We start from the raw sequence: 56,365 nt of genomic DNA, 5'->3' as shown, positions 1-56,365 counted from the left end.
CGCCTCGAGCGCGTCCAGCGGCCAGGTCACGATCCGTACGTCGTCGAACCCGCGGGTGAGCGCCACCTCCGCGAGGCACCGGGCCTCGCCGGAGTGCCCGCAGATCACCGGGTCGGCGCGGACGACGAGGACGAGTCGGCGGTTGGGTGTGGACGGGACGGGGGGCTGGTCGTCGATGGTCATGCCTCACCTCCAGTGGCAGGCAGCGGGTCGGATGTGGACGGCGGCCGGATCCGGGTGCCCCAGCCGGACGGCTGAGGGCCGAGCTCGATGTGCAGGGTGCGGAGGTGCCGCAGTTCCCGGCCGGAGATCCAGGGACGTTCGAGGGTCTTGCCGTCGACCGCGATGGACCGGACGTAGGAGACCGGCCCGCCGGCCTCGACCGGCTCGAAGCCCTTGGTGATGATGGACAGTTCACCTTCCGGCAGCTGGACTGTGGACTCCGCAACGGCCGGCGCGCTGACCAGGAAGAGGTTCTGCCCGGCGACCGGGAACAGCCCGAGCGTCGCCCACACGTACCAGGCGGACAGCCCGCCGGAGTCGTCGTTGCCGGGCAGCCCGCCCCGGCCGGTGCCGAACTGGTTGGCGATCGCGGCGTGCACCACCTCGGCGGTCCGGTCCGGCCGTCCGGCGTAGTGGTAGGACCACGGCGCCTCGTAGTCGGGTTCGTTGTTCAGCCCCTCGAACCGGCACAGGCCGTACCCGGCGTCCATCTCGGCCACGCTCGGCGCCACGCCCGGCTGGGTGACCGGTGCGGCGTCGTACCCGAAGAACCGGTCGAGCAGCCCGACGAACGCGTCGTCGCCGCCGGCCAGCGCGATCCGGGCGCGCATGTCGTGCAGCAGCCGGAAGGAGTAGTTCCACCGGCCGCCCTCGTAGAACGTCGAGTCGCGCAGCAGTCCGGTGGCCGGGTCGTACGCCGCGCGCCAGCCGTGTGCGAGCTCGCGCATCTGCCGGGCCAGCGGCCGGTCGCGGATCTTCTGGGCGATCGCCGCGGTGCAGTGGTAGGCGTACGCCAGGTCGAGGGTGTGGCTGATCGGGTGCGCGACGCCGTGCACCAGGTAGTCCTCGCCGTACGTGCGGCGCAGGTCCATCTCGAGATGCACCATGGCCCAGTCCCAGTCGATCCCCGGCAGGTCCAGCTGGCACAGGTCGGCCAGGAAGGTGTGTGCGAGCGCGCTGCCCTGCCGGGAGAACCGGTCGGCGCCCTTGGCCATCCGGTAGCCGATCGGCAGGTTGCCCTCCTGCTCGCAGATCGACAGCATCGCGCCGGCCAAAGCGACCGAGCGCTGCGGGAAGAGCGTGGTCATCAGCGGCAGCTGGGTGCGGTAGATGTCCCACATGGTGCAGATGTCGAACGCATACGGGCCGTCGGTCGTCCAGGACGGGCTCTCGTCCGGGGCGAAGCACGGCTTGACCAGCGAGTGGTAGAGCGCGGTGCCGAACACCGTCGCCTGGTCGCCGGACTCGGTGCTGATCGCCACCTTGCCGAGGTGGTCGCGCCAGGTGGCCGTCGTACGCTCGCGGCGCCCGGCGAAGACGGTCCGGCCGCGGCCGACGTCCGTGTGCAGGTTGTCGCGGGCCGTCGCGCACCCGCGCAGCGAGAACCCCAGCCGCACCTCGACCGTCTGCTCGGCGCGCGAGGGACCCATGAAGATCAGCCCGAACGGCCGCAGCGTGGTCGGCCGGATGTAGTCGAAGTCGAGGCGGGTGCCGCCGGGCATCAGGCGCCGGTCGTACCACAGCAGCTGCCGCCAGCCGGGAGCGTCGACCTCCAGGTGCACGGCCAGCGGCACGCCCTCGACGTGGATCTCTCCCTGGGCCACTCCCGGCTCCAGCATCGCCAGGTGCGCCTTCAGCGGCACGGTCCGGCTGTGCGGGATGGCCAGGCCGCCGGTCGAGGCGTCGATGACGATCCGGGCCGCGTCGTGCGACGGGAAGGTGTACCGGTGGACGGCCGACTTGGGGCCGACCGTCACCTCACAGCGCACCCCTGAGCTCAGCGTCGCCGCGTAGTAGCCGGGCTCGGCCACCTCGTCCAGCAGGTCCCAGGTGGTGCCGAGATCGTCGAGCGGGCCGAGCATCGGCGTGACCCGGAAGTAGTTGTAGTACTTGCGGATCGCGCCGGTGCCGGACTGCTGGAAGTGGGTGAAGCCGGAGGCGACCGGGCGGTCGTACAACAGGCCGGGCACGCCCTCGGTGTTGAAGTCGTACAACCCGTAGCCGGTCGGGTAGGCCCCGGAGTACGGGCAGGCCGACACCATCCCGAAGGGGTGCATGGCGCCCGGGTGCGTGTTGCCGACCTGCGGCTTGGGCCACCACCAGGTCGCGGCCAGGCCCTTGGGCGTGGGCAGGTCGGTGGCGCCGGTCCCGATGAACGGGTCGACGTGCTCGTACATCGGCCTCACCGCCTCGTGCGGGCTGACGTGGACTCTCAAAAAGTAAGAAGCGCGTGTTTCAGCCGCGTGACCGAACGAGACGGGCAGGTTACGTCGGCCCGCAGCAGAATGCGGTGCCCGGGTGGCGCACCGCGGTCTACGCTCCGACGCATGACTGAACTCGCGGCGACGTTCCAGCAGGAGGCAGTGGCGGAGGCCTATCAGCATCGGCCGCCGTACCCGGACGAGGTGTTCGAGCGGCTCCTGGCGCTGATCACCGACGAGCCGCGCCGGGTGCTCGACATCGGCGCCGGCGAGGGCGCGATCGCGCGGCCGCTCGCGCCGCGGGTCGAGCACGTCGACGCGATCGACTTCTCCGCGCCGATGGTCGCGGCGGGCCGGCAGCGCCCGGGCGGCGACCGTCCGAACCTCAGCTGGCAGGTCAGCCCGATCGAGACCGCCGACCTCGACGGCCCGTACGCACTGGTGACGGCCGGCGCCAGCATCCACTGGATGCCGTGGGAGGAGACGTTCGCGCGGATCGTCCCGCACCTGACACCGAACGCCCAGCTCGTCGTCGTCGAGCACGGCGCCGTCGACGAGCCGTGGTCGGCCGAGCTGGTCAAGGTGATCGAGCGGCATTCACGGAAGAAGAACTACGACCCGGGGTTCAGCGTGGTCGACGCGATCCGGGACCGCGGCCTGCTCGACCTCAGCGGTACGGCGCGCACCGAGCGGGTCGTCCACCGCCAGACGGTCGCCGACTACATCGAGAGGCTGCATTCGACGTCGAGCCTGGCCCGTGGCCTGATGCCGGCCGACGAGGCGGCCGCTTTCGACGCCGGCGTCGAGGCAGCACTCCGTCCGTACGCGAAGGACGGGGTCCTCGACCTGACGATCGAGGCCGAGCTCAGCTGGGGCCGCCCGAAGAGCCCGCCCGGGACAGCAGATAGCGCTGCTCGGGAAGACTCTGCGTGAGCCGCGCGGCGAGCTCGTAGGCCTCGCGGGCAGCAGCACTGTCACCGGACAGCTCGAGCAGATGCGCCCGGACGGCGGCCAGCCGGTGGTGGTCCTGGAGCGCCGGATCCACGTCGTCGAGCAACGCCAGCCCGGCGGCCGGACCGTGCACCATCGCCACCGCGACGATCCGGTTCAGCGTCACCATCGGACCCGGTGCGGTCGACTCGAGCAGTTCGTACAGCATCAGGATCTCGCGCCAGTCGGTCTCGTCCGCGGTGGCCGCCGCGTCGTGGACCGCGGCGATCGCCGCCTGCAACTGGTACGGCCCCACCGGCGCCGACCGCAACGTCGACTCGATCAAGTCGGTGCCTTCCGCGATCGCGGCCGTGTCCCACAACGACCGGTCCTGCTCGGGCAGCGGCACCAGCGCACCGTCGGCCGTCGCCCGCCCGGGACGGCGCGCGTCGGTCAGCAGCATCAACGCGAGCAGCCCCGCCACCTCACCTTCGGCCGGCAACGAGGCGTGCAGCTGGCGGGTCAGCCGGATCGCCTCCGCGCTCAGCTCGACCCGGTGCAACGACGTACCGGACGAGGCCGTATAGCCCTCGTTGAAGACGAGATACAGCACATGCAGTACGGCGGCCAGCCGCTCGGGCTGCTCGGACGCCGGCGGCATCGCGAACCGCGCACCCTGGAGCTTCGCCTTCGCCCGGCTGATCCGTTGGCCGATCGTTGCCTCCGGCACCAGAAACGCACGGGCGATCTCGCCGGTCGTCAGCCCGCCGACGGCACGCAGCGTCAGCGCGACCTGCGACTGCGGAGTCAGCGCCGGATGGCAGCACAGCATCAGCAACGTCAGCGAGTCGTCCTCCGCCGACGCCGGCTCCGGGGGAGACCAGGACGCCACGGTCTCCTCGCGGCGGGTCCGGGCCGCCTCGTTCCGCAGAACCTCGATCCGCCGCCGCGACGCGACCGTGACCAGCCAGCCGCGGGGATTGTCCGGCACACCCTCGCCCGGCCACTGCAGCGACGCCGCCAGCAGCGCCTCCTGGACAGCGTCCTCGCACGCGTCGAAGTCGCCGTACCGCCGGACCAGTGCGCCGAGCACCTGCGGCGCCAGCTCCCGGAGCAGTTCCTCGAGCATCACGTGAAGGCGCCGAGGTCACGCACCGGACGCACCTCGACGACGCTGAACGGCGCCTCCGGGATCTGCGCGACGATCTCCACCGCACGGTCCATCGAGTCGCACTCCAGCAGGTAGAAACCGGCCAGCTGTTCCTTCACCTCGGCGAACGGGCCGTCCGTCGTCATCGGCTTACCGTCACGGACCAACACCTGTTTGGTGAGTTCCGGGGCGTCGAGCGACTCCGACGCGACCAGCTCGTTGTGAACGGCGAGCGCCTCGTGCAGGGCGGCGTACCCCGCCATCCCTTCCTTCTTCTGCTCGTCCGTCATCGAGTCCCACACCGCCCGGGACTCCGGGTTGCCGTAGATCAGAACCAGGAACCTCATCTGCCCAGCGTAAGCATCACTGGGGGGTATCGATCGGGTCACTGCTTCGCAGCAGGCGTAGCGGCCCGCGGGCGGGCGCGTTCTGGTATCAGGGGAAAGTCGGGGCCTGCCCCGGGCCAGGCGGCCGTAAACCTGTCGGGGCGCCCCAGTAGAGTTACGACGGGTATCCAGGGTGGAGAGAGGGAGGGGTCGCGTGCCGGACTTGGAAGTGTCCGACCGGGTGTGGACGATCCCGAACGCACTCAGCTTCCTGCGGTTGCTGGGGGTGCCGCTGTTCCTGTGGCTGGTCCTCGGGCCGGAGGAGGACGGCTGGGCGCTGCTCGTGCTGGCCGTGTCCGGGTTCACCGACTGGGCCGACGGCCAGATCGCCCGCCGGATGAACCAGACGACCCGCCTGGGCCAGATGCTCGACCCGGTCGCCGACCGGCTGTACATCTTCGCCACCGTCATCGGCCTGGCGCTGCGCGACATCATCCCCTGGTGGCTGGCGATCGCGCTGCCGTTGCGGGACGTGCTGCTGACCCTCACGCTGCCGGCGCTGCACCGCCGCGGCTTCAACGCGCTGCCGGTGCACTTCCTCGGCAAGTCCGCCACCTTCTGCCTGCTGTATGCGTTCCCGCTGCTGCTGCTCGGTGACGGCGACAGCACCCTCAACCTGCTCGCCCGCGTGTTCGGCTGGGCGTTCGCGATCTGGGGCACCGGTCTGTACTACTGGGCCGGCGCGCTGTACTTCGCCCAACTGCGGCACCTGGTGCAGACGGTCAAACCGATCAAGGACTCGGCCGGGTGACCCAGCAAGCCCCTCAGCAGACGCCTCCTCGGCGCGTCGACGCGTCGATGTCACTGCTGAACAACCTGATGGCGCACCCGATCGACGAGGGGTACGCCGTCGCCGCCCGCACCCGGTCGAACGCCGACGGCAAGCAGACCCGGTCCCGGCACCGGATCATGCTCGTGCTGGCCGCCGCCGTCCTCGGCTTCCTGCTCGCCGTCGCCGCCGCGCAGAACTACCGCAGCGCGCCCGAGGCGGAGAAGCAGCGCAAGGAGCTGATCACCCGCATCAACCAGGCCGACGCCCGGCTGACCGAGCTGCGCAACCACCAGGCCCAGCTCGCCGACGAGGTCCGCCGGTTGCAGGCGAGCGGACTGAGCAACGACAGCACCGGCGCGGCGCTGCAGCAGAAGCTCGACGACCTCGAGCTGCAGACCGGGGCGATCGCGGTCACCGGCCCGGGGATCAAGGCGGTGGTCGACGACGCCAAGGACGCCGACGCCAAGGAAGGCCGGCTGCTCGACGTCGACCTGCAGCAGCTCGTCAACGGCCTGTGGACGTCCGGCGCCGAGGCGGTCTCGGTGAACGGGCACCGGATCACCTCGCTGACCGCGATCCGCGGCGCGGGCAGTGCCATCACCGTTGACTACAGTTCGCTGACCCCGCCGTACACGGTGCTCGCGATCGGGGACACCGCGACCATGCCCGCCCGGTTCGCGCAGAGTTCCGGCGGGCAGTGGGTGCAGTACCTGGTCAGCAACTTCGATGTCCGGATGACGATCACGACGGAGGATTCCTTGCTGGTGCCGGCCGATGCGACCATCGCGTTGCGCTACGCGAAGGTGAGAACGAGATGATCGCCGTACTCGGGCTGGTGATCGGTGTCGTCATCGGTCTGCTGGTCGCGCCCGACGTCCCGGACTGGGCGCAGCCGTACCTGCCGATCGCCGTGGTGGCCGCGCTGGACGCGGTCTTCGGCGCGCTGCGCGCGTTCCTGGACGGGATCTTCGACGACAAGGTGTTCGTCGTGTCGTTCGTGTCCAACGTGCTGATCGCGGCCCTGATCGTGTACCTGGGCGACCAGCTCGGGGTCGGGTCGCAGCTGTCCACCGGTGTGGTCGTCGTCCTCGGCATCCGCATCTTCACCAACATGGCCGCGATCCGGCGGCACATCTTCCGGGCCTGACATGAGCGACGAGACACCGGGCAAACCCGCGAAACCGGCCCCCGACACGCCCGCCGACGTGCCGCAGACCCCGACGCCGATGCCGAAGCCACGAACGCCGAACCTGGCGCTGCGCCGGCTGCGGGCCGGGTTCAAGCCGTCCCGCGGCCAGGCGATCGTCGCGGTCGTGCTGGCGCTGGTGGCCTGCGTCGCGGTCGTGCAGGTCCGGGTGAACCGGGCCGACGACGGCTACCAGAACGCCCGCCGCGAGGACCTGATCGCGATCCTCGACGGCCTCGGGCAGAACACCCGGCGGCTGGAGAGCGAGATCGCCGACCTCGAGGAGCGGAAGAACTCGCTGTCGTCCAGCGCGGACAAGGCGCAGACCGCGCGCGAGCAGGCCGAGGCGCAGGTGCGCACCCTCGGCATCCTCGCCGGTACGCTGCCGGCGCAGGGTCCCGGGGTGCGGATCACGCTGAACGACCCGCAGGGCAAGATGACCTCGAGCAACCTGCTGGACGCGATCGAGGAGCTGCGCGACGCCGGCGCCGAGGCGATCCAGGTCAACGGGTCGGTCCGGGTGGTGGCCAGCACGGACTTCGTGGACGACGCCCCGGGGATCTCGATCGACGGCCAGAAGGTGAACTCGCCGTACGTCATCGAGGCGATCGGGGAGTCCCACAACCTGGCCGAGGCGGCCAACTTCCCGGGCGGTCTGGTCAGTGAGGTGACCGGTCCGCAGGTGGGCGGAACGGCCGAGGTCACCGAGCTCGAGAACGTCCCGATCACCGCCTTGCACGCCCCGGAGGAGCATCGTTACGCTCGCCCGGCGCCCAGCCCGACCAAGTAGCTGTACCTGTCGCTGTCCCTGTAGCTGTACTTGAGTGAAAGAGGAACGAAGGTGTACCCCGAAGACCTGAAGTACACGGCCGAGCACGAGTGGTTGAAGGCCGGCGAGGAAGGACCCGTGCGGGTCGGTATCACCGACTTCGCGCAGGACCAGCTCGGTGACATCGTGTACGTGCAGCTGCCCGACGTCGGCAGCACGGTGCGGGCCGGCGACGCCTGTGGGGAGCTGGAGTCCACCAAGAGCGTGAGCGACCTGTTCGCCCCGGTGAACGGCACCGTGACCGCCGTCAACGAGGCCCTGGCCGACCAGCCGGACCTGGTGAACAGCGACCCGTACGGCGAGGGCTGGCTGCTCGACATCGAGGTCGAGGACGCCGACGAGGTGGCCGCACTGATGGACGCCGAGGCCTACAAGGGGCAGCTCGACCAGAGCTGACGACTGACTGGTAGCGTTACCGGCCTCAACCGCTGGTCGAGGGTTGAGGCCGCTGTCCACACTGTCAACACTGTCAATACGGGGTCTATCGAAAACGTCGCCGGACCGCCGGCGATCGGGAGGATCACAGCATGCCGTTCTGCAACCAGTGCGGGCACGAGAACTCCGAGGGCAGCCGGTTCTGCTCGCAGTGCGGAGCGATGCTCCCTGGCGCGGACCGCCCGGCGGCAGCCCCGGCGACCCCCCAGCCGACGCCTCAGCCGACCCCCGGTGTCACCGACACGGCGATGCTCACCCCGATCGGAGCCGAGCCGGAGCCGGAGCAGCAGACCAGCGAGCCGCTGTCGGTCGACGACGCGGCCGCCGTCGGCGCGCTGCCGGCCGGGTCCGCCCTGCTGATCGTCCAGCGCGGCCCGAACGCGGGCAGCCGGTTCCTGCTCGACGTCGACGTGGTGACCGCGGGCCGGCACCCGGACAGCGACATCTTCCTCGACGACGTGACGGTGTCGCGCCGGCACGCCGAGTTCCGCCGGGACCCGTACGGTGTGAAGGTCCGCGACGTCGGCAGCCTGAACGGCACCTACGTGAACCGGGACCGGATCGACGAGGTCCAGCTGAACAACGGCGACGAGGTCCAGATCGGCAAGTACCGGTTGGTGTACTACGCCAGTGGCCAAGCCTGATCCCAGCGCCGAAGGGCCGGTGGGCGGCCGCGGCATCGGCGAGGTGCTGCAGCTCCTGCAGGCCGAGTTCGCCGACGTCACGATCTCCAAGATCCGGTTCCTGGAGTCCGAGGGCCTGGTGACCCCGGCCCGGACGGCGTCCGGCTACCGCAAGTTCAGCGCCGCCGACCTCGAGCGGCTGCGGTACGTGCTGACCGCGCAACGCGACCAGTACCTGCCGCTGAAGGTGATCAAGGAGCATCTCGGCGCGATCGACCGCGGCCTGCGTCCGGCTGCCGCGGGTCCACCGGTCGCGCCGAGTTCGTTGCCGCAGACCCCCGGCCAGCCGGTCGCGGACGACTTCGGTGCCGCGGGCACCGAGCTGCGGCTGACCCGCGACGAGCTGCTGCGTGCCGCCGGGGTCACCGCCGGGCTGCTCGGCGAGCTGGAGGCGCACGGCCTGGTGGTGGCCAGCGGCAACCACTACGGCGGCGACGCGATCGTGATCGCGCAGGTCGCGGCCGAGCTGGCGGCGTACGGGATCGAGCCGCGGCACCTGCGGGCGTTCCGGACCGCGGCGGACCGCGAGGTCGGCCTGATCGAGCAGGTCACGGGGCCGCGGCGTACCGAACAGACGGGGGAGCTGGCCGCTCTCACGGTCCGGCTGCATACCGCGCTGGTCCGCTCTCGCCTGCCTCGTCCATAGGCAGGAGCAGGGCCTTCGTCCACAGGTGACCCCGTCGGCCCGCCGGGGCCTTCGGCTCGGAGTAGGCTGAAGGGGTGCGCGAAGTCGACGTGGTCGGAGTCCGGGTGGAGATGCCCTCGAGTCAGCCGATCGTGCTGCTCAAGGAAGTCGGAGGTGAGCGGTACCTGCCGATCTGGATCGGCGCTGCCGAGGCGAGTGCGATCGCCTTCGCCCAGCAGGGCATGGAGCCGCCCCGGCCACTGACCCACGACCTGTTCGCGGAGACCATCCGGGTGCTCGGGCACACGCTCAGCCAGGTCCGGATCGTGAACCTGACCGACGGCGTGTTCGAGGCGATCCTGGTGTTCGACGACAAGACCGAGATCTCGGCCCGGCCGTCGGACTCGATCGCGATCGCGCTGCGCACCGGGACGCCGGTGTTCTGCGCCGACGAGATCCTCGCCGAGGCCGGCATCCCGGTTCCGGAGAGCGAGACCGAGGGCGCGGACGAGGTGGAGGAGGAAGAGGAGGTCGAGCGGTTCCGGGAGTTCCTCGACCAGGTGACCCCGGAGGACTTCGACAAGAGCTGACACCGCGGCGCCCGCCGTGGTGCGGCCGGATGGTGCAAGTGCGGCTAGGTAACGATTCGTGCGACGGTCGCGACACGCTCGCGGCTCGACGCGGTTGTCGTTGACCCGGTTCGGGCGGCGGCTTACCGTGAAGGAGTCGTGGGGTGGTGTCACTCCACGGAGATGACTCGTTCCAGTCGGTATCCAGGGAGGCTCAGGCGTGACACGCACCGGGGACACGGATCTGACGGCGCAGTCGACGTCCGACGCGCACGCAGAGGCCATGGCTGCCGCTACAGCCACCGCCGGCGTCCAGGGTCTGCTGTTCGACGACGACCTGCGGCCGATGCCGGAGGACGTCGGGTTCCGGGGGCCGACGGCCTGCGCCGCGGCCGGGATCACCTACCGGCAGCTCGACTACTGGGCCCGCACCGGCCTGGTCTCCCCGTCCGTGCGCCCGGCGACCGGCTCGGGGACGCAGCGGCTGTACGGTTTCCGTGACGTCCTGTTGCTGAAAGTGATCAAGCGGCTGCTGGACGCCGGGATCTCGCTGCAGCAGATCCGGACCGCGATCGCGCACCTCAGCAAGCGCGGTTTCGACGACCTGACCCAGATCACGCTGATGAGCGACGGCGCGTCGGTCTACATGTGCACGTCGCCCGACGAGGTCATCGACCTGCTGGCCGGCGGCCAGGGCGTGTTCGGCATCGCCCTCGGCGGTGTCTGGCGCGAGGTCGAGGGTTCGCTGTCGGAGCTCCCGACCGAGCGGGCCGACGGCCACGACGAGACCGACTCCGAAGGCCACTCCGGCGACGAACTCGCCGCCCGCCGCCGCGCCCGGATGACGGGCTGACACTCAGTACTTCCCCTGTGCGCCCACTCACTGCCGACTCGCTCCGCGGTGTGTGGGCGTCCGTGCGGTGCCTGGTGCCCGAACCGGTCGGGGATTCCTGGTAGCCTCGACTCAGCCGTTCACAGCACTCGGGAGAGTCCCGTGTCATCGGGCGCCGAAGGGGCAATTCCTCCCCGGAACCTCTCAGGCCCATGGACCGAGTGTCACAGGCGACTCTGGAGCGCACACGTGTGACAGAGGGGGAGGCGACCGGAAGCACGTCAGCAACGGAGCCTCTTGATGACCGAATTCTCTGCAATCTTCGCCGACCGGCACATCGGTCCGCGTCCGGACGAGGTCGCCCGCATGGTGCAGCTTCTCGGGTACGCCGACGTCGACGCGCTGGTCGATGCCGCTGTACCGGCCTCGATCCGGTCGGCCGAGCCGCTCCGGCTGCCCGAGCCCGCGTCCGAGGTCGACGCGCTGACCGAGCTCCGGCAGCTCGCCGCCCGCAACACCGTCTCCACCTCGATGATCGGCCAGGGGTACTACGGCACCTTCACCCCGTCGGTGATCGTCCGCCGCCTGGTCGAGAACCCGGCCTGGTACACGGCGTACACGCCGTACCAGCCGGAGATCTCCCAGGGCCGCCTCGAGGCGCTGCTGAACTTCCAGACCGTGGTCTCCGACCTGACCGGCCTGCCGACCGCGAACGCGTCGCTGCTCGACGAGGGCACCGCGGCCGCCGAGGCGATGACGCTGGCGCACCGGTCGAACAAGAAGAGCAAGTCCGACCGCTTCCTGGTCGACGCCGACACCTTCGCGCAGACGATCGCGGTCGTGCAGACCCGCGCCGAGGCGCTGGGCATCGAGGTCGTCGTCGCCGACACCACCGACGGTCTGCCCGAGGGTGACTTCTTCGGCCTCCTGGTGCAGTACCCGGGCTCCAACGGCGCCGTCCGCGACCTGAAGCCGCTGATCGAGGCGGCGCACGAGCGCGACACGCTGGTCGCCGTCGCCTCCGACCTGCTCGCGCTGACGGTGCTCGAGGCGCCGGGTGAGGCCGGCGCCGACATCGTGATCGGCTCGTCGCAGCGCTTCGGCGTCCCGCTGTTCTACGGCGGCCCGCACGCCGGGTTCATGTCCGTGCGCTCCGGCCTCGAGCGGTCGTTGCCCGGTCGCCTGGTCGGCGTCTCGGTCGACGCCGACGGCGCCCCGGCGTACCGGCTGGCGCTGCAGACGCGTGAGCAGCACATCCGTCGCGAGAAGGCGACGTCCAACATCTGTACGGCGCAGGTCCTGCTCGCGGTGGTCGCGTCGATGTACGCCGTCTACCACGGCCCGGACGGGCTGCGGGCGATCGCCGAGCGCGTGCACTCGTACGCCGGTAAGCTCGCCGCCTCGCTGCGGGCCGGCGGCGTCGAGGTCGTGCACGACGACTTCTTCGACACCGTGCTCGCCCGGGTCCCCGGCCGCGCCGCCGACGTGGTGGACGCCGCCCGGCAGAACGGGATCTGGCTGCGGCTCGTCGACGCCGACCACGTCGGCATCTCGTGCGACGAGAAGACCGACGTCGCGACACTGACCCGGGTCTGCCAGTCCTTCGGTGTCGCCGGGGCGCAGTACGACGACACGCTCGGCGCGCCCGCGATCGCCGTACCGCGGACCACGGACTACCTGACCCACCCGGTGTTCAACACGCACCGGTCCGAGACGGCGATGCTGCGGTACCTGCGCAAGCTGTCCGACATGGACTACGCGCTGGACCGCGGCATGATCCCGCTCGGCTCGTGCACGATGAAGCTGAACGCGACCACCGAGATGGAGCCGGTCACCTGGCCGGAGTTCGCGGACCTGCACCCGCTCGCGCCGATCGAGGACGCGGCCGGCTACGTGAAGCTGATCGGTCAGCTGGAGCGCTGGCTGGCCGAGGTCACCGGGTACGCGAAGGTCTCGATCCAGCCGAACGCGGGCTCGCAGGGTGAGCTGGCCGGCCTGCTCGCGATCCGCGGCTACCACCGCGCGCAGGGCTCGGTGGACCGCAACGTCTGCCTGATCCCGGCGTCGGCGCACGGCACGAACGCCGCGTCCGCGGTGATGGCCGGTATGAAGGTTGTTGTTGTCAAGGGCAACGACGACGGCACGATCGACCTGGACGACCTGCGCGCGAAGGCGTCCGAGCACGCGGAGAAGCTGGCCGCGATCATGATCACCTACCCGTCGACGCACGGTGTGTACGAGGAGAGCGTCCGCGAGGTCTGCCGGATCGTCCACGACCACGGCGGCCAGGTGTACGTCGACGGCGCGAACCTGAACGCCCTGCTCGGGCTCGCGAAGCCGGGCGAGTTCGGCGGCGACGTCAGCCACCTGAACCTGCACAAGACGTTCTGCATCCCGCACGGCGGCGGTGGCCCGGGCGTCGGCCCGGTCGCGGTCGCGGCGCACCTCGCGCCGTACCTGCCGAACCACCCGCTGCTCGACCAGGCCGGCCCGGAGTCCGGTGTCGGTCCGATCAGCGCGGCGCCGTTCGGTTCCGCGGGCGTGCTGGCCATCTCCTGGGCGTACATCCGGATGATGGGCGCCGAGGGACTGACCGCCGCGACGAAGGCCGCGGTGCTGACCGCGAACTACGTGGCGAAGCGGCTCGAGGGCGCGTTCCCGGTGCTGTACACGGGTGAGAACGGCCTGGTCGCGCACGAGTGCATCCTGGACCTGCGGCCGATGACGAAGGAGACCGGCATCACCGTCGACGACGTCGCGAAGCGGCTGATCGACTACGGGTTCCACGCCCCGACGATGTCCTTCCCGGTGGCCGGCACGCTGATGGTCGAGCCGACCGAGTCCGAGGACCTCGGCGAACTGGACCGGTTCTGCGACGCGATGATCGCGATCCGGCACGAGATCGACCGGGTCGCCGCCGGGGAGTGGCCTGCCGCCGACAACCCGCTGGTGAACGCGCCGCACACCGCCGAGTCGGTGATCAACGACAAGTGGGAGCACGCCTACACCCGCGAGGAGGCGGCGTTCCCGCGCTCGGTCGACCGCACCTCGAAGTACTGGCCCCCGGTCCGCCGCATCGACGGCGCCTACGGCGACCGCAACCTGATCTGCTCCTGCCCCTCCCCGGAGGCCTTTGAGTGACGTCCGTACGTCCTGATACCGCCGCGGCGCTGTTCGCCGAGGTCGCGGCGGCGCAGGGGGAGTCGAGGTTGCCGTCGGTGACTGCCGGCGTGGTGCGTGACGGTGCGCTGGTGTGGACCGGGGCGCGCGGGCGGTTCGCGACGGCGGACGGGGCGTTGCCGGGCCCGGACATGCAGTACCGGATCGGCTCGATCACCAAGACGATGACGGCGCTGCTGGTCATGCAGTGCCGCGACGACGGGTTGCTGACGCTGAACGATGCCGTCGGCAAGCATCTGCCCGGGATCGCGTTCGGGGACCGGACGGTCCGGCACCTGCTCGCGCACAGCGGCGGGATGAACGCCGAGCCCGAGGGGCCCTGGTGGGAACGGAATCCGGGGGTCTCGTTCGACGAGCTGACCGCGGCGATGAACGACTCGCAGGCGGCCGGTCCCGCGGATCGCCGGCACCACTACTCGAACCTCGGGTACGGCCTGCTCGGCGAGATCGTGGCGCGCCTGCGCGGGGCGTCGTGGCTGGAGCTGGTGCAGGAACGCGTCCTCGATCCGCTCGAGATGCGGCGTACGACGTACTTCCCGGAAGGCCGGTCGGCGCAGGGCTTCTCGGTGCATCCGTTCAGTGGGCAGCTCGACCCGGAGCCGTCGTACGACTCCGGCGCTATGGCCCCGGCGGGGCAGTTGTGGAGCACGATCGAGGACCTGGCGCGGTACGCCGCGTTCTGGATCGACCCGGTGCACGAGGTGCTGAGCCGGGACTCGGTCGAGGAGATGGCGACGCCGGTGGCCTCGGACGCGCGGGAGGGGCTGAACGCGTCGTACGGGCTGGGCCTGCGACTGATCGCGGACGACCCGCAGCTGCTGATCGGCCACACCGGCTCGATGCCGGGCTTCCTCGCCGGGCTGTTCGTCGACCGGGTCCGCCGCGTCGGCGCGGTCACGCTGGGCAACGCGACGTACGGCCGGGTGGCCTCGCTGGCACCGGACCTGGTCCGGATCCTGGCGAAGTACGAGCCGCCAATCACCCAGGAATGGATCCCGGAACCACCACTGGCCCAGGGCGCCGAGCTGCTCGGCCACTGGTACTGGGGCAACACGCCGCTCACCATCTCCGCGACGGCCGGCATCCTCCAGCTGTCCGGCGGCCTCACGACGCGCTTGTCCCCGCTCGGCCCCGACCTCTACCAGGGCCGCGACGGCTACCTCGCCGGCGAGAAACTCCACGTCGTCCGGACCGGCGACGCGATCGACCACCTGAACGTCGCCACCTTCGTCCTGACCAGAACTCCTTACGGCCGCTGAGCAAGCGCCTCGATCGTCTCCGCCTCGCTGACGAACTCGGCGCGGCGGAGATAATCGGCGGTGTCCAGCAGGGCGGCCGAGTCAGGGTGCTGCCGGGCGACCGTGACCGCTTCGGCGGCGAACTCCGCCGCGGTCGCGCTGTCGTCGAGGTAGTGCCAGGCAGTCACGGTCGCGTGGCCGAGTTCGCCCAGAAGCTTGTCGGCCTGGCGTGGATCGCCGGCCGCGAGCGCGCGCCGTACCGCGAGTCCTTCATGCGTGATCGCCAGCGACTGGTCGGGCTCGGCCACGCAGCTGAAGCCGTGCCCGATGATGTTGGCCGCCGCGGCGTATTCGCTGCGGTGCTTCGCGCGGTCCTGGGCCAGTTGCCGCCACAGCTCCATCGACTCGAGCCACCAGCGCTTCCCGTCGTCGATCCGGTCGGCCGTCATCGCCAGGCTGCCGAGGAGCCGAACGGCCTCGGCGAGCACGGCCGTGTGGTCCGGATCGGCCGCCGCCAGCGTTCGCTCGTACCCGATCTGCTCCTCGGCGGTCCGGATCGCGTCCGGGACCAGCGTCAGCCGCGCCTGGGTCGTGACCAGCGCCTCCGCGGTTCTGGCGGCGCGGACGAGGAGGTCCGGGTTGTCCGGCAGCAGCCGCCGGTACGTCGCGAGCGCCTCCTCGGCGACCGGCAGGGATCGCTCCCAGTGGTCGCGGTCGTGCAGGGAGACGACCAGGTTCGCGAGGTTCTGCGCCAGGTGCTTCTCGTGGTTGGCCATCAAGGCCCGATTGAGCACGATGGCCTCTTCGGTGTACGGGATCGCCTCGTCCTCGCGGTCCAGCTCGCCGAGGGTGAAGCCGGCGTGGTTGAGCGCCCGCGCCAGGTTCGTGCGGTACGCAGGTTGGTCGATCACGACGCCCCGCCAGGTCTCAACGGCCTCCTCGACGACCGGGAGAGCTTGCTCGTGCTTGTCCTGCGCGTTCAGCAGGTCCCACTGCTCGTCGAGCGCGAGAGCCAGGCGCCAGGACTCCGCCGGTCGACGGCCCGCGAGTTTCCGGAAGGCGCGCACGGCGCTGGCCACGTGCTCCAGCGCCTCGTCGCCGGAGGCCTGCTCGGCCTGACGCATCGCCAGCACGCCCCAGGACCGGCTGAAGCTCATCTGCCGGGTGAAGAACGTGGCGACGTAGAGGAGCAGCCCCAGCGTGACCAGGCCGTGCCCGTAGCGCCAGCCGGCCAGCCAGGTAATCGCGCCCGCGAGCACGGCGAGCACCGCCACGGCCTGCATCGCACCGCGGATCAGGATGCCACGAACACTCGTCATGACCCACCCCCTTGGCGAGTGAGACGCGGTGGGCGGGCGTCGCGTTGCCTGGATCGTGAGGATTCCCACTCCGGCCGTGGTCGAGTTGACACGGTGAGTGCGGCGGGCAAAAGTTAGGGCTGCCTTAGTAAGGGTTGCCTTACTCGACAACTTCCCGGGAGATCTGGATGTCGCAGCCCGCGCGTCTGTCCGCCGTGACCGTGCCGACAGTGCCGCCCGCACCCGTTCGCGATCCGTTCGCCGCGCGTTGGCCGCTGGCCTCGACGGTGCCGGACCGTGAGCGTGGACCGTTGCCGCACGGCTCGCCGGGAGCGGTGCTGCGGCGCGCCGCCGAGGTGCTGGGCGAGCCGCGGGTGCCGTCGACCGGCATGGGGGAGTCTGCGGCGCTCGACCTGATCGCGGGACTGCTCGCCGAGCACGGCATCGACCTCAGCCACCCGCACGCCGCGGCGCACCTGCAGCCGCCGGTCCTGCAGGTGGCGGTCGACGCGGACGCGCTGGCGTCGGCCTCGAACGCCTCGATGGACACGTACGACTCCGGGCCCGCGACGCTCGCGATCGAGCAGTGGGTCGTGAAGTCGCTCGCCTCGCTGGCCGGATTCGGCCCGCGCGCGGACGGCGTACTGACGCCCGGCGGCTCGATCTCGAACCTGCTGGCGGTCCTGATCGCGCGCGACAGCGCGGCCGCCGCGGCCGGGGTCGACGTACGGCGCAACGGCCTGCACGGTCTCGATCGGCCGGTCGTGTTCTGTTCCGAGCTCGCGCACTTCTCCGTCCAGCGGGCCTGTGCCGCGCTCGGGCTCGGCGAGCAGGCCGCGATCACGATCGCCTCCGACGAGAACTTCCGGATGCGGACCGACGTCCTCGCCGCCGAGCTCGCCAAGCCCGGCCGGACGCCGGTGGCGGTGATCGCGACGGCGGGTACGACGGACTTCGGCTCGGTGGACCCGATCGCGCCGATCGCCGAGCTGGCCCGGCAGTACGGCGCCTGGCTGCACGTCGACGCGGCGTACGGCTTCGGGGCCCTGTTCTCCGACCGCCTCGCACCGCTGCTCGCCGACGTGGCGCTCGCGGATTCGGTGACGCTGGACCTGCACAAGATCGGCTGGCAGCCGGCCGCGACGAGTGTGCTGCTGGTCGCGGACCGGACCCGGTTCTCGGCCTTCGACCGCTCTGTCGACTACCTGAATCCGGCCGATGACATCGACTCGGGGCTGGACGGGCTGCTCGGCCGCAGCCTGCAGACCACCCGCCGCCCGGATGCGGTGAAGGTTGCCACCACGCTGGCGGCATACGGACGGGCCGGACTGGGAACGATGCTCGACACCTGCCACGAGCTCGCGCACGCCGCCGCGGCCCGGGTCGTTGCCGACAGCAACTTGGAGCTGCTGGCGCCGGTGACCCTGACCACGGTGCTGTTCCGGGTCGCCGGGCGGGGGCTGGAGGCGGGCTCGTTGGACGCTCTCCAGGGTGAGGTCCGGCGCCGGTTGCTGACGTCGGGTCGGGTGCTGATCGGCCGGACGAAGCTGCCGGCCCGCGGCGGCCGCCCGGCGGCGGTCGCGTTGAAGCTGACGCTGCTGAACCCGAACGCCACCGCGACGGACATCGAGGACCTGCTCGACCAGGTCGTGGCCACCGGCCTCGACGTCCTGACCGGCGAGGGAGCGGCGTGAGTATTGCGGTCGATGCGCACTTGAATGCGATCCTGCGGTGTTATACCAGGGAGTCGGCCGTACCGGTCGCCGTCGGGCCGTTGACGTTTCCGGCCGGCGAGTCGACCGTGACAGCGCGGGTCGAACACGCGTCGCGGACGGGGCTGCACCAGTTCAGCGACGTCCGCGTGGACGGCGTACCGCCGGCGCCGGAGGAGCTCGTGCGGTTGCTGTCCGCGGACGCGGATCCGGCCGAGATCGACGACCTGGCGGCGCGGACGGCCGAGTCGGTGCGGAACGTGTCGCTGTTCGTCGACCAGGCCGACGGCGCGCGGGGGCCGGGGCGCTTCCTCGAGTTCGAGCAGGCGTTGTTGTTCGGGCATCTGAACCACCCGGCGCCGAAGAGCCGGGACGGACTGAGCGGTGAAGAGCTGGCGGCGTACTCGCCGGAGCTCGGCGGCCGCTTCGCAGTGCACTGGTTCGAAGCCGACGCCGAGCTGGTGTCGTCGGACCAGGTGGCCGGCGCGCCCTCGCTGCAGGGACTGGACGCTGTGCAGCTGATGGGCGCGCTGGCCGGTATCACGCCGTCGTCGGGCCGGGTGCTGATCCCGGCCCATCCGTGGCAGGCGGCCGCCGTGGCCGCGCGCCCACGGGTCGCCTCGCTGATCTCTGCCGGCAGGGTGAAGGCTTTGGGTCCTGCCGGCGCCCAGTGGTACCCGACGTCGAGTCTGCGGACGGTGTTCCACCCGGACCTGCCGGTGATGCTGAAGCTGTCCCTCGGGCTGCGGATCACGAACTCGCGCCGGGAGTCGACGCCCACCGAGCTACGCCGCGGGCTGGAGATCAACCGGCTGCTCGACGCGGCGTACAACGCGGGAACGGCGACCGCGCACCCGCGTTTCAGGATCGTCCGCGACCCGGCGTGGGTGGCTCTCGACGAAGGTGGACCGACACTGACCGGTCTTGACGTCGCGGTCCGCGAAGTGCCCGCCGACGTCAACAGCTATGCCTGTCTGGCCGGTCTGGTCGCGCCGCGTCCCGGTGGTGTGAGCCGCCTGAGCGCTTATGCCGCCGACGATCCTGCGGGCTGGACGGCGGCGTACATCGACAACGTGTTGATCCCGATGCTGCATCTGTACGCCGAGACGGGCATCGGCCTCGAGGCGCATCAGCAGAACACGCTGGTACGTCTTGACGGCGCAGGGCGGATCAACGGTGGGGCGTACCGCGACAACCAGGGGTACTACCTCGCGTCGTCGTACCTGCGGGGCCTGCTCGGGGTCACTGGACTGCGTGACTCGACCCTGGCGGTGGTGGACGACCCGATCGTCGACGACCGGCTTACCTACTACCTGCTGCACAACCAGGCGCTGGCCGTGGTCGGGTGTCTGGCGGCGGACGGGGTCGCGGACGAGAGTGAGCTGCTCGGTGTGGTGCGGGAGCGGCTGACGGTCGCGCTGCCGTTGCTGAAGGCTGCCGGACCGGACGGAGACCGGTTGGCTCGCCGTTGGCTCGAAGCGGAGACCCTGCCGTGCAAGGCGAACATGCTGACCCGACTGCGTGGCATTGACGAGGTAGTGGCACCACTGGACGCACAGTCCGTCTATCTCGACATCCCCAACCCGCTGCGGTGACGTCGTTCGAACTGCGCGCGGCCGACCCGTCCGACGCGCCACGGATCGCGCTCTGGATGTCGCAGCCGCACATTGCTCGCTGGTGGCATCAGGGCTGGTCGGTTGAGCGCTGGGCCCAGGAGATCGAGCAGCAGAGCGCGGGGGAGCACTCCACGCCGTACCTGGTCGCAGTCGACGGGGAGGAGTTCGCTTACGTCGAGTTGTACCGGGTCCGGCACGACCGCCTGGCGGAGTACTACGCGTACGGCGAGGACGACTGGGGCGTGCACGTGGCGATCGGTGACGTCACGCGCGTCGGACAGGGACTCGGGCGAGAGCTGCTGCGTTCGCTAGCTGCTGTGGTGCTGCAGGCGGACCCAGGCTGCTCGCAGGTTGTGGCTGAACCGGACATCGAGAACATCCCGTCCGTCCGGGCGTTTGCCGCGGCCGGGTTCGTCCAGCGCGGGGAGCTACAGCTGCCCGAGAAGACAGCACTACTGATGGTCCGTACCCGGGCCGTGCAGGGAGGCATGACATGTACGACGTGATCGCGATCGGCTGCGGGCCGTTCAACCTGGGTCTGGCCGCGCTGGCGGACGGTGTGGACGACGTACGGCTGGCTGTGCTCGACAGCCGGCCCGAGTTCACCTGGCACCGCGGGTTGATGTTCGAGGACGCGATGCTGCAGGTGTCGTTCCTGGCGGACCTGGTGAGTCTGGTGGAGCCCGCGCATCACCTGTCGTTCCTGTCCTTCTTGAAGGACAGCGACCGGCTGTACCAGTTCTATGTGCGGGAGAAGTTCCATCCGACGCGGCGAGAGTACGAGACGTACCTGCGGTGGTGTGCCGCGCAGCTGGACTCGCTGCACTTCGGTCACCACGTGCGCGAGGCGGTCTGGAACGGGTCGTCGTTCGAGCTCACTGTGGAGCGCGGCTCGGTCGTCTCGCGGTTCGAGGCCCGGCATCTAGTTGTTGGCGTCGGCACCGAGCCGTCCGTACCTGCTGCGCTGGCTGGGCTGCCTGCTGAGCGGTTCACACACTCTGCCGACTATTTGTTCCGGCGGGATGACCTGCTGCGCACAGGCCACGTGACGGTGGTTGGCTCGGGACAGTCGGGTGCTGAGTGCTTCTTGGATCTGCTCCGCGCGGACGGTCCGGCAGTGTCGTGGCTGACCCGTACGGCGGCCTTCACGCCTCTCGACTACTCGAAGCTCGTGCTGGAGATGACGACGCCGTCGTACGTCGACTACTTCCATGCACTGGACGAGCGGGTGCGTGACCAGCTGGTGAAGGACCAGTGGCGCCACTACAAGGGCATCTCGTCGGAGACCCTCGAGGAGATCCACGACCTCCTGTACGCGCGGGACCTGAGCGCTGCACCCGCTGAACTGCAGGTCGGCGTGGGCGTCGTGGCCGCGGTGGCGCGTGCTGACGGTCTCGAGCTGACCATGCTGCACGCGGACAGTGGGAAGACCTTCCAGCACACGACAGGTGCTGTTGTCGCGGCCACTGGCTACCGGAACCGGCCGCTGCCTTTCATGGCTGGGCTGCTTTCGCAGATCGACCACGACGCCGCCGGTCGCTGGGTCATCAACCGGGACCACAGTGTGCGGGGTGGTTTGGAGGGGCGTCTGTTCGTGGCCAACGCCGACCTGCACAGTCACGGCGTCGCTGCGCCGGACCTGGGTATCGGGGCGGTCCGCAACGCGACGATCCTGAACAGCGTGGCCGGCCGAGAGGTGTTCCGGTTGCCCAAGTCCACCGCGTACACGACGTTTGCGATCCCGGGATGAGCGTCTGGACGCAGTGTTCGTCGGAGCTGCTGGCGAAGCTGATCTCCCAGTTCTGCACGGAGGGTCTGCTGGAGCCGGTCGACAACCGGCTCGACCTCGGTGCGGTGTCCTACACGTTCGAGGCGACGCGCGGCGGGTTCGGCAGCTGGCGGGTCGATCCGGCGTCGATCCGGCGGACCACGGCCGGGATCCTCGGCAACGACGAGAGCGAGGCCGCCACCGATCCGATCCAGTTCTTCGTCGACGCTGCAGACGTACTCGGGGTCGACGGGTCCACGGTGGCCGGGTATGTCGCGGAGCTGACGAGCACGCTCGCGGCCGACGTACGCATGGCCTCGACGGCCGTGCCCGCTGCCGAGTTGCTCGACCTGCATCACAGCCGGCTGGAAGGTCATCTGACCGGGCATCCGCTTCTCGTCGCCAACAAAGGCCGTCTGGGGTTCTCCGCGGCGGACAGTTCGCGGTACGCACCTGAGGCGCGTACGCCGCTGCGTCTGGTCTGGCTGGCCGTACGCCGGGGCCTGGCCGAATTCCGCGGCACCCCGGACCTCTCCGAACACGCCGTCATCACCCGCGAACTGGACCCGGCCACCGTATCGGCGTTCCGCGAGCAACTCGACGATCCCGACGCCTACGTCTGGCTCCCGTGCCACCCCTGGCAACTCGACCACGTCATCCGCACCCAGTGGTCCCGCGAACTGGCCACCGGCGAGATCGTCGTCCTGGGGGAGTCCCCCGACGAGTACCTCCCCACCCAGTCCATCCGCACGATGGTCAACATCTCGAACCCGTCCCGCTACCAGGTCAAGCTCCCCCTGAAGATCCTCAACACCTCGGTCTACCGCGGCATCCCGCCTCACTGCACCCTCGCCGCCCCCATGATCACCCAATGGCTCCGAGGCCTCTGGTCCCGCGACGAGCTCTTCCAGCAGCTGGGCACCGAACTCCTCGGCGAAGTCGCCTCGGTCACCGTCCCCCACCCCCAACTCTCCACGGCGCCCGGCATCCCGTACCAATGGACCGAAACCCTCGGCGTCATCTGGCGAGACCCCATCGACCCCCGCCTGGCCGACGGCGAAACAGTCTGGCCACTGGCCGCCGTACTCCACCCCGGCTTCGCCGACGCCGCCATCACCCGCTCCGGCACCGACCCCCAAACCTGGCTGAGCCACCTCCTCGCCACCCTCCTGCGCCCGCTGCTCCACCTCCTCCACCACTACGGCATCACCGTCAACCCCCATGGTGAGAACCTCGCCGTCATCTGCTCCCCGGCCGGCCTCCCCACCCGCCTGGTCATCAAGGACCTCGTCGACGACATCAACATCTCCACCACCCCCATAGTTGCCCGAGGCCCCGAACCCGACGCCCACACCCGAGTCCTACCCCGCAAACCCTGGCCCATCCTCCGCCAATACGTGGTCGACGCCCTCCTCCTAGGCGTCCTCAACCCCCTCTCCGCCCAACACCTGATCCCCGAGACCACCTTCTGGTCCCTAACCCGCGCCGAAGTAGACCTCTACACCGAGGCCCACCCCGAACACACAGACCGCCTCAAAGCCACCGCCCTAACCGCCAAAACCTTCCTCCGCTACCCCCTCAACGGCTACCGCCTAACCCTCGGCTACACCGACCTAGCGACGCGTCCACCCATCCCAACAACCGGAACGATTCCCAACCCGCTGGCGAATGCGGAGGTTATCTAGCCGGCACTCGCCTGAGAGCCTCATCGGCGAGTCCAGTCTCACCCGTCGGCCACCTTGAAGCGCCCGGTGCTACGATCCGCTGGTGATTCAAGGTGACGTGCTAGGCGCGCCTGTGATCGCGCTTCGTTACCTCACGCCGCAGGTTATGGACTATCGGTTTCAGCTAGCCAAGGTGTGGTCTGACGAGACGATCTATGAGAGCTACCTAGGGCTGAACGCCTGGCCACGGCGGCCCTCGGCAGGCCAGTGCGGTGTGAGTTCTGCGTGGCTGTCGAAGGTTCTCGCGCGAGAGGCGCTCGGTCGCGTCTCGTACTGCTATGGCGCCGTCTACTCGGCAAAGAGTCAAGACATCAGACTCGCCGACCACTGTTGGCTAGAACTAGGCGATCCACAGGACAGGCAACGCTTGGTGGTTGACGTTACGTGTGACCAGTCCGAGTATTTTCTCGGCTTGCCTGTCATCTGCGATACGTTCGAGCAGATCACGGCTTTTTGGTCGGTCGAGTACCGTGCGAGCCAACGAATGTCGGTAGAAGACTTGGCCGATGATCCGGTCCATGCGCGGCTACAGAAGCTGGACAGCGCCTTGTTGGCACTGGGGCCAGGTGCTGTCCACTGCGTATGATGGGTATCCGTTAGGTGCAGGCCTAATTGGAACAGGAGACAGCGCGACTTGTGGGCGCCACGGATGATCTGGTCGCACTTCTCCCGGTAGGTTTGGTGCTGGCCGAATGCCGACAAGCACAGTCTTCGTTTCTGGAGGTTGTGCGCAAAGTTGCGGAAGCCCGCAGTGTTGACGCGCGCACTCTCGCCGTGCGGACCCGGTTGCATCTACCGCGCGTTGCTCGGCCCGACGGGATTGTTGGCAGGCGACTCGCTTTAGCTGAGATCAACCGTAGCGCGCGCGGTCTGTCTGCTGATATCGCCGCGGTTCGAGCTCTGGTGCCTAGGCAAGTGAGCGACCTGGATGACCTGCGATTCGTTGTGTACGACGACGAGAAGGCGTTCGCGATCTTCACCCATCTGCACTACCTCAGGAGCGCACGGCCGGGTTCGGTGAACTTCGCGTTGGTGGACGAGGTGAGCGGTCTGCCTGTTGCGCTGTGCAGTGCGACGCCGTTGGACTGGCGGCGGCTGGGTAGCGCGCTCGAGCAACGGTACGGCGTTGCGCCGCAGGAGGTCTGGGACATCTCGCGGGTCTACTCGTTCCAGGTTGCTCCCTACAACGCGATCTCCAGGCTGTTGGCGCAGGTACGGCGTTGGTTCCGGCGCGAGCGGCGCGACGCGAAGCTTCTGGTGACGACGGTGGACCCCAACATGGGATTCACCGGAACGAGCTACCGTGCTGCCAATTGGCAGGAATGGCTACGCGTCAGGCCTCGCCCGTACCTGTACCTCAACCGGCAGTACGTCAGCCCGCGACAACTACGCCAGCAGTTCGGGACAACCAACCGGGACGACCTCCGTGAGCGACTGGGAGTCAGACTCGAGATGAGCAGGGCTGAGCTGCTCGACTCGTCGATCTACGGCTGGCGCATCAGAGGTGTTACCGAGCCGGTTCCGACAGCCGGTTTGCACCGTCTGCGCCGATAGCGACTGAGCTAGACCGGCGACCTGAAGCGAGCCAGCATTGTTTCGATGCGTTCCGGTGACGGCAACGAGATCCTGAGTGGGTAGTCGGCGATGGCGCATGACATCGCAGCCGACGCCCAGTTGGTCGCGCGAGAAGAGAACCGCCGGCCGCTCTGGATCAGCTCGTCGGCCAACGCGGCGCAGAACGCGTCGCGGGCCGTTGCGGACTCTTTGTAGATCGAGGCAAGGACGGGAGCCTGCGCAACGTCCTCGGCCGACTGTGAGTACATCGTGCACCCACCTCTGAGCAACAGGCACACCGATCCGACCCCTCGCTCCAGGAGCTCCCGCGCGGCCGGGTCGGGGTCGAACTGCTGCGGGTTGGTGCCCCTCAGGTGCTGGAGCTCCGACGGATCTGCGACGACGTAGTCGATCCGGCCGAGCGCGTCGGGGCCGACGGTCGCGCCGGCATACGGTTGGGCGGCAGTGACGATCGTCAACGGTCCGGCGTCGCCGGCGTCCCGCAACAATGCGAGGTTGTACTCGACGGTCTCACGAGGGACCTCGAACGTCATCAGTACGGCGTCGCAGCCGACGAGTTCCGCGACGAGTTCGTCGCAGTCCCACGGATCGAGCCGAACCTCCTGTTCGTTGCGCCAGTAGGTCGCGAGGCTGTCGCCGAGGCTCATCTCGAGTACGCCGGTGAACGGCGTGGCCGCACCAGGCACGATCTTCAGTAGCGAGGTGTCGACGTCGTTGGCACGAAGGTGGTTGACGATCTCCGTGCCGTACCGGTCGTCGGCGATGGCCGCGACCAGCGAGACACGGTGGCCGAGCCGTGCCGCCGCGACGGCCTGGGTCAGGCCCTTACCGCCGGGCGAGAAGGTGAAGTCGTGCGCCTCGGTCGATGTCTCCCAGCGCGGAAGCTCCCTGATCCGGAACACCGCATCCATCACGGCCGCGCCGACGACGACGATCCTGCCGCGGATTCGTCCGGCGTGCTCTTGATCGGTGCGCGGCGAGGAGGACAGCGAACTGTTGGCGGACCCGACGGAGTAGTGCTCTCGGCGGACCAGTTGCCGGGCGAGCGATCGAAGGGCCGCGGGCTCGATCGTGCCGCGGAGGCTGCTCTCACTCGGACCCGCGCCGATTGGCAACACATCGGGAACGTCCGCGAGCGCCTCGTGCAGATCGTGCCAGTTCTCCAGGAGCGCGTGGCGGCGCCGACCGAGTTCGCTGTCCGCGAGTTGCCGAATGGTCAGCCGGCTGATGCCGGATCGTGCGTACTGGTCGGACAGGAGCCCCAGGCCGAGTGCCGCGTCGACGACGATCTGGTCCGTCGGCCGCAGTTCGCGTGCAGTCTGCCCGACAACTGCCAATGCGCCGGCGTCGAGAGCGACATCGTGAACCACGGAATAGCGTCGGACCGCCGCCAGATCGAGCAGAGGTGCAGCCAACTCCGCCCCGCAGAATTGCAGGCGGGAAAAGTTCAGGCCGCCGGTCGACCGAAATTGCTCGAGAATGTGCAGTAAGACGATCTGGAGCCGGTCGGGTGAAATGGTGGCGTGCACGGTGCTCCCCTGTCGGTGGTTGGCCGCGGCGAACCGCGGCCAACGCTCAGCGTGGGTGAGTGGTGGTCTCGGTCTTCACGACCTGGTCGCCATCGGTCGGCGGGTCGTCGCCCTTGACGATCTGGGCCAGCGTGAAGATCCCGAACCCGAAGACGGACAGCAGGACGACAGCCAGGAAGGCAATCAGCTTTCTCCAGTAGCTGACGAGGTAGTACGCGATGACGACGATGAACACCAGCGCAACTGCTTGACTTTCGGCCATGGTGAGTCTCGATTCTGAATTTCACACAACCATTCGTATTACTGGTCAGCTGCCAAGGATCCCCCCGGATCCCCGCTTGAAATTCGTCTCACCATTGATTGCAGCGCACGACATTTGGGTGTCAACGACGTATTTTTGGCCGCCGCGGACACTTTGGCGGCGGCCCGCGTGCTGCACGCCGCCAAAGGGCGGGTGATCGTTACCGACCCGGGACGCCCGTCGAGGTCACAACAGGTGCGCCGGGGGTACCGGCCGTGCCAATTGGTGCGATCGAAGGCGTCAACCTGCGTCAGCGCGGAGCTTGGCTGCCAATCGGCAAGTGGGCTCAGGCGAAGTACTTCTGGTACATGGCGTCGACGCGGGCGCGGAGTGGGGGTGATGGGGACTTGAGGTAGTCCGCGGAGACGGCGGCCATCGCGGCTGCGGCCCAGCGGACGGCGTCGGGGAGGGGGCGCTGTTCGATCAGGCCGGTGGCCAGGGCGGCGCAGAACGCGTCACGCGTGATCGACGACTCCTTGATGACCGAGGACGTCGAGGGGATGTCGATCGAGTCGCCGGCCGACAGGTAGACGGTGCCGCCTCGCGTACCGAGCACGCACAGAGCCTTCAGGCCATGCTTCAGGAGTTCGTTGCTGATCAGTTGTGGGTCGTACCGTGCGTCCGCCGATCGGGCATAGCGTTCCAGCTCCCAAGGACGCGCGACAAGGTAGTCGATCTGGCCCAACGCGTCCCGCGTCAGCTCGGCGTCCGGGTACGGCTGACCCGGCGTGACGATGATCAGGGGACGGTCTCCGGACCTGCTCACGGCCAGGTCCAGCGTTCGTTGCAGGACGGGCAGCGGCACCTCGAAGGTCAGCAGAAGAGCGCCGCAGCTCGACAAGGCCTTGGCATGCCGGTCCAGGTGGCGGCCGTCCAGCTCCAAGGAACCGCGCCAGACAGCTGCCGCGCTCTCGCCGAACGGTCGCTCGAAGATGCCCGTGGCCGGCGTTGTCGAGTTGGGCACAGCCCTGATCATGGACCGGTCGACGCCCTCGAGCTCCAGATGATCGAGGATCTCCTGGCCTTCGCGATCCTTCCCGACCGCGGTGACCAGAGCAACGTCGAAACCGAGACGAGCCACAGCAACCGCTTGGCTGAGGCCCTTGCCGCCCGGAGATCTGCTGTAGCCGGTGGCGATCCGCGAGGTCTCCAGGTCGGGCGGACGGTCGACCCGCCAGACATGGTCGATCGTGACCCCGCCGACCACGACCACCCGCCCTGTTGGCCTGGGAGGTGCTCCGGACACGCGTGGAGCGGTCGCCGTGAGATCAGATGCCGGGGCTGCGATGTGGGAAGGCGGTGCATTGAGTAGTTGGACGGCGAGCCGCTCGAACACCTCGTCTTCGGCGCGCCCGCGGAGACTGCGATCGCTCGGCGCTTCGGGTACGCCGGCAAGGTCCGGTCCCGCAACTGCGCGATGAAGATCGACCCACTGCGACAGCACAACCGCACGTCTGACGCCCAGATCGCCGGATTCGAGCTTGTGGAGGACTCCGGCCGCGACACCGGCAGTCCGGTACACGTCGGCAAAGCTGCCCAGTCCGAGGGCCGCGTCGGCGATGATCCGGTCGGTCGGGCTGTCCAAGCTGCGCACCTGATCCCGCACCAGTTCGACGGCCACGACAGTCGAGTCTGCACCGGTGCGTGCAGCTCGATCGCGCACCGCCGGTAGGTGAAGGAGGGGCTGCGCCCGGCCGCTCGCGAGCCGCTGCACGGTCATGCCCTCGTTCTTGCGCAGGGCGACGAACACCGAGACGAGGGGAGCTACCTCGGGTGATCGCGCGGTGAATTGATCGGACATCTGACCCGCCAAGGGAGAGTTGGAGTCATCGCCAGGCTTCGCCGGGGAAAGCTCTGAGCATTTGTTCTATGCGGTTGCGGTCGGGGAAGGTGCGGGCGTTCGCGTAGTCCTCGGTGAAGCTGGCCATGGCGGCTGTTGCCCAGCGGACGGCGTCGTCGGTGAGGGAGCGGTCCTCGACGAGTCGGGCGACGAGGGCGGCGCAGAAGAGGTCTCTGGTGATCGAGGACTCTTTCAGCATCGACGGTGGCGGAGTAATGGATCGCTGGGGCGCGTTCTGGGAGTAGATCGTTCCGCCGCGGTTGCCCAGGACGCACACCGACTTCACGCCCAGCCGGAGGAAGCTCTCGCCGAGGTGGTTCGAGGCTTGTCTGCCGGGGGTGTAGTAGCTGAGCCGTCGTAGTTCCCAGCTGTGGGCGACCAGGTAGTCGATCTGCGCGAATGCCTGGCCGGACGGCGGGCCGGTGTCGTACGGCTGCCCGGGAGTGACGACGGTAACCGGCCGCTCCGGGCCTAGTCCGGTGACGAGGTGCAGTGTGCTGGACAGCACGTCTTGCGGGATCTCGAACGTCAGCAGTACGGCGTCGGAGGCCGCGAGCGCGGCGCGATGTTGATGGACGTCCTGCGTGGTCAGGCTGACCGCGTTCTCGTTGTGCCACACGACCGCGGCGCTCTCCGCGTCCGGGAACTCGATGACCGCGGTCTGTGGCGTCGTCTCGTTGCGGACGATCTTCATCATCGAGGTGTCGACGCGCTCGTCCTCCAGGTACCGCTTGATCGTCGTACCGTCCTCGTCATCGGCGCAGGCGGCGACGAGCGCGACCTCCAGACCGAGGCGAGCGGCCGCGACCGCCTGGCTCAGCCCCTTGCCGCCAGGTGATCGGACGTGGTCGGTCGCCCGGACGGACGTCTCGGGCAGCGGTACGGCGTCACTGTGGAAGACGTGATCCATCGCGACGCCGCCGACGACCACGACCCTGCCCGGCGACGACGTACGAGCGCCTTCGGACAGTGTCCTGGGTGCGGTGGTGATCGGGCCGGCCTGGGAGTGTTCGTCGGCGGATCCGGTGATCAGCATGGCCAGGTCGCGGAAGATTCGCGGCTCGATCGTGTCGCGGAGAAAGCGGTCGCCAGGTGTTTCGGGCGCGGAGGCGCCGACGGCCTCGTGCAGGTGGTGCCAGTGGTTGCGCAACGAGTCCCGCCGGTCGCCCAGGTCGGCCGTCTCGAGGGTCCGGATCACCGGCAGTTGGACGTGTTGGTCGGTGTACTCGGTCAGGAAGAGGCCGAGGCCGAGGACGGCGTCGGCGACGATCTGGTCGGAGGGGACCGAGAGTTGGCGCACGGCGTCGATGACCACCTGGATCGCGGCGGCCGCAGGGTCGCCGACGCCGTGTTTCGCCATGTAGTCGCGGACCGCCCGGGATGCGAGCAGGTTGCCGGCGCGGTCCTCGGTCAGGCGGGACTGTTTCAGTCCTTGGTTCTTCCGGAGCACGGTGAAGTCGTAGACGAGCGCTTTGGCCTCTGATGGCAGGAAGTGATCGCCAGACATGGTGCCCCCGGTGCAGCAGTTGCCTGAGATCTCAGTATCCGCCAATTGGCAGAACGGCGACCGGCTGCCGAGTGTCGTGCCCTGGGACGAGCGCTTGTTAGCGAAGGGAGCTGATCCAGTGGGTGGCTTGTTTGGCTTGGGTTAGGCGGCGTTCGTAGGTGGCTCCGGTGGTGAGGAGGATCAGGCCGGCGGTGGCGAGGGTTATCCAGCGGGGGATCAAGGGGCTACTTCGAGGAACTGGGCGATGCCGATTTTGGCTACGGCGGCGGCTCCGATGATGAAGGGGGCTTGGAGGGAGTGGCGGACGGCGATGAGGATCAGGAGGACGGCGGCGGCTACGACCAGGGTGGCGCGGAGCCAGTTGTCGGTGGTGTCGGCGATCAGGGCGGAGGGGGCCAGGCCGAGCAGGAGGCCGGGACCTAGGAAGACCCAACTCGGTTGGTTGCGCCAGGCAACGATGCCGACGGCGAGCAGGACCAGGGTGGGCGGGATCGTGTACCACTCGAGGGTGCGGGCGTCGGCGCCGAGCATGAACGCGGTGTTGGCGACAACGAGGAGCAGCGCGGCCTGGAGGAGCGCGGGGCGGCGCGCAGGGTTCATGCCGTAGGCAATCAACGGGGCGGCGACGACGGTCAGGACCACGCCGGTCGCGGTGTACGGGGAGGCTGCCACGGCGGCGATCTCGGCCAGTACCGCGGCGCAGGCGGCCGTGGTGAGGAGGGCCGGCTCCAGCGGCGTCCCGACGTACCCGCAGGTGACGGCGATGCCGATCGCGGCGACGACGGCGAGTGCGACGGCGGCCGGCCACGTCCCGACGTACCCGTCGAACGCGAACAGGACGATCGCGAACTGGGCGCTCAGGCTGGCGACGGCAGCGGTGGGAACCGGGTCGGTGAGCTTGCGGACGGCGGCGAGGACGGCCAGTACGGAGAGGATCGCGGCGAGGTAGCCGAGTTGGCGGATGTCTTCGGTTGCGAGGCAGTACGCGAGGTCGACGGCGGCGATGGTGATGGTCGCGGCGTGAAGGACGACGGCGAGTCTGCCGGTACGGCGGCCTGCGACGAGCTCGGTGATTGCCAGGGCGGTGGCGAGGGCTGTGGTGAACCAGCGGCTTGGTCCGGGGAGTTGGGGGAGTGTGGTGGCGACCGCGAAGGCTGCGGAGGCGGCGCAGATGCATTCGCCCAGTCCAGCGGGGATCACGGCGGGGAGCGGGCGTTTGCGGAGGATGGCGATGCCGGTTGCGGCGGCGAGGCAGACGACGGTTGCGGTGGCGGTCGTGGTGGTCAGGTTGGTGGTGGTTGTGAGGAGGCCGAGGAGGGTGCGGGTCATGCCGGCGACCAGGACGCCGCTGAAGACGACGGCCGCGGCGATGGATCCGGTACGGCGGACGATCGGGGTGCCCTTCGCGGACAGGACGAGGGTGGCGACGACCTGGGGGAGGAGCGCGCCGAGGAGGACCGGGAGGCTCGTGCGGTCGACGAGGACGAGGGGGATCGGGAGTTGGGCGGCGATGACTGTGCTGACGCCGTACGTGACGACCTTGGGGGCCAGGCGGGTCATTGCGAGGGCGAGTACGGCGATGGTGGTGAAGACGACCGCGCTGTAGGTAAAGGTGTCGATGGTTGTCGGTGGGATCAGGCCTAGGGCGCGGGCGCCGTACAGGTCGACGGTGAGTAGGCCGGTGCCGAGGATGGCCAGGGCTTCGGCGGTGCCGGTGAGGGTACGGCGGCTTGCGGGGACTGAGCCGGTGAAGGCGAGGGCGGCGAGGGTGCCGACGATCGCGGCCTGGGCGGGGACGGGGAGGTTGCGCCAGTTGACGGCGAGGAAGGTGACGCCTGCGGCCAGTAGGAGGAGTACGCCGAGGGTGAGGAGGGTGGCTTGCGGGCTGAGGCGGCGGAGCCTGGAAGGGCTCGGGGTGGGTGGCTGGGGGAGTGGGACCGGGGCGCTGAAGGTGGATTGGTAGCGGGGGCGGGTGCCGGAGGGCGGCCGGGTCACCCGCGCCGCAACAGGCGGCAGATGGGACGGCGCGCCAAACCCGAAAGGCGCAGAGTCAGGCACGGCCGGGGGCAGCGGAGCAGGTCCGGTGGGCGGTGAGGGAGTTGGCGTGGCCGGAGGTACCGAAGCCGGTCCGGTGGGTGGCATGGGAGCGGGCGTGGGCGGGAAGGCAGGAGCAGGGCCGGTGGGGGGCGTGGGAGCAGGGCCGGTCGGGGGTACGGGAGGTACCGAGGCAGGCCCGGTAGGAGGCACGGGACCGGGCCTGGTGGCGGCCGCCGAAGCGGGCGTGGTGGTGGGAGGCGCGGGTGGGGGGAGGTGGTGATGCCGAGGTGGGGTGGGGCGGGGAGGTGGGGTTGTGGGTAAGGCTGTGGATAAGGGGTTGGCTCGAGGGTTAGGTGTAGCTGGCTGCGGCAGGTGGGGCAGGTGATGGCGGCGGTCGGCATCGGGTCCTCCTCGGGTCTGTTCCACTCTCGCGGGACGGAACGGCCTGCCGCCTGAGTACGTCTACTCAAAGTTCTGACGTAGGCTGCTGCGGTCTGCCGATCGTCCAGACCGGCGTGACGACCACGGGGAGCACTATGAGTACTGGGCATGTGGAGCTCGCGAGAGCTCAGCAGGAACGATGGGACTCGGCGTACGCACGCCGCCCGCAACTGCACGGGCCGGAGCCATCGGCCGCGGCGCACCGGGCCGCAGAGCGATTCGGTGCCGCGGGCATCGACGACGTGCTGGAGCTCGGCGCCGGCCACGGCCGCGACGCGCTTTTCCTGGCCAGGCAGGGATTCAGCGTGCACGCGACCGACTTCAGCGAGACCGCGCTCGACCAGTTGCGGCACGAGGCGCAGCGCGAGGGCCTGGACGACCGGGTGACCGCCGCGCTGCACGACGTCCGCGACCCGCTGCCGCCGGCCGACGCGACGGTGAACGCGGTGTTCGCGAATCTCCTGCTGAACATGGCGTTCTCGGCGTCGGAGCTGCGATCGCTCGTTTCCGAGATCCACCGGGTGCTCTGCCCGGGCGGCGTCTTCGTGTACGCCGTGTGGTCGACGCAGGACGCGTGCTCGCAGCACTGGAAGCAGCTCGACGACGGGCTGTCCGTGCACGACGGTTTCGTCGGGCGGTTCTTCGACGAGGATCTCGTCCGTGAGCTCGCCGAGCCGTGGCAGCTCGACGAGCTCACGCCGTACGACGAGGGCCGGCGCGTCCTGTGGCGCGTGGCCCTCAGCAAGCAGTGACTAGCTCGCCTGACTGACGCTGGACATGTTGAAGTCCGGGATCAGCAGCGGCGGTGTCGCGGTGCGGGAGAAGTAGTCGCCCCATTCCCTGGAGAACGACGGGACGGTGGCGCCGGCCGTGGTGAACCGGGCAAGCAGGTCCACCGGGCTCTCGTTGAAGCGGAAGTTGTTGACCGCTCCGGTGACTTCGCCGTTCTCGACCAGGTAGACGCCGTCCCGGGTGAGACCGGTGAGCAGCAGCGTCTGCGGGTCGACCATCCGGATGTACCACAGGCAGGTCAGGAGCAGCCCGTTGCCGAGCCCGGCGACCAGGTCGTCGGTCGAGCCGGTCGCGCCGTCGACCGAGATCACGTAGTTCTCGATGTCCGGTGTGGCCGCCGGGGCGCCGATCAGGTCGGCGGTGTGCCGACTCGTCATCAGATTCTCCAGCTTGCCGCCGCGGATCCAGTCGGTCGCGGCGAGCGTGAGGCCGTTGTCGAAGACGCTCGACGAGCCGCCGGACGAGCGGGCCACGGCGAACGCGAACGCTTCGAGCCCGGCGAGCGCCGGGTCGGAGTACAGGCTGACCGGCTGTGACGACAGCGTGTCACCGATCCGGGTGCCGCCGCCGGGCTTGGAGAAGACGGTCTGGCCCTCGAAGGCGTCCCGGCCGTCGAGCTGCCAGAACAGGTATGTCATCAGGTCCGCGACCGCGGCCGGCGGCAGGATCGTCGGGTGCCGGCCGGCGTCGACCGACACGGTCCGGGTCGCCCAGCCGAGCCGGCGGGTGAGCTCTGCGTCGAGCGCGAGCGCGTCGACGTCGGTGAAGTCGCGCGTCGCCGTACCGACCCAGGCCGAGTGGCTGAGGTCGGCGTTCTTGCCGGTCGACGACACGTAGCCGCGGGGGAGCGCCTGCCGCAGCCGCAGACCGGTCGAGGAACCGACGTACAGCGTCGCGACCTCGTGGTTGGCGAAGCCGTACAGCCGGCGCCGCTCCAGGCCGGCGCGCTTCAGCGATTCGCCGAGCGACGGCGCGAACTTCTCGTACACGCCGACGGACGTCTCTTCCGGCTCGAGGCCCCAGTCCACGGAGGCCGCGCCGTCGACGAGCGGGCGGGCGTCCTCGGCAGGTGCCGCCGCGCGGGCTGTGGCGATCGCAGCCGCCACGATCTCCCGTAGCGAGTCGTCGGTGACCGACGAGCGGCCGACGACACCGGCCGCCGTACCCTCGCCGGCGCCGACCGTGGCGATCACGGTCACGCTCGAGCCGCGCATCGCGCCGTTGGTGGTCAGGGTGTTGTTGGCCCACCGCAGGTTGGTGCTGGAGGTCTCCGCGACGAGTACGACGCAGCCGTCGGCGCCCCCGTCCGCGGCCAGGGACAGGCCCCGCTCGATCGTGTCCTGCGGGGTGAGTTGGATGCCCGTCACCGGCCGGCCTCCTGAGTGGTGTTGAGAATGCGGACGCCGCGGAAGAGTGCGGACGGGCAACCGTGGCTGACGGCGCCGGACTGCGAGGGCTCGGCCTTGCCGCAGTTCAGCGCGCCGCCGAGGACATAGGTCTGCGGGCCACCGACGGCCTCCATCGAGCCCCAGAAGTCGGTCGTGGTGGCCTGGTAGGCGACGTCGCGGAGCTGGCCGTCGAGCTTGCCGTCGGTGATCTTGTAGAACCGCTGGCCGGTGAACTGGAAGTTGTACCGCTGCATGTCGATCGACCAGGACTTGTCGCCGACGATGTAGATCCCGTTCCGGACCCGGCCGATCAGCTCCTCGGTCGACGGGCCGTCGGCGGCGGGCTGCAGCGAGACGTTGGCCATCCGCTGGATCGGGATGTGGCCGGACGAGTCGGCGTACGCGCACCCGTTGGAGCGCGGTGTGCCGAGCACGTCCTCGTTCTTCTTCGCCATCCGGCGGTCGACCTGGTAGCCGACCAGGGTGCCGTCCTTGACCAGGTCCCACTGCTGGCCGGCGACGCCCTCGTCGTCGTACCCGACGGTGGACAGGCCGTGCTCCGCGGTGCGGTCGCCGGTCACGTGCATGACCGGCGAGCCGTACTTGAGCGTGCCGAGCTGGTCGAGCGTCGCGAAGCTGGTGCCGGCGTAGTTCGCCTCGTAGCCGAGGGCGCGGTCCAGCTCGGTCGCGTGGCCGATCGACTCGTGGATGGTGAGCCAGAGGTTCGACGGGTCGATGACGACGTCGTACGTGCCGGCCTCGACGGTCGGCGCGGCCATCTTCTCGGCCAGCCAGCCGGGGATCCGGGCGAGCTCGTCGTCCCAGTTCCAGCCGGTGCCGGTCATGTACTCCCAGCCGCGGCCGGCCGGCGGGGCGGTCGACGACATCGAGTCGAAGCGGTCCTCGGCGACGGCGTGCGCGGTGATGTCGGGGCCGATCCGGACCCGCTGCTGCGTGTACGACGTACCGGCGGTGTTCGCGTAGTACTTGCACTCGTGGATGGCGGCGACGTGCACGCTCACGTGCGCGACACCCTCGGCCTTGAGCAGGCGGTCGCTGTAGTCGGTGAGCAGCGCGACCTTCTCGGCCCGCGGCACGCTGAACGGGTCGATCTCGTACGACGAGATCCAGGTGACGTCGTCGTACACCGGCTCGTCGGCGAGCTCGATCGTCTCGGCGTTGATCGGCCGCGACACCTGGGCCATGTTCACGGCCTGCTCGGCCAGGCTGACCGCCTCGTCGGTGGTGAGCGCGACACCGGCGGCGAACCCCCAGGTGCCGTCGTGGATGACGCGCACGGCGAGACCGAGGTCCTCGTCGTCCTTCGCGCTCTCCAGCACGCTGTCGCGCAGGGAGATGGACTCGGACCGGATCCGCTCCAGCCGGAACTCGGCGAACGTGGCCCCGAGGTCACGGGCGCGCTGCAGGGCGGCCGCCGCCAACTCCTGCCGGGGAAGAGCGAGAAAGCTTGCGTCGATATCAGGCACGGTCCCGACCTTATACACGGAACCCGGAGATGATCGGCGGTGTAGTGCCAGTGTCCGGAAGTAGACAGGAGGCACGGATCAGCCTGGATGTGGAAGCCGACATCGTGGCTCGGGTGCGGGGCGGGGAGACCGCCGCGTACGGCGAGCTGGTGGCGCTGCATGCCCCCGTGGCCCAGCGGACGGCGGTCTTCCTCGGTGCCGGGGCGGATGCGGACGACGTGGTGCAGGAGGCGTTCGTCAAGGCGTACCGGAGTCTCGGCAGCTTCCGGGAGGGCGCGGCGTTCCGGCCCTGGTTGTTGCGGATCGTGGCCAACGAGACCCGGAACGCGGTGCGTGCCCGTGGCCGCCGGGCGCGACGGGAAGAGCTGGCGGCGCCGCTGGACGTCGTACTGGACCCGGCTGACGCAGCTGTGTCGCTGGAGCGCCGTACTGCGCTGCTGGCCGCCGTTCGCGCGTTGCCTGAGCACATGCGGCTGGTTGTGACCTGTAGATACCTGCTGGAGCTGGACGAGCAAGAGACCGCAGTCGTACTCGGCTGGCCGCGAGGGACCGTCAAGTCGCGTCTGCACCGGGCTCTGGGACGCCTGCGTGACGCACTACCCGACAAGGAGGTGCAGCGATGAGCCTGGAAGACGAACTGCGGTCCGTCGGACGCTCAGCCGTCGTACCTCCCGTGGACGACGGCCTCACCGCAGTAGTGCTGTCGCGAGTCGCCGGGGTCCCGGTGCGGAAGCGTCTGCGGGACAGGTGGCGGATGTTCCTGGCCGGCTTCCTCGTCCTGCTGGCAGGCGCTGCCCTGGCACCCCCGGTACGCGCGACCGTCGCGGAGTGGCTGGACATCGGGGGAGTCCAGGCGGAGCCGGTAGGCACCAGGCCGAGTACTGCGCCGCCACCTCCGACCGCGGCCGGAAACCTGTCCCTGGAGGCCGCTGCACGCGCCGCTGGCTTCACGCCGAAGCTCCCCGGTGCACTGGGTGCTCCGACGGGTGTCGAGGCCTCAAAAGGCTTCCTGGCGACCAGCTGGGGCAGTGTGCGCCTGGAACAGTTCCAGTCCGGAATCGAGCCGCGATACATCAAGCAGTACTACGACGGGCTCGACTACGTCCCGGAGATCCCGGGCTTCTGGTTCCGTACGCCGCACCAGCTGGTGCTGGTCGACAACCGGGTCGTACGGATCGCAGGCCCGACACTGGTCTGGGAGCGCGACGGCATCACGTTCCGGCTCGAAGGAGTCGACAAGGCACGCGCCGTGGAGCTGGCGACCGGAACCTCCTGAGCGCGGGCGGTGTACCAGCAGTGAATCCTCGAAGGGAGAGCTGCCATGGTCCGCCGCATCCTCGTGCTCGTCGTCCTCCTCTTCGCTCTCGGTGCGACGCCCGCGCACGCCGGTGGCCCCACCAGTGTCCTGCTCAGCGCACCGCCGTCCGTCGTCGCCGTCGGCTACGAGGACCAGCAGTACTCCGACCTGCAGCAACTGATCCAGACCACGACGCAGCACGACGTGGGCAGTGAGGCACACAGCGTCGGGAGGTTCGTCCGCGCCACCTGGCTGATCCACGACATGAGCGTCTGGCGGATCGACGTCATCTACCCCGACGCGCCGGGCGGTCCCTGGATCGCCACCGAGGAGTTCATGGGCGGGACCAAGCCGGCCAAGCCCACCTGGCACCGCCCCGCAGACCCGGTGCGGCTGCTCCAGGTGCTCGGCTCGCTCGAACTCCTCGAAGGCGAGTCCATCGGTGGCCCCACCCTCGACGACGGCTACACCGCGGAGCAGGCCACTCCAGAACCGGCCCAGACCCAACCGGCCCAAGCAGAGGCTGCTGGCTCGTCCCCGACCTTCTTCACCGGGTGGCGCTGGATCATCCCAGGCGTACTCCTCGGCGCAGCGGTAGCGGTCGTCGCCGCACGCCTCTTCCCCAAGCGCCGGTGGGAGCTGATCGACTAGATCTGAGCAGCCAGCTCGAAGCCGTTGAACAGCCGTCCGCCGTGCGCGGCCAGGATGCGGTCCACTGCGACCACCAGTCGGTCGTCCGACGCCCGGACTCCGTCCAGCAGCACCGTTGCGTAGTCGGTGCCGTGAGCAACGTCGTACGCCGTGAGCTCGCGCAGCAGGCCCTTGCCGGTGCCGGACCAGTGGCCCGCTCCGGTGAGTAGCAGGCGAGCGGCGTCCTGCCACAGCACCGAGGTGATGGCCAGCCGCACATCGCCTTCAGCGTCGGACAGGTCGTCCAGCAAGTTCGTGAGTATGTAGCGCAGCAGGTCCAGCTCGTCCCTGGACAGCGGCTTCGGTCCAGCAGCGACCTCGGCCAAGTACTCCTGCTGCAGCCGCGCGCCGGACCCGTCAGTGTCCACCAGTACGACGGACTCGCCGACGAGCCGCATCATCGTCGGCTGACGCCGCAGCTGGTCCTTGTCGGCGAAGTAGCGCAGTGACTTCTCGGTGTGGACGAACAGCTCGACCGGCCACCCGGCGTACTCCAGCGACTTCCGCCGTGGTGCCGGCGGACCGTCCAGCAACACCGTGATGTCCAGGTCGGACGTGGGACCGGCGTCACCGCGCACAACGCTCCCGCCGAGCCAGGCGGCCCGGGCGTCCGGATACAGCTCGAGGACGAGTTGGCGTGCCAGGTCCATCGCTAGGTCCATCAGGACAGTGTCAGCCACCGCAGCAGTTCGCGGTACGCATTTGCCGGCGGGATATGGCCGCCCACGTAGTACCTGCGGTCGGCGTGCGGGATCGCGGCGGCGAGCACGTCGGCGTACTTGCCCGCGCGCACGTCGGCCGATCCGTGCCAGAGGCTGACCGGGACCGCGATGTCACCGAGCTCGAAGCCCCACGGGTTCGCGAACGCGATGTGGTCGTCGATCCAGCCGTCGTGGCTGGTCACGAAGGTGGCGGTCAGCCGGGCCACGGCCTCCGGGTCCTCTCGGGCAGGAGGCCCCGGCGGCGAACCCGGGTCGGGCGGGAACTCCGGGCCGCCGTCCTCGACCGCGGCCATGATCGACCGCGCCGTCTCCTCGAGTCCCGGCCGCAGGTCGCCGTGCACCGCCAGCCAGGAGGTGCGGTTGCGGCGCGGATCCGCCTGCTCCTCGGCCTCGGTCGGCTCCGGGCCGTCCACGATCGAGGGTGCGTTGCTCGCTGTCACCGCGCAGCGCGTCACCCGATCCGGCAGCAGCGCCGCGCAGGCCAGCGCGTGCGGCCCGCCCCCGGAGCCGCCGGTGACCGCGAAGCGATCCCACCCGAGCGAGTCGGCGAGGGCAGCGGCGTCCGACGCCACGGACGCCACCGACCGGCCCGGCTGCGGGGTCGATCCGCCGTACCCGGGCCGGTCCGGCATCACCATCCACAGCCCGGACGCCTCGATGGCCGCGACCACCTCCGGCCGCTTCCACCGGGTGCTCGGCGTACCGCCGAACGACAGCACGGGGACGCCGCCGTCCGTGCCGTAGACCGCGTACATCAGCATCCGGTCGCCGATCCGTAGCATCTGATCCACCTGCGGAGCGTAACCGCCCGGGAGCACCTAACCGAATCCACAGTTAACCGCCGGACTTTCTCGGGATTCGAGACGCGGGCGGCGTGGTGGGAGGATGCCGCCTAGGTTTTGTCGGCCATCACAGATGACTGTGATTCGAACCTGTCAGGAGTGCTTGTGAGTTCCTCGGTCGCCGGGACCGTATCGCCCACCCGGCAAGCGATGCGCCGGTTCCGGCGGGACCGCAGCGCACGGGTCGGCCTGGTCCTGGTCGTCGCGCTGATCCTGATCGCCGCGGCCGCGCCCCTACTGGTGCGACTCGCCGGCCAGGACGCCACGACGTACCACATCGACCTGCTCGACCCGGCGCGCGGCAACGCACCCCGCGGGCCGGTCGGCGGCGCGAGCGGCACGCACTGGTTCGGCGTCGAGCCGCTGACCGGCCGCGACCTGTTCTCGATCGTGGTCCTCGGCCTGCGGACGTCGTTGACCATCGCGGTCGTCGTCACGCTGATCACCACCGTCGTCGGCACCCTCGCCGGGATCAGCGCGGCGTACTTCGGCGGCTGGTACGACGCGGTCCTGTCGCGGCTGCTCGACTTCCTCTTCGGCTTCCCCCAGCTCGTCTTCATGATTGCCCTCGGCATCGTTGTGCCGGCCCGGTTCCCGCGCTGGCTGCTGCTGATCCTGGTGCTCAGTTTCTTCGGCTGGGCCGGGCTCGCGCGGCTGATCCGCAACCAGGCCCGGTCACTGGTCGCCCGCGAGTTCGTCGAGGCGGCCCGCAGCGTCGGCTCCAGCGGCTGGATGGTGATCACCCGCGAACTCCTGCCGAACCTGATCGGCCCGGTCCTCGTGGTCGCCACCCTCGCGATCCCCGGCTACATCGGCGCCGAGGCCGCGCTGTCCTTCCTCGGCGTCGGGGTCCCGCCGCCGACACCGAGCCTCGGCCGGTCCATCTCGGACTCGATCGCCTGGGTGTACACCGGCGCGGATCCGTGGTTCCTGCTGTTCCCGGGCGCGGTGCTGTTCCTGGCCGTGCTCGGCTTCACGCTGCTCGGTGACGGCGTCCGGGACGCGTTCGACGTCCGGCTGCGGAGGACGAGCTGATGCCCGATCTCGTCTGGTTCGTGATGCGGCGCCTGGCCGCCGCCCTGATCGTGATGCTCGCGCTGAGCCTCGCCGTCTACCTGGTCTTCTACGCGATCCCCGCCGACCCGGCCCACCTGGCCTGCGGCAAGCCCTGTACGCCGGACCGCCTCGAGCAGGCCCGGCACTTCATGCAGCTCGACCAGAGCACCCTGCAGCAGTACCTGAACTTCCTGAAGGGCATCGTCGCCGGCCGGACGTTCGGCGACGGTGCGGCCGCCGTGCACTGCAACGCGCCCTGCTTCGGGTACTCGTTCCCGCTGGCCCGGCCGGTCACCACGCTGATCCTGGACCGGCTGCCGATCACCGCGTCGATCGCGCTCGGCGCCGCCGTGCTGTGGCTGCTGCTCGGTGTCTCGCTCGGAGTGATCGCGGCGCTGAACCGCGGCCGCCTCGCCGACCGGCTGGCCATCGGCGTCGCGCTGGTCGGCGTCTCGACCCCGTCGTTCCTGCTCGGCCTGCTCGCGATCCTGGTGTTCGGGTTCTGGCTCAACATGGTCCCGGTCAGCGGGTACGTGCCGTTCACCGAGAGCCCGGTCGACTGGGCCTGGCACCTGATCACGCCGTGGCTCGTGCTCGCGATCCTGCAGGCGGCGGCGTACATCCGGCTGACCCGGTCGCAGATGCTCGAGGAGCTCAACCTCGACTACATCACCACGGCCCGGGCGAAGGGCGCCGGCGAGGCGCGGGTGGTGCTGACGCACGGGCTGCGCGGTGTGCTGGTCCCGGTCGTCACGCTGTTCGGCCTCGATCTCGGCGGCCTGCTCGGCGGCGCGATCCTGACCGAGAAGGTGTTCAGCATGCAGGGTCTCGGCGACCTGCTGATCACCGCGGTCGGTCAGCTCGACGTGGCCGTGGTCGTCGGTGTCACGCTGTTCTCGGCCTTCCTGATCATCTTCGCGAACTTGGTGGTGGACGTCGTGCACGGTTCGCTCGACCCGAGGGTGAGCCATGGCTGATCCAGTGCTCGAGGTCCACGACCTGCACGTCACGTTCAGCACCGAGGGCGGCCTGGTGCCGGCCGTCGACGGCATCGACTTCGCGGTCGCGCCGGGCCGGACGCTGGCGATCGTCGGCGAGTCCGGATCCGGGAAGAGCGTCAGCTCGGCCGCGGTGATGGGGCTGCTGCCGTCGAACGCCGACGTCACCGGTGAGGTGCTGCTCGACGGCCGCGAGCTGAACGGCCTGCCGGCCGACGAGCTGCGCAAGATCCGCGGCAACGACATCGCGATGGTGTTCCAGGACGCCCTGTCCGCGCTCAACCCGTACTACTCCGTCGGCTGGCAGGTCGCCGAGGCGTACCGGCTGCACCACGACGTCTCGAAGAAGGTCGCGCTCCGCCGGGCCGTGGAGATGCTCGACAAGGTCGGCATCCCGGACGCGGCCCGCCGCGCGGACAGCTTCCCGCACGAGTTCTCCGGGGGAATGCGGCAGCGGGTCGTGATTGCTATGGCTCTGGTGAACGACCCCAGAGTGCTGATCGCGGACGAGCCGACGACCGCACTCGACGTGACCGTGCAGGCACAGATCATGCGTCTGCTCGACGACGTCCAGGAGGAGTTCGGCACGGCGCTGATCCTGATCTCCCACGACCTCGGAGTGGTCGCGGAGGTCGCCGACGACGTCTTGGTGATGTACGCCGGGCGCGCGGCCGAGCGCGGCACGGTCCGCGACCTGTTCTTCCGCGCGGCACACCCGTACAGCCTCGGCCTGCTGGGCGCGATGCCGCGCGTCGACGTACCCCCGAAGCCGCGGCTGACCACGATCCCCGGTACGCCGCCGACGCCGGGGTCGATCACGACCGGGTGCCCGTTCCAGCCGCGGTGCGCGTACGCGCACCTGGTGGGGGAGCGCTGCGTCACCGAGCGTCCCGAGCTCACGCCGCGCCCGGGCGAGGGCGACCACGAGGCGGCCTGCCACCTGGGACGGAGGCCGTCGGATGCCTGACGAGCTGCTGAACCTCAAGGACGTGACCAAGCACTTCGGCCTGCGCGGCGTGCCGTGGCAGAAGGCGCAGGCCGTGCGCGCTGTCGACGGCGTGAGTCTCGTCGTCCACAAGGGCGAAACCGTCGGTCTGGTCGGCGAATCCGGGTCCGGCAAGTCCACGCTGGCCCGGGTCGCGACCCGGCTGCTCGACCCGACCCGCGGCCGGGTCGAGATCGGCGGCCAGGACGTCACCAAGGTCAAGGGCCGGCGGCTGCGGCCGATCCGCCGACGGATCCAGATGGTCTTCCAGGACCCCCAGGCCTCCCTGAACCCGCGGCAGTCGGTGGGCACGATCCTGAGCACGCCGTTCCGCGCGCAAGGCATCCGGCCGACCCGGGCCCAGCTCGTCGAACTGCTCGAACAGGTCGGCCTGGCCGAGGAGCACCTGCAGCGGTACCCGCACGAGTTCTCCGGCGGGCAACGGCAGCGGATCGGGATCGCCCGTGCACTGTCGGTGAAGCCCGACCTGCTGGTCTGCGACGAGCCGGTGTCCGCGCTCGACGTGTCGGTGCAGGCCCAGGTGCTGAACCTGCTCGCCGACCTGCGCGACGAGCTCGGCCTGTCGTACGTCCTGGTCGCCCACGACCTCGCCGTCGTCCGCCAGGTCGCCGACCGGATCGCCGTGATGTACCTCGGCACGATCGTCGAAGAAGGCCCGGCCGCGCAGGTGTACGGCGCGCCGGCGCACCCGTACACGAAGGCGTTGCTGTCCGCCGTGCCGGTGCCGGAGCCAGGCGCAGTCCGCGAGCGGATCGTGCTGACCGGCGACGTCCCGACGCCCGTCGACCCGCCGTCCGGCTGCCCCTTCCGGACCCGCTGTTACAAGGCTGAGGACGTCTGCGCGACGAAACGACCAGTGCTCGAACCCGTCGACGGGAATACCGAGCCCGGAGCCGGACATAGGGCCGCCTGCTACTTCCCTGAGCCCCCCACCCCCTGAGAGGACCCGATGAAACGCATAACCCGAGCGGTCGCGGTAGCGGCCGTGCTGGCGCTGGCGGCAGCAGCCTGCAACGCCAACGACAAGTCCGCCTCCGGTGGTGGCAGCAGCACCGCAGCCGCCGAGCAGGGCGGCACCTGGCACATCCTGACCACCAGCAAGGAGATCAGCCTCGACCCGGCCAAGAGCCAGAACCTGGGGATCAGCTCGATCCACCTGGTGCTGCGCGGCCTGACGTCGTGGAAGACGGAGCAGGGCAAAGCGGCCGAGCTGGTGCCCGACCTCGCCACTGACACCGGCCAGGTCAGCGACGGCGGCAAGACCTGGACCTACAAGCTCAAGTCCGGGCTCAAGTACGCCGACGGCTCGCCGATCGTCGCGGCCGACATCAAGTACGGCATCGAGCGCTCGTTCGCGCCGGAGCTGTCGGGCGGTCTGCAGTACCACAAGTCGCTGCTGGTCGGCGGCGACAAGTACACAGGCCCGTACAAGGGTGCCGAGCTGGCCTCCGTCGAGACGCCCGACGACACCACGATCGTGTTCAAGCTGAACAAGCCGTACGGCGACTGGCCGTGGATCGTCAGCATGCCCGCGTTCTCGCCGGTGCCCAAGAAGGCCGACACCGACCCGGCGCACTACGGCGAGAAGCCGGCCGCGAGCGGGCCGTACCAGGTGAAGTCCTACGCCCCCGGCTCCAAGCTCGAGCTGGAGCGCAACCCGAACTGGGACAAGTCGACCGACCAGGCCCGGACCGGCCTGCCGGACGCGATCGTGCTCGACATGGGCCTGCAGCCCGACGTCGTGAACCAGCGGCTGATCGCCGACGCCGGCGACGACAAGTTCGCCGCCACCACCGGTACCTCGGTGCCGGCCGCGCTGATCCCGACGATCACCGGCAACCCGGCGGTCAAGGCCCGGGTGGCGACCTCGCCGTCCGGCGCGCTGGAGTACTTGGCGATGAACACGAAGCGCCCGGCGCTGGCCAACCCGGAGGTGCGCAAGGCGATCGAGTACGCCGTCGACAAGCAGGCCGTCCAGGTCGCCGAGGGCGGACCGGAGTACGGCGGCGAGATCGCGTCCACGCTGATCACGCCGGGCATCGACGGCTACAACAAGTACGACCTGTACGAGGCCCCGCCGGCCGGTGACCCGGAGAAGGCCAAGCAGATGCTGGCCGCGGCCGGTGTCAGCAACCTGAACCTGGTGCTGGCCGCCGACAACACGACAGGTCTCGGTGTGGCGCAGGCGATCCAGCAGGGCCTGAAGCGGGCCGGCATCACGGTCACCATCAAGCCGCTGGACAGCGAGCCGCTGAGCGACCTGATCACCGGCAACAAGCCGGACTTCGACCTCACGGTGTCGAGCTGGCTGCCCGACTTCCCGAGCGCCATCGGCAACATCCAGCCGCTGTTCGCGTCCTCGGAGATCGGCAACGGCGGGTACAACATCTCGCGCTACTCCAACCCGGCAGTGGACTCCGCGATCGCCGCGGCCACAGCCGAGTCGGACCGCACCAAGGCAGCCGGTCTGTGGGGCGCGGTGGACAAGCAGATCATGCAGGACGCGCCCATCGTCCCGCTGATCTACGCCCGCAACGCGTTCCTGCACGGGTCGAAGGTCCAGAACTTCTACCTGTCCGCCTACCCGCCGTACCCGAACCAGCTGATCGTCGGCCTGAGCAAGTAAGCCCCCGGCCCGGGACGAGCGCACGCTTGTCCCGGGCCTTGCTGCGCTTAACAGGCAACTCATGCGTACGGCAGCCGTGCCACGCGTACGAGCAGCCAGCCCACGCGCGCTACGCAGGCACTCCGTCGCTGCGCTCCTCCCGCGCCTGCTACGCGCGCTCCCACCCACCCTCCGGCTACCGCCGGCGCATCAGCTTCCGGCTGCCGCCGGACGGTTCCGGCTGCCGCCGGACGGTTCCGGCTGGCGCCGGATGTTTCGGCTGGCGCCGGGTGTTGCGGGCTGGCGCCCGCGGGTGACTGCCAGGTGGTGTCTCTCGCTGCGGCGGATGAGTCTGCGGCTTGTGTCGGGTGGGCTGGCGGGCTGCTCGGGCGGTCCGAGGAACCAGCCCACGCGTGCTACGCAGGCACTCCGTCGCTGCGCTCCTCCCGCGCCTGCTGCGCGCGCTCCCACCCACCCTCCGGCTACCGCCGGAGCATCAGCTTCCGGCTGCCGCCGGACGGCTCCGGCTGGCGCCGGGTGTTGCGGGCTGGCGCCCGCGGGTGACTGCCAGGTGGTGTCGCCGGCTGCCGCGGATGGGCCTGCGGCTTGTGTCGGGGTGGGCTTGCGGGCTGCTTGGGCGGGTCTGAGGCAGCCGCCCACGCGTGCTACGCGGACACTCCGCTCCTGGATAACGCGCCAATCGTGCGACGGGCGCCGGCGTCGACAGGGTCAGCTGCGGCCTTCGGATTCTTGGGCTTCGAAGAGGGTCGGCTGGGACTCGGGGTCGAGGCCCCAGTCGGCTCTCATCACCGTGTAGCCGGCCTTCTCGGCGGCTTTGATGACTGAGGCGTCGTCGTCGACGAGGACTGCGATCGGGCGGTGTTCGGCCAGGCGTTTGAGGCGGCCCAGTTTCATCAGCATCGATGGGCGGCGGTCGGTGTTGCCGCGCATGTAGACCTTGCCGGCAGGGAAGCCGTTGTCCTTCAGCCACTTCTCGGTGTCCCGCCGCAGCCGCTCGGGCCGGCCGGTCAGGTAGATGATCTCGTGGTCGACGGCCAGCGTGGTCGCGACCGCCAGACCCTCGTCGAGGACGGCGTCGTCCTTGGCGTGGGCGAAGAACGAGTCCCAGTCCTTCGGCTTCCGCTCGATGAAGCGCAGCCGCTTGCTGGTGTCGGACAGCGTCGCGTCGATGTCCAGTACGGCGTACGGTCGCTCGTCACTCATGTGCCCCAGCTTCCCAGGTCGCGCGGTCGACGGCGTACAGCACCTCGCCGAACTCGGTTCCGGGCAGCGGATCGTCGAAGTGCTCGTGGTAGACCTTCTCGAAGCGCAGCCCCGACCGCCGCATCACGTCCCGCGACCGGTGGTTGACCGCCATCGTGTCCGCGACCACCCGCTCCATCCCGAGCCCGGTGAACGCGTGCGCGATCAACGCCCGCGTCCCTTCGGTCGCGTAGCCCTTGCCCCACGCGCTCCGCAGCAGTCGGTACCCGACGTCCACCGTCCCCGGCACGCCGGTCGGCTGCAGCCCGAACCACCCGACGAACCCGTCCCGCGTCTCGGCCTTGAACGTGCCCAGCCCCGGGTGTTCGTCGTACACCTTCAGGATCTCCGGCAGTACGACGTCCGCGATCTCGGGGCGCGGCGTCGGCTGACCGGTCAGGAACCGCATGACTTCGGGGTCCGAATCCAACGACACCAGCAGTTCGAGGTCGTCCGCCGTGAACCGCCGCAGCACCAGCCGCGAGGTCTCCAGGTAGATGTTCATCCCGCGCATCGTCCGACGGATCCGCGAGTGGCGCAACGACCTTTCCCGTGACTACCATCTCCGCTGACCGGGTTGCATCGGCCCAACACGTTCTCTCCCGGGAGAGCAGCGAGCCCGATGGATTTTGCCCAGCCAGGTCCTACACCGAGCACAGCCACCAGTACTCAGCCGAACCCGGGATCGGCCTCGAGACTGGAGGAGTTGTGCCTGAGCCGATCATCTACCTGCTGCTGTCAGGTCTTGTTGTCGCCCTGCCTCGGCTGGCGATCGTGATTCTCGCCTTCCGGGTGTTCGAGCGGACCGGCGACCCGAAGAGTCTGCGGGAGATCGTTCCGCTGCTCCGGCTGGGTCCCCGGCTGTGCCTTCACCGGGGATCCCATCCACCGGAACTGCCTGCCAAGAGCTCGGACATCGCTGAGTGACCGTCCGGAGTGTGGGCGGTGTAGCGGTTTGTGTGTGTTGGGTTGCGCGGTTGTCGGTGCCGCGGGTTAGCGTTCTCAACGCTATGGGCGAGTCGATCACGTTTCTGCACAGCTCGGACTGGCAGCTGGGGATGATGCGCCGGTTCCTGGGGCCGGACGGCCAGGCCCGGTGGGGTCAGGCGCGGCTGGATGCTGTCGCGCGGATCGGTGAGGTCGCGAAGGAGACGGGCGCGGCGTTCGTGGTCGTCACCGGGGACGTGTTCGAGCACAACCAGGTCGAGCGGCAGACGATCCTGCGCGCGTGCGAGGCGCTGAAGCGGATCCCGGTCCCGGTGGTGCTGCTGCCGGGCAACCACGACGCGCTCGAGCCGGGGTCGCTGTGGACGTCCGGCCAGTGGCTCGCGCACGCGCCGGAGCACGTCACGGTGCTGACCGAAACGACGCCTTTCCAGATCCTGCCGGGCGTCGAGATCGTCGGCGCCCCGTGGCGTTCGCGCCGTCCGCTGTCGGACCCGGCCGCCCCGGCGTACGCCGATCTCGCGCCGGCTCCGGGAACCACGCGGATCCTGCTCGCACACGGCCAGCTGACGAGCCTGTCCGGCGGCATGTCCGACGTACCGCCGATCGACCAGGTGGCACTCGAGGCCGCGGTCGCGGACGGCCGGCTGCAGTACGTCGGCCTCGGCGACCGGCACTCGACGACCCGGGTCACCGACCGGATCTGGTTCTCCGGGACGCAGGAGGTGACGTCGCCGGAGGAGGACGCCCCGGGCAACGTGCTGAAGGTGACGATCGACGACGGCGCGATCGACGTCGAGCCCGTCCGGGTCGGCGCCTGGCACATGGTCGACCACCGGGTCGAGCTGTTCGACGAGGAGTCGATCACCGCGCTCGAGGACTGGTTCGCCGAGCTGCCGGACAAGGAGCGGACGTACGTGCGACTCGCCGGTGACGGTTCGCTGTCGCTACCGCTGCTGGCCCGGCTGGACACGATCATCGACGCCCAGGGCGAGGTCTTCGCGAGCGTCGAGCGCTGGGTGAAGTTCTGGACCGTGCGCCCGGCGCCGGACGCGGCGGACCTGGAGTCGCTGCAACTCAGCGGGCCGGCCCGGGCCGCGATGGAGGAGCTGCGCCAGGCTCTGGCCGGTGGCGACGAGAGCGCCGGCGCCGCGCTCTCCCTGATGCACCGATTGGCGCGGGACGCGGGATGAGACTGCACAGCTTGGCGCTACGGGACTTCCGTGGCGTCAAGGACCGTAGTGTCCGGTTCCGCGCGCTCGGCACCACCGTGGTGGTCGGCGACAACGAGGTCGGCAAGTCCAGCCTGGTGGAGGCGTTCGGGCTGATCTTCGACCTGCCCGACGACTCGAAGTCGACCCGGATCCGCGACATCCAGCCGGTCGGCCAGGACGTCGGCCCCGAGGTGACCGCCGAGCTGAGCCTGGGCGGGCGCGAGCTGACGTACTCGAAGCGCTGGCTGAAGAACCGCTCGACCGAGCTGACGATCGTCGAGCCCGACGGCCGCCGGCAGTCCTGGACCGGGCGGGAGGCGCACAACGAGGCCGAGCGGCTGTTCCACCAGCACGTCGACCCGGTGCTCTGGCAGACCCTGATGGTCAGCCAGGGGCAGTCGTTGGTGTTGCCAACACCGGCTGACGCGGAGCCGTTGATCACCGCGGTGACCGCGGAGTCCGGCACCCCGGTCGACGGTGCGTCGATGCCGCTGGTGACGGCCGTCGAGCACGAGTACCTGCGGTACTGGACGCCGCGCGGCAAGCCGACCGGCGACTTCGCCCGCTCCGCGAAGGCGGTCGCCGCCGCCGAGCTGACCTCCAAACAGGCGTTGCAGGCGATGGAGGAGGTCCAGGCCGACATCCGTCGCGCCGAGCGGCTCAACCTCGACCTCGACGACGTCACGGTCCGCCTGACCGAACACCTCACCGGCCTCGAGGCACTGCGCGAGCGCAAACAGGCGACCGACGAGATCCTGCTCCGGCGCGACTCGGTGAAGTCCCGCGCCGAGACCGCACGGGCCCGGTTGGAGAACCACACCCGCACCCGGCTGGAGCGCGAACGCCTGCTCGACGAGGTCGAGCGGTTCACGAAGGTCGAGGCGGAGCTGGCCGGACGACGGGCGGACGCGGAGCTGGTCGCGAAGACCGCGGCCGAGACCGTCCAGGCGGCGGAGGCCGCGCTCGCGGACGTGGTGGAGCTCAAGGACCTGCGGCGGACCGACGTCCAGACGGCCGAGCGGCGCGTCTCGGGCCTGATGGATCGCGCCGAGCTGGATCGGCTGACCGGACAGCAGACCGAGCTCGTCGACGTCCGCGCGCGGATCGCCGCGGCCGGCACGATCCTGGACCGGATCAAGGTCGACGACGCGATGGTGGCGGCGCTGGAGGACGCCCGCGCGGCGGTGGTCGAGGCTCGCGCGGCGCTCGCCGCCGGCGTACCGGAGGTGACGGTACGCCGCCTCGGCGCGGAGCCCGTCGAGCTGTCGGGGACGGGCCTGGAAGGCAGCGCGCCGCCGGAGCTGGGCTTCGACGAGTCGACCGAGATCCTGGTGTCCGGCGAGCTCGTGGTCGGCGTGCCGGGACAGGTCGAGGTGACCGTCCGGGCCGGTGGCGAGGCGGCGACGCTGCGCTCGCGGGTCGACGATGCCGTACGGCGGGAGAAGGACCTGCTGAAGAAAGCCGGCGTCAAGGATGTCGCCGCGGCGCGGGAGCTGCTGCGGAAGGCCGACACCGCGACCGCCGAGCTGAACGAGGCACGCCGGACCGAGAAGTCGCTGACAGCCGGCGGCGACCCGGGCGAGCGGATCGCCGTACTGACAGCACGCCTCGGCAGCGTCGACGAGGCCGAGGACGTCGGCGGCAAACCACCCGCTGTCGAGGGCGTGCCGGGGCAGATGTCGCTGTTCGCGGAGTTCACCGAGTTCGCGTCGCCGCATGACACGTTGTTCGACGATGTCAGCGAGCCCGGACCGGCACCGGCCGATCTGCCGGGCGCGCAGCGGGCGCTCGACGCCGCCAGGGACGGGCTGGCCGAGGCGGAGCGGTTGCTGAAGGACGCGGAGTTCGCCGTGGAGCAGGCGCGGAAGGCCGCGGACGAGGACCGGTCCGAGGCGCAGAACGCGCGCGCCCGGTCCGAGCTGGCGGGGGAGCGGCTGGCTGCGGCGGTCGAGTCGCTGGAGTCGGCGCGGTCCGTGCTCGACGACGAGGCCGTGACGGTGGCCGAGACGGAAGCCACGGCCGAGGTCGAAGCGGTGCTCGAGGAGCTCACCGCCGTGCAGGCACAGGCCGACGAAGCCGGGGCCGACCGGGTCGCCGACGAGCTGACGCACTCGCTGGCCGTCGCGAAGCGGCTGCAGGACGAACGCGATCGTCTGCGCGACGCGCTCCGTACGACGGAAGGCCGGCTCGAGCAGTCCGGGCGGGACGGACTCGCGACGCGACGCGACCTGGCCGAGCTGGAGCTGGCCGCCGTCCGCACGGAGCACGACAGCCTGCTGCGGCGCGCGGAAGCGGCGCAGCGCGTGCACGAGACGCTCAGCCGGCACCGGGCCGAGGCGCAGACGAAGTACTCCGAGCCGCTGCAGAGCCGGATCGAGGCGCTCGGCCGCAGCGTGTACGGGCCGTCGTTCCGGGTCTGGCTGGACGACGACCTCGCCGTGGCCGAGCGCGAGCTGGACGGTGTCCGGTTGCAGGTCGAGGCGTTGTCGACGGGCGCTCAGGAGCAGCTGGCGATCATCACCCGGCTGGCGATCAGCCACCTGGTCAGCACCGGCGAGGGCAGCGTCCCGGTGATCTTCGACGACGCCCTCGGCTGGTCCGACAAGGCCCGCCTCCGCGACATGGGCGCCCTCCTCGGCCGCGCCGGCGACCACGGCCAGATCATCATCCTGACCTGCATGCCCGACCGCTACGAATACGTCCCGAAGGCCACGTTCATCACGCTGGACGCGTGATCCGCTCCGGGGCGGAGTAGACGACGCAGCGGTCGCCGCGGGTGAAGCCGGCCAGGGTGATGTTGAAGCGGCGGGCGAGGTCGACGGCGAGGCTTGACGGGGCGCCGACGGCGACGACCATGCCGAGGCCGGCGGCGACGGCCTTCTGGACGATCTCGTAGCCGGCGCGGCCGCTCACCGTGAGGACGAGGCCCTTGCGGCTGTGCTGGTTGAGGACGGTCCAGCCGACGACCTTGTCGACCGCGTTGTGCCGGCCGATGTCTTCCTTCACCACGACCTTGCGGCCGTCGGCGGTGAACAGGCCGGCGGCGTGCAGACCGCCGGTGCGGCTGAACATCGGCTGGGCTTCGCGGAGCAGGTCGGGCAGCCGGCGGACGACGTCGACGGGGACCTCGACCGGATCCACCGGGTCGTACTCGCGCTCGGCGAGCTCGTCGAGGCTCTGCTGGCCGCACACGCCGCACGCGGCCGACGTCACGCCGTACCGCTGGGGTGGTTCGCGGTCCGGCGGACCGTCGAAGGTGACCGTGACGGTGTTGAACTGCTGCTCGCGGGTCAGCGTGACATCGGTGCAGTAGGCAACGGTCCGGATCGCGTCCGGGCGGACCGCGAAGCCCTCGCCGAGGCAGAACCCGGCGGCGAGCTCGAAGTCGGAGCCGGGGGTGCGCATCGTCACGACCAGCGGCTCCGGCGGCCGGCCCGGCCATTCGAGGCGCAGCTCCAGCGGCTCCTCGGTGCTGACGACGTCCTCGCGCCGCGAGGTGCGGTCACCGTCGAGCACCTCGACCTTGAACCTGCTGGTGGGAGCCTTCGTCATACCTCCACGGTAGGCCAGCCGCGCCGTACCGCGAGCCAGTCCAGGAATGTCCAGGCGGACAGCCGCTGGTGGTCGCGCAGGGCCGGCGTACAGCCGGGCGGGGGTGGGGCGTCGGTGTTCTTCATCATGTACGCCGCGATCACGGCGACCAGGCAGTCGAGGTGATCCTTCGGGACGTCGGCGGTCAGCGGGCTGTGCGTGACGGCGGTGAAGGTGTCGATGCCGTGGTGCTGGGCGATCGGCAGCAGGCCGACCCAGTCCACCCAGCGCGGGCCGAGGGTCAGCCAGTTCCAGTCGACGATCCAGCAGGTGCCGGCGTGGTCGATCAGCAGGTTGTCCGGGCGCAGGTCGGAGTGTGCGGCCGAGTCGCCGGTGAGCGCCTCCGGTGCGAGGGTCACGAGTTCCGCGAGCTCGGGCAGCACACGCGGCAGCCAGCTCTGCAGTCCGGTCGGCATCTCCCGCTCACCCGCCAGAATCTGCGCCGGGACACCCACGTCGTCCCCGACCAGCTCCGCGAACACGCTCAGCCCACAGAGCGGGCTCGGCCGCAACACCTCAGCCATCTGCTCACAAGCAGCAGTAACCCGCCCGAAGTCCTCGACGGTCCAAGGCGTGCCGGGCATCCGCCCGTCAACCCACTCCGACACCACGGCAAACCATCGCGGCCCGTCGCCGCGCGGTCGAGCGGCTGCTTGCTCATCGTGCGCGGTGTCGGCCGGGGTGGGCGTGTGGGCTGTGCTGACGATCGCCGGCGCCCTCACGGAGGGTGGAAGCTGTGGGACCACCTCGGCCTCGCGCTGGTAGGCCTCATAGGCGTGCATTCCCTCCGGGGCCGCTTTGATGAAGACATGGCGGCCGTCGGCCAGGTGAGCGCGGGCGGCGAAGCCGCCGGTGAAACCCGAGGAGACCGGCTTGGCGACGGATGTGATCTCCGTGCCGAGGGCAACCGCGAGGACCTCGTGCAGGGCGAGCGGGAGGGACTCCCAGCCGGGGCGTCGCGAGGTGGCGGAGTAGTCGACGTCGGGGGCGCGGCTCATGTCCACACACCATAGAAGCGACGGAGCGGCGGCGCTCGTGGTTTAGCGTGCGGGCTGTGAGTGGATCCGTGGTGCTGCAGGTGCTCGACCTGGTCGGGATCTTCGTGTTCGGGATCACCGGCGCGCTGGTCGGCGTACGCAAGAAGCTGGACGTGTTCGGCATCCAGGTGCTGGCCCTGGTCACCGGACTCGGCGGCGGCTTCATCCGCGACGTGCTGATCGGCCAGGCGCCGCCGGCCGCGCTGCGGGACTGGCGGTACCTGGTGGTCCCGATCGCGGCCGGTCTGCTGACGTTCTTCCTGCACCCGGGGATCGGCCGGGTCGAGCGGCTGGTGAACATCTTCGACGCGGCCGGTCTCGCCCTGTTCTGCGTGACCGGGGCGCTGAAGGCGATCGAGTTCGGCCTGTCACCGATCTCCGCGGCACTCCTCGGCACGCTCTCGGGTATCGGCGGCGGCGTCCTGCGCGACGTGCTCAGCGGCCGCGTCCCGGTCGTCCTGCGCTCCGAGATCTACGCCACGCCGGCGCTCCTGGGGGCCGCCATCGTCGTGATCGCGTCCGCGCTGGAGTATCACGCCCTGTGGGTCCCGATCGCCGCCGCCGTCACCTGCTTCGCGATCCGGCTGGTCGCGATCCGCCGCGGCTGGAACGCCCCGCTACCCCGCAATCCGTGACGGCGGGGCCCAGCCGTTGACCACGGCAACGAGCTCGAGATAGCGCTCCCAGCGCGGATCGACGGCACGGCGCAGCGCGAACAGCCGTCCGCGGAACTCCGGGTCGGCGCCGGCGCGCAGCGGGTCGCCGACGGCGAGCGCCTGGTACCCGGTGGCGAGGCGGCGCACCGACGTACGGAAGTCCTCGTCGGTCACCAGCCGGGTGATCTCCGTCCAGGCGGCGAGTTGGGTGGCGTCGGCGTCCTCGGGCAGCATCGGGGTGAGGTTCTGGTGGATCGCCTGGTCGACGCCTCGGAGTGTGGTGCTGAGGAAGTCCGCGATCTGGGCGCGGCGGTCCTGCTCGGATTGCTCGGTCATGAGGTCAAGGTCCTCCGGGTCGGGATGTTGGGCGAGGACCGTGAGCAGGGCGTGCTGCCGGCGCAACGTCTGGATCTGGATCGCCAAGGCCTCCGCATGGGTGGCGGCCACGTCGGAGAGCGAGCGCTCGTCGCGCAGCACGGCGCCGATCGTCGGCAGATCCAGGTCCAGGGCCCGCAACGTCCGGATCAGCCGCAGGCGGGCGACGGCGGTGTCGTCGTACCGCCGGTGGCCGGCCGCCGTCCGCCCGGAGGTCAGCAGCCCGAGGTCGGAGTAGTGCCGCACGGCCTTCACCGACACCCCGGCGAGCCGCGCCGCTGCCCCGATCGAATGGTCCATGTCCACCACCCTCACACCTCCCGTAACAGGAGATGCAAGCCTAGTTGTGGGCGAAGCGTTCCTTCGGCCGGGCGAAGGTGATCGAGACCGCCGCGACGATCGCACAGGCGATCCCGACGCCGAACGGGACCCAGTACGCGTCCGACGGTCCCCACACGTCGACCGCGTGCCCGGCGGCGGCGTTGCCCGGCGCGACACCGAGCAGGATGCCCGTCACGGTCCACGTGATCGCTTCGGTCAGCCGCTCCGGCGGCACCCACTCCTCGACACACGCGGTGACCGCGACCATCGTCGGAGCGATCGTCATGCCGCAGCAGAAGAGCACGGCGCCGAGCAGCCAGATGCTGTCGACCCAGGGGAGCGGCGCCAGCGTGATCGCGAGCGCGATCGTGCCGAGCAGCAGCCGGCGCTCGACCGGAGCCCGCCAGTGCACGGAGCCGTACCAGAGCCCGGCCAGCAGGCTGCCGAACGCCCAGACCGCGAGGACGACGCCGGACAGCCCGGCCTGTCCCTTCTCGGTGGTGAACGCGACGGTGATCACCTCGGCGCCACCAAGAGTCGCACCGAGCCCGAGACCGATCAGGCTGAGCAGCATGATGGACAGCCAGGGGAGTGGCGCCTGCTCGTCGCCGTTCGCCTTGCCCCGGCCGGGCGGATCGGACGCGCGCAGCAGCGCCAGCCAGATACCACCGGCCAGTCCCAGCACGCCGGCGGCGGACAGAGCGGCGTACGGACTCACTTGCGTCGCCAGCGCGGTGACGAGGACAGGGCCGACGATGAACACGACCTCGTCGCCGACAGCTTCCAGTGCGAAGGCCGTCTGCAGTGCGCGGCCACGGCCCAGCAAGTGCGTCCAGCGGGCCCGGACGAACGAGCCGACCTGCGGTCTCGTGCCACCGGCGATGAAAGACAGCACGTACAGCACCCAGGTAGCAGCGTCGGCGCGGACTGCGACCAGCAGCGCGGCCAGAGCGACCGTGCAGGTCACTGAGCCGATCAGGATCAGCCCGCGCTGACCGAAGCGGTCGACGAGGCGTCCCTGGACCGGACCGGTCAGCGCGCCGGCGATCACAGCCACGCCGGAGACCGCGCCGGCGAGACCGTACGAACCGCTCTCCTGGGCGATCAGGATGACGATGCCCAGACCGATCATCGAGATCGGCATACGCCCCAGGATCCCGGCGGCGAAGAAGGCGCCGGCACCGGGACGGCGCATGAGGTGAACGTAGGGCTTGAGCATGAGAGACCGGGAGCAGCTTAGCCTCCGGCCGTCTGAGAAGCTTGGAATATGTCGCCAGCCGCACCTCCCTACGACGCTGTGCTGTTGCTCTCCTTCGGTGGACCCGAGAAGCCCGATGACGTGTTGCCGTTCCTGCAGAACGTGACCCGCGGCCGCGGGATCCCGGACGAGCGCCTCAAGGAGGTCGGCGAGCACTACTACGCGTTCGGCGGCCGGAGCCCGATCAACGACCAGAACCGGGCGCTGCTGACGGCGCTGCGGGCGTCGTTCGACGA

The 56,365-nt window shown here is 69.9% G+C and carries 53 protein-coding genes and 1 riboswitch (2 of these 54 only partly in view); of the genes, 33 read left to right on the top strand and 20 right to left on the bottom strand.

Going from position 1 to position 56,365, the window contains the following annotated elements; translation table 11 throughout:
- Window positions 1–183: the start of a glycosyltransferase gene (locus ABZW60_RS22260; RefSeq protein WP_355479629.1), read on the bottom strand. The gene continues 1,128 nt to the left of window position 1, outside the view; the window shows 183 of its 1,311 coding nt (coding positions 1–183); its start codon is at window positions 181–183; its stop codon lies off the left edge, out of view.
- Window positions 180–2,399 carry a glycoside hydrolase domain-containing protein gene (locus ABZW60_RS22255; RefSeq protein WP_355479628.1) on the bottom strand — a complete coding sequence of 740 codons (2,220 nt, stop codon included), beginning with the start codon at window positions 2,397–2,399 and terminating at the stop codon, window positions 180–182. Before ABZW60_RS22255 ends, ABZW60_RS22260 begins: the two co-directional genes overlap by 4 nt.
- Before the next feature lie 150 nt (window positions 2,400–2,549).
- Here ABZW60_RS22255 and ABZW60_RS22250 point away from each other — a divergent pair, with 150 nt between their 5' ends.
- Entirely contained in the window at window positions 2,550–3,356 is an 807-nt protein-coding gene (locus tag ABZW60_RS22250; protein ID WP_355479626.1) for a class I SAM-dependent methyltransferase, read from the top strand.
- On the opposite strand, the gene ABZW60_RS22245 is transcribed toward ABZW60_RS22250, so the two are convergent.
- A complete protein-coding gene (locus tag ABZW60_RS22245) occupies window positions 3,289–4,482 on the bottom strand; it encodes a sigma-70 family RNA polymerase sigma factor (RefSeq protein ID WP_355479624.1) in 1,194 nt (397 codons plus the stop codon). The genes ABZW60_RS22250 and ABZW60_RS22245 overlap by 68 nt on opposite strands.
- On the bottom strand, window positions 4,482–4,850 hold the full coding sequence (locus ABZW60_RS22240; protein WP_355479622.1) for a YciI family protein: 369 nt from the start codon (window positions 4,848–4,850) through the stop codon (window positions 4,482–4,484). Before ABZW60_RS22240 ends, ABZW60_RS22245 begins: the two co-directional genes overlap by 1 nt.
- Window positions 4,851–5,043: 193 nt before the next feature.
- Between ABZW60_RS22240 and ABZW60_RS22235 the strand changes: the two genes are divergently transcribed.
- The 11 genes from ABZW60_RS22235 (at window position 5,044) to ABZW60_RS22185 (ending at window position 15,259) form a co-directional block, all read left to right on the top strand.
- Window positions 5,044–5,640 (top strand): CDP-alcohol phosphatidyltransferase family protein, encoded by a 597-nt coding sequence (locus ABZW60_RS22235; protein WP_355479620.1) that lies wholly within the window; start codon window positions 5,044–5,046, stop codon window positions 5,638–5,640.
- Window positions 5,637–6,479, top strand: coding sequence for a DUF881 domain-containing protein (locus ABZW60_RS22230; RefSeq protein WP_355479618.1), 843 nt, complete (start codon window positions 5,637–5,639; stop codon window positions 6,477–6,479). The genes ABZW60_RS22235 and ABZW60_RS22230 overlap by 4 nt, the downstream gene beginning before the upstream one ends.
- On the top strand, window positions 6,476–6,808 hold the full coding sequence (locus tag ABZW60_RS22225; RefSeq protein WP_012920789.1) for a small basic family protein: 333 nt from the start codon (window positions 6,476–6,478) through the stop codon (window positions 6,806–6,808). The genes ABZW60_RS22230 and ABZW60_RS22225 overlap by 4 nt, the downstream gene beginning before the upstream one ends.
- 1 nt (window position 6,809) lies before the next feature.
- The gene (locus ABZW60_RS22220) at window positions 6,810–7,637 is read left to right on the top strand and encodes a DUF881 domain-containing protein (RefSeq protein ID WP_355479616.1); all 828 of its coding nucleotides are present in this window, start codon (window positions 6,810–6,812) and stop codon (window positions 7,635–7,637) included.
- Between the two features lie 51 nt (window positions 7,638–7,688).
- A complete protein-coding gene (gene gcvH / locus ABZW60_RS22215) occupies window positions 7,689–8,072 on the top strand; it encodes a glycine cleavage system protein GcvH (RefSeq protein WP_355479614.1) in 384 nt (127 codons plus the stop codon).
- Between the two features lie 131 nt (window positions 8,073–8,203).
- Window positions 8,204–8,755, top strand: coding sequence for an FHA domain-containing protein (locus ABZW60_RS22210; protein WP_355479612.1), 552 nt, complete (start codon window positions 8,204–8,206; stop codon window positions 8,753–8,755).
- The gene (locus tag ABZW60_RS22205) at window positions 8,742–9,440 is read left to right on the top strand and encodes a MerR family transcriptional regulator (RefSeq protein WP_355479610.1); all 699 of its coding nucleotides are present in this window, start codon (window positions 8,742–8,744) and stop codon (window positions 9,438–9,440) included. The genes ABZW60_RS22210 and ABZW60_RS22205 overlap by 14 nt, the downstream gene beginning before the upstream one ends.
- Before the next feature lie 74 nt (window positions 9,441–9,514).
- Window positions 9,515–10,009: a bifunctional nuclease family protein gene (locus ABZW60_RS22200; protein WP_355479608.1), complete on the top strand. Its 495-nt coding sequence runs from the start codon at window positions 9,515–9,517 to the stop codon at window positions 10,007–10,009.
- A gap of 262 nt (window positions 10,010–10,271) precedes the next feature.
- Window positions 10,272–10,841, top strand: a complete 570-nt coding sequence (locus ABZW60_RS22195; RefSeq protein ID WP_355480494.1) for a MerR family transcriptional regulator — start codon at window positions 10,272–10,274, stop codon at window positions 10,839–10,841.
- A gap of 119 nt (window positions 10,842–10,960) precedes the next feature.
- Window positions 10,961–11,050: riboswitch (glycine riboswitch) on the top strand.
- Window positions 11,051–11,120: 70 nt separating this feature from the next.
- A complete protein-coding gene (gcvP, locus tag ABZW60_RS22190; RefSeq protein ID WP_355479606.1) occupies window positions 11,121–13,961 on the top strand; it encodes an aminomethyl-transferring glycine dehydrogenase in 2,841 nt (946 codons plus the stop codon).
- On the top strand, window positions 13,958–15,259 hold the full coding sequence (locus ABZW60_RS22185; protein WP_355479604.1) for a serine hydrolase domain-containing protein: 1,302 nt from the start codon (window positions 13,958–13,960) through the stop codon (window positions 15,257–15,259). The genes gcvP and ABZW60_RS22185 overlap by 4 nt, the downstream gene beginning before the upstream one ends.
- On the opposite strand, the gene ABZW60_RS22180 is transcribed toward ABZW60_RS22185, so the two are convergent.
- Window positions 15,247–16,557 (bottom strand): tetratricopeptide repeat protein, encoded by a 1,311-nt coding sequence (locus ABZW60_RS22180; RefSeq protein ID WP_355479603.1) that lies wholly within the window; start codon window positions 16,555–16,557, stop codon window positions 15,247–15,249. The two genes, ABZW60_RS22185 and ABZW60_RS22180, sit on opposite strands and share 13 nt — an antisense overlap.
- Window positions 16,558–16,724: 167 nt before the next feature.
- Here ABZW60_RS22180 and ABZW60_RS22175 point away from each other — a divergent pair, with 167 nt between their 5' ends.
- The 7 genes from ABZW60_RS22175 (at window position 16,725) to ABZW60_RS22145 (ending at window position 24,910) form a co-directional block, all read left to right on the top strand.
- Entirely contained in the window at window positions 16,725–18,230 is a 1,506-nt protein-coding gene (locus tag ABZW60_RS22175) for a pyridoxal-dependent decarboxylase (RefSeq protein WP_355479601.1), read from the top strand.
- Window positions 18,227–19,843 carry an IucA/IucC family protein gene (locus ABZW60_RS22170; RefSeq protein ID WP_355479599.1) on the top strand — a complete coding sequence of 539 codons (1,617 nt, stop codon included), beginning with the start codon at window positions 18,227–18,229 and terminating at the stop codon, window positions 19,841–19,843. The genes ABZW60_RS22175 and ABZW60_RS22170 overlap by 4 nt, the downstream gene beginning before the upstream one ends.
- A complete protein-coding gene (locus ABZW60_RS22165) occupies window positions 19,840–20,370 on the top strand; it encodes a GNAT family N-acetyltransferase (protein ID WP_355479597.1) in 531 nt (176 codons plus the stop codon). Before ABZW60_RS22170 ends, ABZW60_RS22165 begins: the two co-directional genes overlap by 4 nt.
- Entirely contained in the window at window positions 20,358–21,614 is a 1,257-nt protein-coding gene (locus ABZW60_RS22160; RefSeq protein WP_355479595.1) for a SidA/IucD/PvdA family monooxygenase, read from the top strand. Before ABZW60_RS22165 ends, ABZW60_RS22160 begins: the two co-directional genes overlap by 13 nt.
- A complete protein-coding gene (locus ABZW60_RS22155) occupies window positions 21,611–23,317 on the top strand; it encodes an IucA/IucC family protein (protein ID WP_355479593.1) in 1,707 nt (568 codons plus the stop codon). The genes ABZW60_RS22160 and ABZW60_RS22155 overlap by 4 nt, the downstream gene beginning before the upstream one ends.
- An 82-nt stretch (window positions 23,318–23,399) precedes the next feature.
- A complete protein-coding gene (locus tag ABZW60_RS22150) occupies window positions 23,400–23,942 on the top strand; it encodes a hypothetical protein (protein WP_355479592.1) in 543 nt (180 codons plus the stop codon).
- Between the two features lie 359 nt (window positions 23,943–24,301).
- On the top strand, window positions 24,302–24,910 hold the full coding sequence (locus tag ABZW60_RS22145; RefSeq protein WP_355479590.1) for a hypothetical protein: 609 nt from the start codon (window positions 24,302–24,304) through the stop codon (window positions 24,908–24,910).
- A gap of 8 nt (window positions 24,911–24,918) precedes the next feature.
- Here ABZW60_RS22145 and ABZW60_RS22140 read toward each other — a convergent pair whose 3' ends face one another.
- The 5 genes from ABZW60_RS22140 to ABZW60_RS22120 all read right to left on the bottom strand — a co-directional run bounded on the left by ABZW60_RS22140 (window position 24,919) and on the right by ABZW60_RS22120 (window position 32,103).
- Complete coding sequence (locus ABZW60_RS22140) at window positions 24,919–26,460, bottom strand: PfkB family carbohydrate kinase (RefSeq protein ID WP_355479588.1); 1,542 nt, start codon at window positions 26,458–26,460, stop codon at window positions 24,919–24,921.
- A gap of 46 nt (window positions 26,461–26,506) precedes the next feature.
- Window positions 26,507–26,722, bottom strand: coding sequence for a hypothetical protein (locus ABZW60_RS22135; protein ID WP_355479586.1), 216 nt, complete (start codon window positions 26,720–26,722; stop codon window positions 26,507–26,509).
- A gap of 325 nt (window positions 26,723–27,047) precedes the next feature.
- The gene (locus tag ABZW60_RS22130) at window positions 27,048–28,562 is read right to left on the bottom strand and encodes a PfkB family carbohydrate kinase (RefSeq protein WP_355479585.1); all 1,515 of its coding nucleotides are present in this window, start codon (window positions 28,560–28,562) and stop codon (window positions 27,048–27,050) included.
- 25 nt (window positions 28,563–28,587) lie between these two features.
- The gene (locus ABZW60_RS22125; protein ID WP_355479583.1) at window positions 28,588–30,108 is read right to left on the bottom strand and encodes a PfkB family carbohydrate kinase; all 1,521 of its coding nucleotides are present in this window, start codon (window positions 30,106–30,108) and stop codon (window positions 28,588–28,590) included.
- Between the two features lie 216 nt (window positions 30,109–30,324).
- The gene (locus ABZW60_RS22120) at window positions 30,325–32,103 is read right to left on the bottom strand and encodes a hypothetical protein (RefSeq protein WP_355479581.1); all 1,779 of its coding nucleotides are present in this window, start codon (window positions 32,101–32,103) and stop codon (window positions 30,325–30,327) included.
- Window positions 32,104–32,681: 578 nt separating this feature from the next.
- Between ABZW60_RS22120 and ABZW60_RS22115 the strand changes: the two genes are divergently transcribed.
- Window positions 32,682–33,338, top strand: coding sequence for a class I SAM-dependent methyltransferase (locus ABZW60_RS22115; RefSeq protein ID WP_355479579.1), 657 nt, complete (start codon window positions 32,682–32,684; stop codon window positions 33,336–33,338).
- Here ABZW60_RS22115 and ABZW60_RS22110 read toward each other — a convergent pair whose 3' ends face one another.
- Both ABZW60_RS22110 and ABZW60_RS22105 read right to left on the bottom strand, forming a co-directional pair.
- Window positions 33,339–34,745 carry a metallopeptidase TldD-related protein gene (locus ABZW60_RS22110; RefSeq protein ID WP_355479578.1) on the bottom strand — a complete coding sequence of 469 codons (1,407 nt, stop codon included), beginning with the start codon at window positions 34,743–34,745 and terminating at the stop codon, window positions 33,339–33,341. It abuts the gene before it with no gap.
- The gene (locus ABZW60_RS22105; protein ID WP_355479576.1) at window positions 34,742–36,253 is read right to left on the bottom strand and encodes a TldD/PmbA family protein; all 1,512 of its coding nucleotides are present in this window, start codon (window positions 36,251–36,253) and stop codon (window positions 34,742–34,744) included. The genes ABZW60_RS22110 and ABZW60_RS22105 overlap by 4 nt, the downstream gene beginning before the upstream one ends.
- A gap of 50 nt (window positions 36,254–36,303) precedes the next feature.
- On the opposite strand from ABZW60_RS22105, the gene ABZW60_RS22100 reads away from it, so the two are divergent.
- The 3 genes from ABZW60_RS22100 to ABZW60_RS22090 are packed head-to-tail and all read left to right on the top strand — an operon-like array spanning window position 36,304 to window position 38,201.
- Window positions 36,304–36,876 carry a sigma-70 family RNA polymerase sigma factor gene (locus tag ABZW60_RS22100; RefSeq protein WP_355479575.1) on the top strand — a complete coding sequence of 191 codons (573 nt, stop codon included), beginning with the start codon at window positions 36,304–36,306 and terminating at the stop codon, window positions 36,874–36,876.
- Window positions 36,873–37,529: a hypothetical protein gene (locus ABZW60_RS22095; protein WP_355479573.1), complete on the top strand. Its 657-nt coding sequence runs from the start codon at window positions 36,873–36,875 to the stop codon at window positions 37,527–37,529. The genes ABZW60_RS22100 and ABZW60_RS22095 overlap by 4 nt, the downstream gene beginning before the upstream one ends.
- A 45-nt stretch (window positions 37,530–37,574) precedes the next feature.
- A complete protein-coding gene (locus ABZW60_RS22090; protein ID WP_355479571.1) occupies window positions 37,575–38,201 on the top strand; it encodes a hypothetical protein in 627 nt (208 codons plus the stop codon).
- Here the strand turns inward: ABZW60_RS22090 and ABZW60_RS22085 are convergent.
- Both ABZW60_RS22085 and ABZW60_RS22080 read right to left on the bottom strand, forming a co-directional pair.
- The gene (locus ABZW60_RS22085) at window positions 38,198–38,902 is read right to left on the bottom strand and encodes a nucleotidyltransferase domain-containing protein (protein WP_355479570.1); all 705 of its coding nucleotides are present in this window, start codon (window positions 38,900–38,902) and stop codon (window positions 38,198–38,200) included. The genes ABZW60_RS22090 and ABZW60_RS22085 overlap by 4 nt on opposite strands.
- Window positions 38,902–39,744: an alpha/beta hydrolase gene (locus ABZW60_RS22080; protein ID WP_355480492.1), complete on the bottom strand. Its 843-nt coding sequence runs from the start codon at window positions 39,742–39,744 to the stop codon at window positions 38,902–38,904. The genes ABZW60_RS22085 and ABZW60_RS22080 overlap by 1 nt, the downstream gene beginning before the upstream one ends.
- Before the next feature lie 165 nt (window positions 39,745–39,909).
- On the opposite strand from ABZW60_RS22080, the gene ABZW60_RS22075 reads away from it, so the two are divergent.
- The 5 genes from ABZW60_RS22075 to ABZW60_RS22055 are packed head-to-tail and all read left to right on the top strand — an operon-like array spanning window position 39,910 to window position 45,490.
- Entirely contained in the window at window positions 39,910–40,839 is a 930-nt protein-coding gene (locus ABZW60_RS22075; RefSeq protein WP_355479568.1) for an ABC transporter permease, read from the top strand.
- Window positions 40,839–41,837, top strand: a complete 999-nt coding sequence (locus ABZW60_RS22070) for an ABC transporter permease (protein ID WP_355479566.1) — start codon at window positions 40,839–40,841, stop codon at window positions 41,835–41,837. Before ABZW60_RS22075 ends, ABZW60_RS22070 begins: the two co-directional genes overlap by 1 nt.
- A complete protein-coding gene (locus tag ABZW60_RS22065) occupies window positions 41,830–42,825 on the top strand; it encodes an ABC transporter ATP-binding protein (RefSeq protein WP_355479565.1) in 996 nt (331 codons plus the stop codon). Before ABZW60_RS22070 ends, ABZW60_RS22065 begins: the two co-directional genes overlap by 8 nt.
- On the top strand, window positions 42,818–43,804 hold the full coding sequence (locus ABZW60_RS22060; RefSeq protein WP_355479563.1) for an ABC transporter ATP-binding protein: 987 nt from the start codon (window positions 42,818–42,820) through the stop codon (window positions 43,802–43,804). The genes ABZW60_RS22065 and ABZW60_RS22060 overlap by 8 nt, the downstream gene beginning before the upstream one ends.
- A 9-nt stretch (window positions 43,805–43,813) precedes the next feature.
- Window positions 43,814–45,490 carry an ABC transporter substrate-binding protein gene (locus ABZW60_RS22055; protein ID WP_355479561.1) on the top strand — a complete coding sequence of 559 codons (1,677 nt, stop codon included), beginning with the start codon at window positions 43,814–43,816 and terminating at the stop codon, window positions 45,488–45,490.
- Window positions 45,491–46,198: 708 nt separating this feature from the next.
- Here the strand turns inward: ABZW60_RS22055 and ABZW60_RS22050 are convergent.
- Window positions 46,199–46,693 carry an HAD family acid phosphatase gene (locus ABZW60_RS22050; RefSeq protein ID WP_355479560.1) on the bottom strand — a complete coding sequence of 165 codons (495 nt, stop codon included), beginning with the start codon at window positions 46,691–46,693 and terminating at the stop codon, window positions 46,199–46,201.
- Window positions 46,686–47,237 carry a GNAT family N-acetyltransferase gene (locus ABZW60_RS22045; RefSeq protein WP_355479558.1) on the bottom strand — a complete coding sequence of 184 codons (552 nt, stop codon included), beginning with the start codon at window positions 47,235–47,237 and terminating at the stop codon, window positions 46,686–46,688. The genes ABZW60_RS22050 and ABZW60_RS22045 overlap by 8 nt, the downstream gene beginning before the upstream one ends.
- Before the next feature lie 203 nt (window positions 47,238–47,440).
- Here ABZW60_RS22045 and ABZW60_RS22040 point away from each other — a divergent pair, with 203 nt between their 5' ends.
- From ABZW60_RS22040 to ABZW60_RS22030, 3 genes are all read left to right on the top strand, one after another.
- Window positions 47,441–47,659, top strand: a complete 219-nt coding sequence (locus tag ABZW60_RS22040) for a hypothetical protein (protein ID WP_355479556.1) — start codon at window positions 47,441–47,443, stop codon at window positions 47,657–47,659.
- Window positions 47,660–47,742: 83 nt separating this feature from the next.
- On the top strand, window positions 47,743–48,870 hold the full coding sequence (locus ABZW60_RS22035; protein ID WP_355479554.1) for a metallophosphoesterase: 1,128 nt from the start codon (window positions 47,743–47,745) through the stop codon (window positions 48,868–48,870).
- Window positions 48,867–51,626, top strand: coding sequence for an AAA family ATPase (locus tag ABZW60_RS22030; RefSeq protein WP_355479553.1), 2,760 nt, complete (start codon window positions 48,867–48,869; stop codon window positions 51,624–51,626). Before ABZW60_RS22035 ends, ABZW60_RS22030 begins: the two co-directional genes overlap by 4 nt.
- Here ABZW60_RS22030 and fdhD read toward each other — a convergent pair.
- A complete protein-coding gene (gene fdhD / locus ABZW60_RS22025) occupies window positions 51,610–52,443 on the bottom strand; it encodes a formate dehydrogenase accessory sulfurtransferase FdhD (protein ID WP_355479551.1) in 834 nt (277 codons plus the stop codon). The genes ABZW60_RS22030 and fdhD overlap by 17 nt on opposite strands.
- Complete coding sequence (locus tag ABZW60_RS22020) at window positions 52,440–53,480, bottom strand: phosphotransferase (protein WP_355479549.1); 1,041 nt, start codon at window positions 53,478–53,480, stop codon at window positions 52,440–52,442. Before ABZW60_RS22020 ends, fdhD begins: the two co-directional genes overlap by 4 nt.
- A gap of 56 nt (window positions 53,481–53,536) precedes the next feature.
- Between ABZW60_RS22020 and ABZW60_RS22015 the strand changes: the two genes are divergently transcribed.
- Window positions 53,537–54,154 (top strand): trimeric intracellular cation channel family protein, encoded by a 618-nt coding sequence (locus tag ABZW60_RS22015; RefSeq protein WP_355479547.1) that lies wholly within the window; start codon window positions 53,537–53,539, stop codon window positions 54,152–54,154.
- On the opposite strand, the gene ABZW60_RS22010 is transcribed toward ABZW60_RS22015, so the two are convergent.
- The gene (locus tag ABZW60_RS22010) at window positions 54,137–54,850 is read right to left on the bottom strand and encodes a MerR family transcriptional regulator (RefSeq protein ID WP_355479545.1); all 714 of its coding nucleotides are present in this window, start codon (window positions 54,848–54,850) and stop codon (window positions 54,137–54,139) included. The genes ABZW60_RS22015 and ABZW60_RS22010 overlap by 18 nt on opposite strands.
- 40 nt (window positions 54,851–54,890) lie before the next feature.
- A complete protein-coding gene (locus ABZW60_RS22005) occupies window positions 54,891–56,066 on the bottom strand; it encodes an MFS transporter (RefSeq protein ID WP_355479543.1) in 1,176 nt (391 codons plus the stop codon).
- 72 nt (window positions 56,067–56,138) lie between these two features.
- On the opposite strand from ABZW60_RS22005, the gene ABZW60_RS22000 reads away from it, so the two are divergent.
- Window positions 56,139–56,365, top strand: the 5' portion of a protein-coding gene (locus ABZW60_RS22000; RefSeq protein WP_355479541.1) for a ferrochelatase. Its footprint extends 844 nt past the window's final position; 227 of the gene's 1,071 nt are visible here — the first part of the coding sequence; it begins with the start codon at window positions 56,139–56,141; the stop codon falls past the right edge of the window.

It is taken from the genome of Kribbella sp. NPDC003557, from assembly GCF_040610805.1.
In the GTDB taxonomy this organism is placed as follows: domain Bacteria; phylum Actinomycetota; class Actinomycetes; order Propionibacteriales; family Kribbellaceae; genus Kribbella.
The sequence above is the reverse complement of the archived record's forward strand: the minus strand, read 5'-3'. Positions and strand labels throughout refer to the sequence as shown.

Bases quoted from the DNA above. Each gene is read 5' to 3' on its own strand.
- ABZW60_RS22240 (WP_355479622.1), bottom strand. From the start codon at position 4,850: ATGAGGTTCCTGGTTCTGATCTACGGCAACCCGGAGTCCCGGGCGGTG.
- ABZW60_RS22065 (WP_355479565.1), top strand. From the start codon at position 41,830: ATGGCTGATCCAGTGCTCGAGGTCCACGACCTGCACGTCACGTTCAGC.
- ABZW60_RS22115 (WP_355479579.1), top strand. From the start codon at position 32,682: ATGAGTACTGGGCATGTGGAGCTCGCGAGAGCTCAGCAGGAACGATGG.
- ABZW60_RS22095 (WP_355479573.1), top strand. From the start codon at position 36,873: ATGAGCCTGGAAGACGAACTGCGGTCCGTCGGACGCTCAGCCGTCGTA.
- ABZW60_RS22050 (WP_355479560.1), bottom strand. From the start codon at position 46,693: ATGAGTGACGAGCGACCGTACGCCGTACTGGACATCGACGCGACGCTG.
- ABZW60_RS22090 (WP_355479571.1), top strand. From the start codon at position 37,575: ATGGTCCGCCGCATCCTCGTGCTCGTCGTCCTCCTCTTCGCTCTCGGT.
- ABZW60_RS22020 (WP_355479549.1), bottom strand. From the start codon at position 53,480: ATGAGCCGCGCCCCCGACGTCGACTACTCCGCCACCTCGCGACGCCCC.
- ABZW60_RS22080 (WP_355480492.1), bottom strand. From the start codon at position 39,744: ATGCTACGGATCGGCGACCGGATGCTGATGTACGCGGTCTACGGCACG.
- ABZW60_RS22005 (WP_355479543.1), bottom strand. From the start codon at position 56,066: ATGCGCCGTCCCGGTGCCGGCGCCTTCTTCGCCGCCGGGATCCTGGGG.
- ABZW60_RS22125 (WP_355479583.1), bottom strand. From the start codon at position 30,108: ATGTCTGGCGATCACTTCCTGCCATCAGAGGCCAAAGCGCTCGTCTAC.
- ABZW60_RS22045 (WP_355479558.1), bottom strand. From the start codon at position 47,237: ATGAACATCTACCTGGAGACCTCGCGGCTGGTGCTGCGGCGGTTCACG.
- fdhD (WP_355479551.1), bottom strand. From the start codon at position 52,443: ATGACGAAGGCTCCCACCAGCAGGTTCAAGGTCGAGGTGCTCGACGGT.
- ABZW60_RS22210 (WP_355479612.1), top strand. From the start codon at position 8,204: ATGCCGTTCTGCAACCAGTGCGGGCACGAGAACTCCGAGGGCAGCCGG.
- ABZW60_RS22155 (WP_355479593.1), top strand. From the start codon at position 21,611: ATGAGCGTCTGGACGCAGTGTTCGTCGGAGCTGCTGGCGAAGCTGATC.
- ABZW60_RS22085 (WP_355479570.1), bottom strand. From the start codon at position 38,902: ATGGACCTAGCGATGGACCTGGCACGCCAACTCGTCCTCGAGCTGTAT.
- ABZW60_RS22245 (WP_355479624.1), bottom strand. From the start codon at position 4,482: ATGCTCGAGGAACTGCTCCGGGAGCTGGCGCCGCAGGTGCTCGGCGCA.
- ABZW60_RS22135 (WP_355479586.1), bottom strand. From the start codon at position 26,722: ATGGCCGAAAGTCAAGCAGTTGCGCTGGTGTTCATCGTCGTCATCGCG.
- ABZW60_RS22160 (WP_355479595.1), top strand. From the start codon at position 20,358: ATGTACGACGTGATCGCGATCGGCTGCGGGCCGTTCAACCTGGGTCTG.
- ABZW60_RS22255 (WP_355479628.1), bottom strand. From the start codon at position 2,399: ATGTACGAGCACGTCGACCCGTTCATCGGGACCGGCGCCACCGACCTG.
- ABZW60_RS22030 (WP_355479553.1), top strand. From the start codon at position 48,867: ATGAGACTGCACAGCTTGGCGCTACGGGACTTCCGTGGCGTCAAGGAC.
- ABZW60_RS22175 (WP_355479601.1), top strand. From the start codon at position 16,725: ATGTCGCAGCCCGCGCGTCTGTCCGCCGTGACCGTGCCGACAGTGCCG.
- gcvP (WP_355479606.1), top strand. From the start codon at position 11,121: ATGACCGAATTCTCTGCAATCTTCGCCGACCGGCACATCGGTCCGCGT.
- ABZW60_RS22055 (WP_355479561.1), top strand. From the start codon at position 43,814: ATGAAACGCATAACCCGAGCGGTCGCGGTAGCGGCCGTGCTGGCGCTG.
- ABZW60_RS22070 (WP_355479566.1), top strand. From the start codon at position 40,839: ATGCCCGATCTCGTCTGGTTCGTGATGCGGCGCCTGGCCGCCGCCCTG.
- ABZW60_RS22225 (WP_012920789.1), top strand. From the start codon at position 6,476: ATGATCGCCGTACTCGGGCTGGTGATCGGTGTCGTCATCGGTCTGCTG.
- ABZW60_RS22130 (WP_355479585.1), bottom strand. From the start codon at position 28,562: ATGTCCGATCAATTCACCGCGCGATCACCCGAGGTAGCTCCCCTCGTC.
- ABZW60_RS22035 (WP_355479554.1), top strand. From the start codon at position 47,743: ATGGGCGAGTCGATCACGTTTCTGCACAGCTCGGACTGGCAGCTGGGG.
- ABZW60_RS22060 (WP_355479563.1), top strand. From the start codon at position 42,818: ATGCCTGACGAGCTGCTGAACCTCAAGGACGTGACCAAGCACTTCGGC.
- ABZW60_RS22250 (WP_355479626.1), top strand. From the start codon at position 2,550: ATGACTGAACTCGCGGCGACGTTCCAGCAGGAGGCAGTGGCGGAGGCC.
- ABZW60_RS22180 (WP_355479603.1), bottom strand. From the start codon at position 16,557: ATGACGAGTGTTCGTGGCATCCTGATCCGCGGTGCGATGCAGGCCGTG.
- ABZW60_RS22195 (WP_355480494.1), top strand. From the start codon at position 10,272: ATGGCTGCCGCTACAGCCACCGCCGGCGTCCAGGGTCTGCTGTTCGAC.
- ABZW60_RS22010 (WP_355479545.1), bottom strand. From the start codon at position 54,850: ATGGACCATTCGATCGGGGCAGCGGCGCGGCTCGCCGGGGTGTCGGTG.
- ABZW60_RS22220 (WP_355479616.1), top strand. From the start codon at position 6,810: ATGAGCGACGAGACACCGGGCAAACCCGCGAAACCGGCCCCCGACACG.